The following is a 48,421-nucleotide window of genomic DNA, read 5'->3' as shown; positions in this document are numbered from 1 at the left end:
TGCTCATGACAACTCCTCATCGCCTCATTATGAGGCACGTGGGTGTCTAGAGGTTCCGGGGCGATTCAGTCCCCGTGTTGCTCTGGCACAAAAGCACGCAAACAGAATCAAGCTCCAACGAAACATCTCGAACAGGCCCAGCCTCCATGCCGGAGATACCTGCCGCTACGGCAACGATACCCCTTCCATAGGCGGCATGCATGAACAGACAGCTTCTCTCCGATGCAGAACAGGCATTATTCAGCAGCTTACGCGAACTGCAGGATCATGCAGCCGCCGTCTGGCAGGATCGAGAAAAGGAAGGTCTCATTGCGCTCGTGAGGTCTCTGGACTCTCTTACCACGGCATCCTACTGGGGCCAGTATTCTTTAAGCGATGGTGCTACTTCTCAACGAAGGTTGAATCACGCCATGCTGTGCATGGGTGCCCCTTACGCTCTCCGACCCTTGCTCGCCGCAGTCAGGGATCAAGGCGACGGAGTTCCTTTCGCACCCAATCACCAGAAGGTGGCCAAGTTCTCTTATGCCTACCTGATGTCTTGCGGACAGTTGGCGTTCCTGTGCCGACTTGCCATGCTCGAACGCTACGGACTCGCACATACAAAGCGCCTCGGCCCTGATCATATCCGAATCGAGACGGAAGGTAGCGCCCCAGAGCAGGCCCTTTTGTCTTCCCTAGACAGGACAAACAAAAGTCCCGTTGTTTCTCCACAGTTCTCATCGGAGCAATGGAAGCATATCCATGCGAGGATGAGCAGGTACGTCGACGTACATAACGACTGGTTCATCCGGTACGAGAACGACTGGGAGATCGTAATGGCCTATCGAGAGAAGGCCAAATCACTGGGGCAAAATTTTCTTGAAGCCGAGGCACTTCCAGATGACACAAGGATCGGCGACCGCAGTTTCGGCGATTGGAAGACTGCCTGCGAGCAGGCATTAGGAAGAGTCCTTGCTCACATGGATTTTGCGGTCTTGCTCAAAATAAAGAGGCCATCCATCGCTTTGCATGACGTTCTCACAATCTTTGCACGCAGAGAAGACGTGGAAGCAGTATGGGAAGAAGCTGGGCTTGCAAAGGGTCGTATCCTGCCAACGATGCAGGCGTTGACGCTCGCAATCGACGGTTTAGATGACTGGGAACGCGCCTACGAAATGCCGGCATCGTTCTATATCGATTTCGGAAAGAACTTCGTCTTGCTGCCCTGCTTTGGTGCATTAGCTAACCCATACTTTGCGCTCTTTCGGCACCTCCGGAGCACCTACAGAAGAGATTGGGATAGTGGCGTCGATCGTCGGGAGGCCATCTTCCGCGCAGATCTGGCCAGAGCGTTTCCTGCGCCTCGATTCATGGTCCCATTGCGCGGCCAGCGGTTATATCGACCAGACGGTTCCATATTGACTGACATAGACGCAGTCATCATTGACATGGAGACCGGTTCGGTCGTGCTGACACAGCTAAAATGGCACGATGTTTTCGGATTTTCATTGGCGGAGCGGGATAGTCGAAGGCGAAATATCGGCAAGGCTAACGAATGGGTCGAACGGATCTGGTCCTGGGTTGATGGGCGATCCTCTGCAGAGATACTGCGTGAACTACGAATCAATGCCCCGGGGTCTGCTCGTCCCCCTTTTCTATATGTGATCGCTAGGTACGCAGCTCGATTCGCTGGCGACCATGATCAGGATCGGCGCGCGTCTTGGCTTAGTTGGCAGGAGATCCTGCATGCTGTGGACAGCGACACCATGGACGTCGATCCGCTTGCACAGATACCGGAGGCAATTCATAGCCGCCAAACGCGATTTGAATCACCTGCAACAACTGAAATGAATTTCCAATTCCGCAGCTTGCGGGTCACACTACAGATCAAAGTATCGTCGGATCAGTGCTAAAGGTAATCCCCCCATTTTTAGCGATTGCCAGAAGTAGGAAGGCTGCGCGGCCATGGCCAACCACTGTTTTGGGGTGATGCCGCCCAAGGCCATATTCGGGTGTCCGTAATTATAGGACCACATCCATTCTGTCGCGGCGCGCTGGACTTGGTCCAGATCCTCCCAGTTGTATTGGGATAGCCACTCGTAGCGCACAGTTCGATTGAACCGCTCAACGTAGGCGTTCTGTTGCGGCTTGCTTGGCTGGATGTATTCCAGTTTGATGCACCAGCGACGCGCCCATTCCGTGATCGCTGAGCTTAGGTACTCTGGACCATTATCGCACCGAATCGCCAAGGGCTTGCCACACTAGGCAATGATCTGTTTTAACGCTCGGATGACTCGCTCCGAGGGCAAGGAGAAGTCGATCTCGATGCCCAGTGCATCTCGGTTGAAATCATCGATCACATTGAACAACTGGATGCTACGGCCATCGGTCAACTGGTCATGCATGAAGTCTCGACCAGACATGATTCGTGGCAGTGGGCACCGTCAGCGGCTCAGGCGCTTGGCACACCAGGCGTTTGCGCGGCTTGATTCGCAGGTTTAACGCCAACTCCCGATAGATGCGGTAAATCCTTTTATGGTTCCAACCGAAATCTTCACGTTGCGCAGATACAGGTAGCACAGCCCAAGTCCCCAGTTCCGGTGGTTGTCCGTCAGGCGCAGTAGTTAGTCGGCGATCTCGTCATTCTCGGCCTTGTGCTTGCCCTCATAGCGGTAACATGTCTGGCTGATGCCAAACGTCTCGCAGGCCAGCCGGATCGATATTCCGTGCTCCTGTACTGCGTGGTGAAGCCATCTCGCGACGGCGAGATGGCTTCACCACTTTTTTTTCGAGGGCCTCCGCGCGCAGTTCCACCTTGAGCTTCTCCTCGACGTACATCTTGCGTAATCGGGCGCTCTCCGCCTCCAACTCCTTCATCCGCGACATCATCGGCACGTCCATGCCGCCGCACTTGGCACGCCACTTGTCGAACGTCGCGGAGCTGATGCCCAGTTCACGGTACATCTCAGGCACCGTGACGCCGGCCTCCACCCGTTTGATCGCAACCATGATCTGGCTGTCTATGAATCGTGACTTCTTCATGCTGTAAAACTCCTCAATGAGAAAATTCTACTTCTGACCACACCGCTTTAATGGGAGGATTACCATACCACCGACGCCATAGCGGCCAAAGGTGATGGTCTTCTGCCATCCGTTGATTGAGTAGTTATAACGGCACGAGATGGAGCCGGCTGGAGTCATGGCCACATAGAGACCTTCCCGGTCATTCAGCTTGTAGGGCTTGTCCCTGGGCTTGAGATTGCGCAGCTTGGCATCCGCTTACATCATGGCACCGAGCCGATAGTACCAGCCTTAGTGCCATGCTCAAACGGTGCTTGACGCTTCTTCCTATTGCCAGGCCATGCCAGACACAAATACAAAAAAGCCCGCAATTACGCGGACTTAGCGGCTTTTCATGCCATCAAGTGCCTGGCCATGCCAGACGCGGGATCACTCCCACTCGATCGTCGCCGGCGGCTTGCTCGACACGTCGTACGTGACCCGATTGATCCCGCGGACTTCGTTGATGATCCGCGACGACACCTTCTTCAGCAGCGAATAAGGCAGTTCCGCCCAGTCCGCCGTCATGAAATCGGTGGTCTGCACGGCGCGCAGGGCCACGACGTAGTCGTAGGTACGGCCGTCGCCCATCACGCCCACGGATTTCACCGGCAGGAACACGGTGAAGGCCTGGGACGTCAGTTCATACCAGGACTTGCCGGTTTCCGGATCGATGGTGTTGCGCAGTTCGGTGATGAAAATGTCGTCGGCGCGGCGCAGCAGGTCGGCGTATTCGCGCTTGACCTCGCCCAGGATGCGCACCCCCAGGCCGGGGCCGGGGAACGGGTGGCGGAACACCATTTCGGGCGGCAGGCCCAGGGCCAGGCCCAGGTGGCGGACTTCGTCCTTGAACAGGTCGCGCAGGGGTTCCAGCAGCTTCAGGTTCAGGGTCTCGGGCAGGCCGCCGACGTTGTGGTGCGATTTGATGGCGACGGCCTTGCCGGTCTTGGACGCGGCCGACTCGATCACATCGGGGTAGATGGTGCCCTGGGCCAGCCAGCGGGCGGATTTCAGCTTGCCGGCTTCGACCTGGAAGACCTCGACGAATTCCCGGCCGATGATCTTGCGCTTGGCCTCGGGGTCTGCGACGCCGGCCAGTTTGCCCAGGAACTGCTCGCCGGCGTCGATGTGGATGACGCGAACGCCCAGATTGCGGGACATGACGTCCATGACCTGCCGGGCTTCGTTCAGGCGCAGCAGGCCGTGGTCGACGAAGACGCAGGTCAGCTGATCGCCGATGGCCTTGTGGATCAAGGCGGCGGCGACAGAGGAATCCACGCCGCCGGACAGGCCCAGGATGACTTCGTCGGAACCGACCTGCTCGCGGATGCGGGCGACGGCCTCGGCCACGTAGTCGGGCATGTTCCAGTCGCGCTCGCAGCCGCAGATCTCGGTGACGAAGCGCGCCAGCATGGCCTGCCCCTGGAGGGTATGGGTGACTTCGGGATGGAACTGGACGGCGTAGAAACCGCGTTCCTCGTCGGCCATGCCGGCGATCTCGCACGACGGCGTGGAGGCCATGCGCTTGAAGCCCGGCGGCAGCGCCGTGACGCGATCGCCATGGCTCATCCAGACCTTGAGCATGCCGTGGCCTTCGGGGGTCTCGAAATCCTGCAGGCCGGTCAGCAGGCGGGTATGGCCGTGGGCGCGGACTTCGGCGTAGCCGAATTCGCGATGGTCGGAGAATTCGACCTGGCCGCCCAGTTGCACGGCCATGGACTGCATGCCGTAGCAGATACCCAGCACCGGCACACCGGCCTGGAAGACCGCAACGGGGACTTTCAGGGACTCATCGGCATACGCCGAGGCATGGCTGCCTGACAAGATGATGCCCTTCAGGCCCTGCCCTTGCTGTTCGCGGATGAAGTCGTCGCTGACATCGCCCGGGTGAATTTCGCAATACACGCCGGTGTCGCGGACGCGGCGGGCGATAAGCTGGGTAACCTGTGAACCGTAGTCCAGGATAAGGATGCGCTGGTGGTGCATGATGGGCGATTCGAGAGGGCTGTTCAAGGCGTTACTGTAACCCAGGGACGCCCCGGATGTCGCGGCGCAACGGGCCATCGATGAGATTAAAGTAGAGGGCTCAAGGAGATCACCGCCCATGGCATCCCACGCTTCCCGCATTCCCCTCCCCCTGGCCGGATTGCTGGCTCTGGCCGTCGCCATGGGCATCGGCCGTTTCGCCTTTACGCCCGTGCTGCCGATGATGCAGGCCGATCTGGGGCTGAGCCTGTCCCAGGGCAGTTGGCTGGCCAGCGCCAACTATCTGGGTTATCTGCTGGGCGCGCTGCTGGTCACGCACCTGCCCTGGCCGCCCGCAACGCTGCTGCGGCTCGGTCTGTGGACGGTGATGCTGACAACGGCGGCGATGGGGCTGGACAGCCACTGGCTGGGCTGGATGTCGTGGCGACTGCTGGCCGGAATGGCCAGCGCCTGGGTGCTGATCGGCACCTCCGCGCTCTGCATCGCACGCCTGAACGCCACCGGGCAGACGGAACGCAGCGGCGTGGTGTTCGGGGGCGTGGGCTGCGGCATTGCCTTTGCCGGGCTGGCCTGCATGGGCCTCACGCTCGCAGGGACGACGGCTTCGCACGCCTGGCTCTGGCTGGCCGCCGCGGCCCTGGGCGGGCTGCTGGGCGCGTCGATGCTGTGGCGGACGGCGGACGTTGCCGCGCCTGCCGCAACGCCCGCGCCTGCCGCATCAACCACGCCGCCGCTGAAAGCGGCCGCCGCATCCGGATCAAGCCACGCCGCAGTCCGCACGGCCCCTCCCCTGCACTGGGGCCTGATCCTCTGCTACGGGGTCTACGGTTTTGGCTACATCCTGCCGGCCACCTTCCTGCCGGCCCAAGCGCGGCTGCTGGTGCCGGACCCCTGGCTGTTCAGCCTGGCCTGGCCGGTCTTCGGCCTGGCGGCTGCGGTCTCCACGGTGATTTCCAGCCGCCTGTCGCGCCGCTATACCCGGCCGCAGATCTGGGCCGGCGCCCAGGTGGTGATGGCGGTGGGCGTGCTGGCGCCCGTCTTGTGGCATGCCCTGCCGGCGATCCTGCTGGCCGCTTGCTGCGTGGGCAGCACCTTCATGGTGATCACCATGGTCGGCCTGCAAGAGGCCCAGGCCGTCGTCGGCCAGGCCGGCGCCAAGCGCCAGATGGCGGCGATGACGGCCTCATTCGCCCTGGGGCAATTGATCGGCCCGATCTTCTTCAGCCTGACGCACGCCTGGTTTGGCGCGTCGCTGGAATTCGCCCTGGTGCTGGGCACGCTGGGCCTGCTGGCGGGCGTGCTCCCGATCCTGCGGCTGGGGCGGCCGGCCGCTGCTGTCCAGCCCGGAGGGCGGCAATAAGCCCCCTCTTCGCCTTCAGCCCGCCAGCCGCTGATACACCAGGGTGGCGAAGATCGCTGCGCCCTGCGGCAGCAGCGCGTCGTCGAAGTCGAATTCGGGGTGATGGCAGGTCAGGCCGTCGTGGCCCAGGAAAAAATAGGCGCCCGGGCAATGATCCAGCAGATAGGCGAAGTCCTCGGACGCCATGAGCGGCGTGACGGGGTCCACGATCCGATCCGCGCCCAGCACGGCCGCCGCCGCGCGCTTGACGTGCTCGACCGGCCCGGCCTGATTGAGGGTGGGCGGCGAACTGAGCAGATGGCGGAACTCGAAGGCGCAGCCGTAGCCGCTGGCCATGCCATCGCACAGCGCGCGCAAGCGTTCCAGCACCCGGGCCTGCGCCTCGCGCGACAGGGTGCGCACGGTGCCGCGCAATACGGCGTGGTCGGCGATGACGTTGATGGCGCTGCCGGCCTGGAACTGGCAGACGCTGAGCACGGCCGTATCAAAAGGGCTGACATTGCGGCTGACGACGGACTGCAGGGACTGTACCAGCGCCGCGCCGGCGACGATGGGGTCGTTGGCCTGATGCGGCATGGCGGCGTGGCCGCCGACCCCGCGGATGTGGATCTCGAACAGATCGCAGGCCGACAGGATGGCGCCGGTGCGCACGCCGACCTGCCCCGGGCCGATGCAGTTGTTGTTGTGCAGTCCGTAGACTTCGTCGCAGGGAAAATCGCGGAACAGGCCCGCATCCACCAGGGCCTGGGCGCCCGTCAGGGGTTCCTCGGCCGGCTGGAAGATCAAGACGACGCGGCCGGCAAAATCGGGATGCTCCGCCAGATGGCGGGCGGCGCCCAACAGAATGGCGGTATGACCGTCGTGACCGCAGGCATGCGCCACGCCGTCGTGGATGGACCGGTGATCGTGCGCGCCCGTGTCCGGCATGGGCAGCGCGTCCATGTCGGCGCGCAGCCCCAGGGTCGGCCCCGCGCCCAGGCGGCCGTCCAGCACGCCGATGACGCCGGTGGTGCCGCCGTAGCCTTCGTGCACGACGATGCCCCAGGACCGCAGCAGTTCGGCGACGCGCGCCGCCGTGCGGTGTTCCTGGTGGCCCAGTTCGGGATGGCGGTGAAAGTCCCGGCGCCAGGCCTGCATGGCCCGGGCCAGTTCTTCACTGATGCGCGCACCCGCCGAAACAGCGGATGCAGCCAGGCCTTCAGCGGCCGGATCTCGAGCCGCCACCGGATCAGTCCGCCCGGTAGTTGGGGGCTTCTTTGGTGATCTGCACGTCGTGGACGTGCGATTCACGCACCCCGGCAGCGGTGATCTCGACGAACTCGGACTGGGCATGCAGGTCCGCGATCGTGGCGCAGCCGCAATAGCCCATGGAGGCCCGGATGCCGCCCACCAACTGGTAGATGATGGCGATGACGCTGCCCTTGTAGGGGACGCGCGCCTCGATGCCCTCGGGCACCAGTTTGTCGACGTTGTTGTTGGGGTCCTGGAAGTAGCGGTCGGCGGAGCCGTCCGCCATGGCGCCCAGGCTGCCCATGCCGCGATAGGACTTGTACGAACGCCCCTGGAACAGCACGACTTCGCCCGGGGCTTCTTCGGTGCCCGCGAACATGCCGCCCATCATGCAGGTGGACGCGCCTGCGGCCAGGGCCTTGGAGACGTCGCCGGAATAGCGGATGCCGCCGTCGGCGATCAGGGGCACGCCGGTGCCCTCCAGGGCCTGGGCCACGTCGGCAATCGCGGTGATCTGCGGCACGCCCACGCCGGCCACGATGCGGGTGGTGCAGATGGAGCCCGGGCCGATGCCGACCTTGACCGCGTCGGCGCCGGCTTCGACCAGCGCGCGCGCGGCCGCCGCGGTGGCGATGTTGCCGCCGATGACCTGGATGTTGGGATAGTGCTTTTTCACCCAACGCACGCGTTCGATCACGCCGGCCGAGTGGCCGTGGGCGGTGTCGACCACGATCACGTCCACGCCGGCCGCGGCGAGTTTTTCGACGCGCTCGTCCGTGCCCTCGCCCACGCCGACGGCGGCGCCGACGCGCAACTGGCCTTGGCTGTCCTTGCTGGCCAGGGGATGCTCGGTGTTCTTGACGATGTCCTTGACCGTGGCCAGGCCGCGCAACTGGAACTTGTCATTGACGATCAGCACGCGCTCCAGGCGGTGGCGATGCATCAGGGCCTGCGCCTCTTCCAGGGTGGCGCCCTCGGTCAGGGTGACCAGACGTTCCTGCGGCGTCATGATTTCGCGCAGGGACACGTCCAGGCGGTCTTCGAAACGCAGGTCGCGGTTGGTGACGATCCCCACCAGCTTGCCGCCCTCGACCACCGGCAGGCCGGAAAAGCCGTGCTGGCGCTGCAGTTCGATGGCATCGCGCACCTTCATCGTGGGGGTCACGGTGACCGGATCAATGACGATGCCGAATTCGTGGCGCTTGACGCGCGAGACTTCGCGGGCCTGCTCGTCGGCGCTGAGATTCTTATGGATGATCCCGATGCCGCCTTCCTGGGCCATGGCAATGGCCAGACGCGCTTCGGTTACGGTGTCCATGGCGGCGGACACGAGGGGGATATTGAGCTGAATGCCCCGGGTCAACTGCGTAGTCAGGCGCGTATCGCGCGGCAGAACCTGGGAATAGGCCGGGACCAGAAGGACATCGTCAAAGGTCAGGGCTTTCTTGATCAGACGCATGGATGAACTCCGCACAAAGATCGATTGTACCGTTTTAACAAAGGGTTTTCCCGCGCCTGCCGGATGCGACGACGCGGACGCGGTCCGATGGACACCGCGCCCGCGCCTGAAAAGCCGTCCAGCAGGCCGTCAGCCCAGATAAGTCCGCGCGTTACGGAACATGCGCATCCACGGCGTGTAGCCGCCGTGCGCCGCATCATCCCCGCCCTGGTCGGCCGCGCCCCAGCGTTCGGGACGCCAGGACATCATGACGTTGCGCGTGACGCGTTCCGGGTGCGGCATCATGACGGTGTAGCGGCCGTCGGCCGTGGTCACCGCCGTCAAACCGGCCGGGCTGCCGTTGGGGTTGGCCGGATAGGATTCCGTGCGCGCGCCCCGGTGGTCGACGAAGGCCATGGCTTCGGCCACCCGGGCGGCGTCGCCCTGGCGGCTGAAATCCGCGAAACCTTCGCCGTGCGCCACGGCGATGGGCGCGCGCGCGCCGGCCATGCCGGCAAAGAAGAGGGACGGTGAATCCAGGACCTCGACCAGCGACAGGCGCGCCTCGTACTTTTCAGACACGTTGCGCGTGAAACGCGGCCAGGCGTCCGCGCCCGGGATGAAGTCGGCCAGCGCCGCCATCATCTGGCAGCCGTTGCACACCCCCAGCGCAAAGCTGTCCGGACGGGCAAAGAAAGCGCCGAACTGATCGGCCAGCGCCGCGTTGAAGCGGATGGTGCGCGCCCAGCCCTCGCCCGCGCCCAGCACGTCGCCGTAGCTGAAGCCGCCCACGGCCACCAGGCCGCTCATGCCGTCCAGGCGGATGCGGCCGGACAGCAGATCGGTCATGTGCACGTCCACGGCCTCGAAGCCGGCAGTGTCGAAGGCCCAGGCCATCTCGACCTGGCTGTTGCAGCCCTGCTCGCGCAGAATGGCCATGCGGGGACGCGCGCCGGTCGCGATGAAGGGCGCCGCCACGTCGGCCTGGGGATCGAAGTCCACGCGCGCCGACAGGCCCGGGTCTTCCGTGTCCAGCCAGGTGTCGTATTCGGCCTGGGCGCAGTCGGGATGGTCGCGGCGCGCCATGATGCGCCGCGTGGTTTCGCTCCAGGCCCGGCCCAGTTCGGCCAGGGGACGCTGGTAGATGACGGACCCGTCGCGGAAGACCTGCAGTTCCCGGCGCGTATTGGGCATGCCCACCACGTGGGTGCAGTTCGACAGACCCGCCTGGCGCAAGTGGCGCAGCACGTCGTCGCGATGCGCGCGCGGCACCTGCAGCAGCCAGCCGGCCTCTTCATTGAACAAGGCCGCCAGATTGCGCTCGTGGTGCTGGACGGACACCTGATCGGCGCGGATCTTGTAGTCGCCCGCGTCGGCCGTGTGCGGGTCGATGGTCAGCATGTCCAGGTTCAGGGACACGCCCAGACGCCCGGCGAAGGCCATTTCGGCCGCCGCCGCCAGCAGGCCGCCGTCAGAGCGGTCATGGCACGCCAGGACCCAGCCCTGGGCCGCCAGTTCGCGCAACGCCAGAAAGGCCGTCCGCAACAGGGCTGCGTCGTGCATGTCCGGTGTTTCCGCGCCGATGGTGCCGTAGGCGTGGGCCAGCACCGAGCCGCCCAGGCGCTGGCGGCCTTCGCCCAGATCGATCAGCAGCAGCACCGAGCCGTCGGCCTCGTCGCGCAGTTGCGGCGTCAGGGTGGCGCGCACGTCGGCCACCGGCGCAAAGGCCGTGACCACCAGCGACACCGGCGATACGACCTGGTGGGCGCCCGCATCATCCTGCCAGGCGGTCCGCATGGACAGGGAGTCCTTGCCCACCGGAATCGACAGGCCCAGGCTCTGGCACCAGTCGCTGACGGCGGACACCGTGTCGTACAGGGCGGCGTCCTGGCCGGGCGCGCCGCAAGCGGCCATCCAGTTGGCGGACAGCTTGACGTCTTCCAGACGGGCGACACCGGCCGCGGCCAGGTTCGTCAGGGCCTCGGCCACGGCCATGCGGCCCGAAGCCGCCGGGTTCAGGACCGCGATCGGGCTGCGTTCGCCCAATGCCATGGCCTCGCCCGCCACGCCTTCGTAGTCGCGCAGGGTGACGGCGCAGTCGGCCACCGGCACCTGCCAGGGGCCGACCATCTGGTCGCGGGCCGTGAGACCGCCCACGGTCCGGTCGCCGATGGTGATCAAAAAGGATTTGCTCGCCACGGTGGGATGGCGCAGGACGCGCTCGATCGCATCGGGCAGTTCGATGTCGCCCAGGCCCAGGGCCTCGCCCGCCACGGCCAGACGATCCGCGCTGCGCTGCATGCGCGGCGGCTTGCCCAGGATGACGTCCACCGGCACGTCCACGGGCCGCAGCCCGGTCGGATCCACCTCGCCCGCCGGACGGTCCAGGCCGGGCAGGCCTTCGTCCAGGGTGACGCGCAGGCGGCGTTCCTCGGTGGCGATACCGACCACCGCGTAGGGACAGCGTTCACGATCGGCGATGCGCGCGAAACGGTCCAGGTCGTCGGGCCGGATGGCCAGGACGTAGCGTTCCTGGGATTCGTTGCTCCAGATTTCGGCGGGCGACAGGCCGGATTCCTCCAGCGGCACGCGGCGCAATTCGAATTCCGCGCCGCGCCCGGCGTCGTTGACCAGTTCAGGGAAAGCATTGGACAGACCGCCCGCGCCGACGTCATGGATCGCCAGGACGGGATTGGATTCGCCCTGCTGCCAGCAGCGGTCGATGACCTCCTGGGCGCGACGCTGCATTTCAGGATTGCCGCGCTGCACCGAGTCAAAGTCGAGTTCGGCCTGGTTGGTGCCCGCCCCCATGCTGGAGGCCGCACCGCCGCCCATGCCGATGCGCATGCCCGGTCCGCCCAACTGCACCAGCAGCGCACCCGGGGGCAGCGGATCCTTGTGCGTCAGGCGTGCGTCGATCAGGCCCAGGCCGCCGGCCAGCATGATGGGCTTGTGATAGCCCCAGCGCGTGCCGCCGGCCTCTTGTTCAAAGCTGCGGAAATAGCCCAACAGATTCGGCCGGCCGAATTCGTTGTTGAAAGCAGCCCCGCCGATGGGGCCTTCGATCATGATGTCCAGCGGCGTGGCGATCCGGTCGGGCGCGCCGCCCGCGTCTTCCCAGGGCTCGACGGCGTCGTCCACGCGCAAGTTCGAGACGGTGAAGCCGGTCAGGCCCGCCTTGGGCTTGGAGCCGCGACCGGTCGCGCCCTCGTCGCGGATCTCGCCGCCCGCGCCGGTCGCCGCGCCCGGAAAGGGAGCGATGGCCGTGGGGTGGTTGTGGGTCTCGACCTTCATCAGCGTGTGGGCCACGACGTCGTGACGCCGGTAAACCGTGTCGCCGGCGCCGCCCGCATGGAAGATCCGCGCCGGGCCGCCGGCCATGACGGCGGCGTTGTCCGAATAGGCCACGATGGTGCCTTCGGGCTGGGCGGCATGGGTGGCGCGGATCATGTCGAACAGGGTCTGCGCCTGGGGCTGGCCGTCCACCGTCCAGTGGGCGTTGAAGATCTTGTGGCGGCAGTGTTCGCTATTGGCCTGGGCGAACATCATCAGCTCGACGTCGCTGGGGTCGCGCCCCAGGTCGCGGTAGGCGCGCAGCAGGTAGTCGATCTCGTCATCCGACAGCGCCAGGCCCAGGCGCGCATTGCAGGCTTCCAGGGCGGCGCGGCCTTCGGCCAGCACCGGCACGGCCTGGACGGGCTGCCCGTCCAGCGAGGCAAACAGCGCCTGACCGTCGAAATCGTCGGCCGCCACGGTTTCGGTCATGCGGTCGTGCACGCAGTCGGCCACGGCGGCCAGTTGGTCCGCGTCCAGCGCGCGCGTGCCCAGCAGGCGGCGTTCCGGCACGATGGTGTAACGCACCCCGCGCTCGATGCGGCGCACCTGCGGCAGGCCGCAATGGCGGGCGATGTCGGTCGCCTTGCTGGCCCAGGGGGAAATCGTCCCCAGGCGCGGAATCACCAGGAAGCGCGCCGCGTGCCGATCGGCGGACGAAGATTCGACCTTGCGGCCGTCATCCAGCAGCGCCTGCAAACGCGCCTGATCTGATTCGCCCAGCGTGCCGTCGATGCCGACGAAGTGGCAGGCTTGCGCGTAGACATCGGCCACCGGCAGGTTCCGGGCGGCCAGGGCGCGCAACAGGCGCTCCCGGCGAAAGTCGGACAGAGCGGATGAACCGGGGATGATCAGTACGGTAGTCACGGCGGGACGGCTCGAGGACATGGAAAACCGTCTATTTTAGCCGTCTTCCACCGTTCAGGGGTCCGGGTAGACCACGTCCAGAATGTCCAGCTCTTCAATCCCCGAAGGCGTGCGCAAGGTCACGGTGTCGCCCTCGTGCGCCTTGATCAGGGCGCGGGCCACGGGCGACACCCAACTGATCTTGCCGGCCAGGGGTTCGGCCTCGTCCACGCCGACGATGGTAACGGTGAATTCCTCGCCCCGGCTGTCGCAATAATGCACGGTTGCGCCGAAGAACACCTGGTCGCGGCTGGGCTGCTGGGCCGGATCGACGACCTCGGCCGATTCCAGTCGGCGCGTCAGGTAGCGGATGCGGCGGTCGATCTCCCGCAGCCGCTTCTTGCCATACAGATAATCGCCGTTTTCCGAACGGTCGCCGTTGGACGCCGCCCAGGACACGACGGACACGACCTCGGGCCGTTCCACATTCATCAGACGCATCAGTTCGTCGTTCAGCGCCCGATAACCGGTCACCGTCATGTAGTTCTTGGTCCCGGCGGGCAAGGCCTGGGATTCGGGCAGGTCGTCGTCCTCGTCGTTGTCCGACTCTTTGACGAAAGCCTTGTTCATGCAGTACTCCTCGGATCCGACTCAGATCCAATCTTGCCAGACCGGCGTCAAACCGTCCGGCAACGGCGGCACCCGGCCCAATTCTGTATGGGGGATGCCCGGCGCATGGAAATCCGAACCGCGCGAAGCCTGGAAGCCGCAGGCCTGCGCGACACGGGCGTAATGGCGGCACTGGGCGGGCGTATGGCCGCTGGAGACAACCTCCAGGCCGACGCCGCCCTGCGCCTTGAAGGCGTCAAACAGCGCATCGAACTGCTGCGGCGTGTAGCGGTAGCGCCCGGGATGGGCGATCACCGCCTTGCCGCCGGCTGCGCGTATCCACGGCACGACCGATTCCAGCTTGGGCCAGCGCATCGGCACGAAGGCCCGCTTGCCCTCGCCCAGATAGCGGTCGAAGGCCTGCTGCAGGGATTTGCAATGGCCTTGTTCCAGCAGATGGCGGGCGAAATGCACGCGGCCGATCAATTCGGGGTTGTCCACGTGCCGCAAGGCGCCTTCGTAGGCATCGGCGATGCCGCACTCGCGCAGCCGCTCGGCGATGATCCCGGCGCGCTCGAAGCGGCTGCGGCGGATGCCGGCCAGGCCCGCCCGCAGATCGGGCTGATCCGGGTCGATGTTCAAACCCAGCACGTGGATCGTGCGTTCGCAGAAGGTCACGGAAACCTCGACCCCGGGAATGAAGCCCAGGCCCAATTCGCGCGCCGCCGCAGCCGCCTCGGCCAGGCCGGAGGTCTCGTCGTGATCGCTCAGCGCCCACCAGTCCACCCCCTGCGCGCGGGCGCGGGCAGCCACCTGCGCGGGCGGCAAGACCCCGTCAGAGTGAAATGAATGGCTGTGCAGGTCAACGTTCAAAGGCATGGACTCCGGTACGCGGACAACGCACCGGCGGGCAGCCCGCCGGGTTCGTACGGATTCAACCGTTCAACAATCAGGGCGCCAGCAGGAAATCACGCACCGCCGCGATCTGCGCCTCATCCCGCAAGGTCGGCGCATGCCCCACTCCGTCGAACTCGACCAGACGGGTGCGCGTATGACATGCCAGCATCCGCTGTGCGGTGGCCGGCGTCAATAGATCGGACTGCGCGCCGCGCAGGATCAGGGAGGGCACGGGCAAATGGCTCCAGGCCTGCCACAGCAGGGCCTCGGCGGCAGCCGTGGCTTCGGGCGTCTGCAGGGCGAAAGGCTGGGCCAGGCGCAGGTCGTAATGCTTGACCCACTGGCCGTCCTGCTCGTGGAACACGTGCTCGGTCAGCGCATCCCAGCCGGCCGCGTCGTGCGGCCCGAAGCCGGCGGACACGGTCCGCACATAATCCACCGCCTGTTCGTAGCGGTCGAAGCGCAAGTCCTGGCCGACGTATTCGCCGATCCGCGCCAGGCCGTCCATATTCAGCGCGGGGCCGATGTCGTTGAACACCATGCGGCCCAGCGGCAGATCGGGCGCGGCGCCCAGCCCCCACGCCCCCCTGGGAGGACGCAGGGCGGGCGACACCGCCGCCATGCCTGCCAACCCCAAGCCGATCAGCCCGCCCATGGACGTGCCGACCCAGTCCAGCCGTGCCGGCCGCAGCCGGGCGACCAGGGTCGCCAGATCAGCCACGTATTGGGGAATCACGTAGCCCAGCGGATCGATCAGCCAGTCCGAGCGCCCGCGCCCGACGACGTCGGGGCAGACCACGCGGTATTCCTGGCTGAGCGCGCGCGCCAGCGGATCGAAATCCCGCCCGGTACGCGTCAGCCCATGCACGCAGACCAGCACCCGGTCGTTATCCGGATCGCCCCATTCCCAGTACGCCATGCGATGCAGGCCCGACGGGCTGGCGCACGCGACGAAATCCAGGCGAGGCTCGTCGGCCGGGCCGGATTGAGCGGCGGGGGAAGCGGAAGACATGGGAGAACCTCGAGTCGGACAGACCCCTGTATTTAAACATGACGAGGCGCGGCGCGGCCCTCCAGGACCTCGCCGCGCCCGATGGAGCCTCCGGATCAGACGTGCAGCGCCTGCCCGAGCGCCCGCAAGGCGGCTTCCTGGATCGCCTCGCCCTGGGTCGGGTGGGCGTGGATCGTGTGGCCGACATCCTCCAGCCGCGCGCCCATCTCGATGGACTGGCCGAAGGCAGCGGCGAATTCCGACACGCCCCGCCCCACGGCCTGCCAGCCCAGGATCAGGTGATTGTCACGACGCGCCACCACGCGCACGAAGCCATCGGTCGACTCCAGCGTCATCGCCCGGCCGTTGGCCGCCAGCGGAAAGGACGCGTCGATCGCGTCGATGCCCGCCTGGGCCGCCTGCTGCGGCGACAGGCCCGCCGTGACGACTTCCGGGTCGGTGAAGCACACCGCCGGGATCGCCGCCGGCACGAAGCGCCGCGTGTGGCCGGCGATCTGCTCGGCCACGCACTCGCCCTGCGCCATGGCGCGGTGCGCCAGCATGGGCTCGCCCGTCAGGTCGCCGATGGCCCAGACCCCGTTCATCGAGGTGCGGCAGCGGTCGTCCACACGCACCGCCAGGCCGTCCATGTCGAGCATCAGGGAACTGAGTCCGAAACCCCGGCTGCGGGGCTTGCGGCCGACGGCCACCAGCACCTGCTGCGCAGGCAGGACGTCCTCGGTCTTGCCCGACTGGACCCGCAAGCCCTTGCCGTCCTCGCTCAGGCCCAGCACCTGGGTCTGCAAATGCAGACCTATGCCCAGGGACTTCAGCGCGGCGTGCACCGGCTTGACCAGGTCGGCATCGTAGACGGGCAGGATGCGGTCCTGGGCCTCGATCACATCGACCTTCACGCCCAGCTTGCGGTAGACGATGCCCAGTTCCAGGCCGATATAGCCCGCGCCGACGATGGCCAGGGATTTCGGCAGTTTCCTGGGCGACAGCGCCTCGGTCGAGGAAATCACCGGACCGCCGAAAGGCATGAAGGGCAGCGCGACGGGCTCCGACCCCGTGGCGAGCAGCAAGTGTTCGCAGCGAATGCGCTGAGGCGCGCCGGCCTTGCCTTTGGCGACAGGATCAACGTCCACGGTCTTGCCGTCGACGATGCGCGCCCAGCCCTGGACGACCGTCACCTTGTGCTTTTTCAGCAGCGCGCCCACGCCCGTGGTCAGCTTCTTGACGATGCCGTCCTTCCAGGCGACGCTGCGCGCCAGGTCGAGTTCAGGCGACTGGGCGCGGATGCCCAGCGGCGAATCGCCGGCATAGCCTTGCAGCGCGTGAAACTGCTCGGCCACGTGGATCAGCGCCTTGGACGGGATGCAGCCGATGTTCAGGCAGGTGCCGCCCAGGGCGTCGCCTTCGACCAGCACGGTGGGGATGCCCAACTGGCCGGCGCGGATGGCGGCCACGTAGCCGCCGGGGCCGCCGCCAATGATGAGCAAAGTCGTATTGATGGGATTGGACATGCTGCTTACTCCACGAACAAGAGCGCCGGGCACTCCAGATAACGCCGGATGCACTGGATGAACTCGGCGGCATGCATGCCGTCGACCACGCGGTGATCGAAAGACGAAGACAGGTTCATGAGCTTGCGCGCCACGACCCGGCTTTCCTGGAACACGGGGCGTTCGACCACGCGGTTGACGCCGACGATGGCGACTTCCGGATGGTTGATGACGGGCGTGGACACGATGCCGCCCAAGGGTCCCAGGCTGGTCAGCGTGATGGTCGAGCCGGTCAGTTCGTCGCGCGCCGCCTTGCCCTGGCGGGCCGCCTCGGCCAGGCGTGCGACTTCTGCCGCGCAGGACCAGAGGTCCAGGGTTTCGGCATGGTGCAGCACCGGCACCATCAGGCCCGACGGCGTCTGCGCCGCCACGCCCAGGTGCACGGCCCCGTACTGAGTCACCACCCCCGCGTCATCGTCGTAGCGGGCGTTGATCTGCGGGAATTCGCGCAGGGCCAGCACCATGGCGCGCGCCAGGAACGGCAGCATCGTCAGCTTGCCGCGCTGGGCGCTGTGCAAGGCATTCAACCGCGCGCGCAGCGATTCCAGTTCCGTCACGTCGATTTCCTCGACGTAGGTGAAGTGCGGAATGCGGCGCTTGGATTCCTGCATCTTCTGGGCGATCTTGCGCCGCAGGCCGATGACGGGGATCTCGGTTTCCTCATCGTGGGATGCGTACAGCGTCCCGGTGGTGCGGTTCGAGGTCGCGTTGCGGTCGCGCGCCAGCCAGGCGTCCAGATCGCCGTGCGTGATCCGGCCGGCGGGGCCGGTGCCCGGCACGTATTGCAGGGTGATGCCCAGGTCCCAGGCGCGGCGGCGCACGGCCGGCGAAGCCAGCGGACGCTGCCCTTCCGGGCGGGACGGCGCATGCGAAGCCGCGTGCGCCGCCTGAGCGCCACGCGCCACCGACGCCGGATCGGGCGCTGCGTGTTCGGGCGCTGTCGCGCGGCCTGCGGGGCGGGACTCGTCGAGTTCAGGTTCAGGTTGGGGCTCGGGCCGCGCCTGCGGCTGCGGCGCGGCGGGCGCCGATGCGGTCGCAGCCGCAGGCGCCGAGGCCGCCCGGGACGTCGCCCCGACGGTGCTTTCGTTGCCCTCGCCTTCGACTTCCAGGCGGATGAGTTCCGAACCCACCGCCATGACGTCACCGACCTTGCCGCCCAGCGACACGACACGCCCATGCACCGGGGACGGCACCTGGACGGTGGCCTTGTCGGTCATGACGTCGGCCAGGATCTGGTCCTCGACCACGGCATCGCCCGCCTGGACGTGCCATTCGACCAATTCGACTTCTGCGATGCCTTCGCCGATGTCCGGCATCTTGATGATGTGGATACCCATTATGCCTCCCGGAACACGCGCTTGAACGCCTCCGCGACCCGCTTGGGGCCGGGGAAATAAGCCCATTCGTGCGAATGGGGATAGGGCGTGTCCCACCCCGTGATGCGTTCCACCGGGGCCTCCAGATGATAGAAACAATGCTCCTGGACCAGCGAGCACAGTTCAGCGCCGAAGCCGCTGGTACGGGTGGCCTCGTGCAGCACCACGCAGCGGCCGGTCTTGCGCACCGAATTCAGGATCGCGTCCATGTCCAGCGGCCAGAGGCTGCGCAGGTCGAGGATGTCGGCCTCGATACCGGCCTCGCGGGCGGCGACCTCGGCCACGTACACCATGGTGCCGTAGGTCAGCACGGTCAGTTCCCGGCCTTCGCGGTACAGCGAGGCCGAGTCCAGCGGCACGGTGTAGTAGCCCTCGGGGACATTGCCCAGCGGGTGCTTGGACCAGGGCACGACGGGCTGGTCGTGATGGCCGTCGAAGGGACCGTTGTACAGGCGCTTGGGCTCCAGGAAGATGACCGGATCATCATTTTCGATGGAGCTGATCAGCAGGCCCTTGGCGTCGTAGGGGTTGGACGGCATCACCGTGCGCAGACCGGCGACGTGCGTGAACAGGGCCTCCGGGCTCTGGCTGTGGGTCTGGCCGCCGAAGATCCCGCCGCCGCAGGGCATGCGGATCGTCAGCGGCGCGGTATAGCCGCCCGCCGAGCGGTAGCGCAGACGCGCGGCCTCGGAGAAAATCTGGTCGGCCGCCGGGTAGAAATAGTCGGCGAACTGGATCTCGACCACCGGCCGCAGGCCGTAGGCCCCCATGCCGATCGCCGCCGCCACGATGCCGCTTTCCGAAATGGGCGCATCGAACACGCGCGACTGGCCGTATTTGGCCTGCAGGCCCTCCGTGCAGCGGAACACGCCGCCAAAATAACCCACGTCCTCGCCGAAGACGACGACATTGTCATCCCGTTCCAGCATCACGTCCATGGCCGATCGCAGGGCCTGGATCATCGTCATGGGACGGGTCTTGCCTTTGTCCTGTGCCATGCTCATACCCCCAGCTCCTGGCGCTGCCGGCGCAAATGTTCCGGCATGTCTTTGTAAATGTCCTCGAACATGGTCGCCACGCTGCTGGTGCGTCCCGTGGCCATCGTGCCATGGGCCTCGGCCTTTTTCTGGGCCGCCACGACCTCGGCCTCGCAGGCCTTTTGCAGTTCCTGGTGCTCTTGTTCGGACCAGATGCCGCGCTTGATCATGTGTTCTTTCAGCCGCGAGATCGGATCTCCCAGGGGGAAGCGCGACCAGTCATCGGCCGGCCGGTATTTGGACGGATCATCGGAGGTGGAGTGCGGCCCGGCCCGGTAGCTGACCCATTCGATCAGCGTGGCGCCGTGATTGTTGCGCGCCCGTTCGGCGGCCCAACGCGACACGGCGTAGACGGCCAGGAAGTCGTTGCCGTCCACCCGCAGCGAGGCCACGTTCGAACCGATGCCGCGCGCCGCCAGCGTGATGCCCTCCCCGCCCGCCACGGACTGGAAGGTCGAGATCGCCCACTGATTGTTGATCACGTTGAGGATCACCGGCGCCCGGTACACGTGCGCGAACAGCAGGGCCGCCTGATAGTCGGATTCGGCCGTGGCGCCGTCGCCGATCCAGCCGCAGGCGATGCGGGTATCGCCCTTGATCGCCGAGGCCATGGCCCAGCCCACCGCCTGGGGCATCTGCGTCCCCAGGTTGCCCGACAAGGTGAAGAAGCCTTTTTCCGGCACGGAATACAGCACCGGCAACTGGCGGCCTTTCAGCGGATCCTTGTCGTTGGAAAAGATCTGGCACAGCATGTCGAACAGGGGGTAGTCCTGCGCAATGAGCAGGCCCTGCTGGCGGTAGGACGGGAAATGCATGTCGCCGTCGCGCAGCGCCAGCGACTGGCCGATGGCGATGGCCTCCTCGCCCAGGCACTGCATGTAGAACGAGGTCTTCTTCTGGCGCTGAGCGATGACCATGCGGGCATCGAAGATGCGCGTCTTGACCATGGCGCGCAAGCCGCGGCGCAGCAATTCGTCGTCGGGCGGGTCTTCGGCCCAAGGTCCCTGGGCTTCGCCCTGGTCGTCGAGCACGCGGATCAGACCCATGGCCAGGTCGCGGGTGTCGTAGGGGGTGATGTCGATGGGAGGCTTGCGCGCCGCACCGGCGGGCTGCAGGCGCAGATAGGCAAAGTCGGTCGCCTGGCCGGGACGCCCCGAGGGCTCGGGCACGTAGAACTTCAGAGGTGTCTGTGTCATAGGTCGCAAAAATCTTTTGGATTTTTCACAAGCCCGCAAGAGAAGTCCCGAATCCGGGGCATTCTCGAAAGGACCACAGTCGTCTTTTGGACGGCTGCCGGATCATCGCCGATCCCGCGCGCTCGCGCAAGACCGCGAAAACCATTAGAGATCGTGCTGTGGATCCCTACGGGCGCCGTCCGTGCCAACCACATCTGGACGACTCCAGAACACTGTACCTCTTCAAGCCGGTCCTGCGCGACCGGGCATTTACCCCGTCTTGCAGATCCGCGCGCCAGCGGGTCGGATCGAATCGAATCGGCAGGCGGATTCTCCCGCCCCCGTCAAGGCGGCATCGGACGCCGCCCATGCCAATACCGCCTGGACGACTCCAGCACACTGGATAGCGACAATCCAGCCCCGCGCGACCGGGCACTGATCCCGCCTTGCTGATCCGTGCGCCAGAGGATCGCACCGGCCTGACGCCAGCGGTCCAGCACGGCGGCGTCCGGGTGGCCATGGCGGTTCCAGGCGCCCGCCTGGAAGATCACGTGACGGGCGGCGACGGTATCGACAAAGGCTGCCGACGAGGACGTGCGCGAACCGTGATGCGCGGCCACGACGATGTCCACTGGGGTCAGTCCACGTTCGACCAGGGCCGATTCGGTGCGAAATTCGATGTCGCCCGTCAAGAGCGCACTGTGGTGCGCGCCGCGGATGCGCAGCACACAACTACCGGCGTTGGCTTCGGCACCCTTGCGGCGTGCGCGCACGTCCAGCGGCCAGAGGAATTCGAACTCGACGCCATCCATGCGCCAGCGGTCGCCGAAGCGGCATGGGACCGCCGCCAAGGGTAGCGGTGTGTCCTGGGCGCCCAGCTTGCGGGTTTCGGCACGCAACCAGGATCCCAGATCGAAGGAGCTGAAGGCCTGCGCCACCGGCACCGCTGTCAGCACGCTGCGCGCGCCGCCGGCGTGATCCAGGTCGGCATGAGAAATGACCAGGACATCCAGGCGGCCTGCGCCCAGGGCCTTCAAGGCCGGGATGAGGGTGCGGGCGCCCTCGTCGGCGTCCCGCGCATGGCGAGCGCCCGCATCGAACAACAAGGTGTGGCGCGCCGTACGGACTAGCAGCGCGCTGCCCTGCCCGACATCCAACGCATGCAGATCCCATTCGCCTTCGCCGGGGCGGTCCGGCGGCCACAGCAACATCGGCGCCAAGGCCAGCCAGGCCCAGGCGCGATGGCGACGGACCGTATCGGCCCACCCCCTCGCCACGCCATGCCCGCTCCGCGCCGGGTCGACGGGCTCCGAGGCCCTGGCCCCGCCTCCCGGCCGCAGCGCCACCGCCGCCCCGGCCATGGCCAGCAGATACACCCACGCCGGCCCGACGGGCACCGGCCAGGCCGGCAAGGCCGCCAGCCATGCGGTCGGCCGCATCATCAAGGCCAGCGCCCCATGCGCCAGCCAGGCCAGGCCGGCGGCGACGGACTCCAGACCCGGCACCAACGCCACGGCCGCCAACAGCAGCGACAGGGGCGTGACCAACAGTTCGATGACCGGAATGGCGTAAGCATTGGCCAGCGGGGACACCAGCGAGACTTCGTGAAAGCTCCAGGCCAGCGGCGGCGCCAGCGCCCAGGTCACGGCCCACTGCAGGCGCGCGGCGAGCCTCAGGCCGCGCAGCCAACGGTCGCGACGCCGCTCGGGCCGGGACGCCTCCTCCACCCGCGCACCAACCGCCAGCAACACGGCCACCGCCAGAAACGACAACCAGAACCCGCTTGCCAGCACCGCCCAGGGATCGGTCACGACCACAGCCACAGCCGCCAAGGCCAGCACCCGCGAACCGCTGATGCGCAATTGCAGCGCCTGGGCGCCCGCCACCACGGCCAGCATCATGAAGGTGCGCCGCGCAGGCACGCCCCACCCCGCCAGCAGGCAATAGAGCCAGGCGACCAGCAGCGCCGCGACGGCGCCCGCCCGACGGGCCGGCCAACGTTCCGCCAGGCAACGGCCGCGCCAGCGCAGGCGGCGCCACAGGGCCGATACCGCCAGCCCCCCCACCCCGGCCAGCATGGTGATGTGCGAACCGCTGATGGACACCAGATGCGTGATCCCGGTGCGGTTGAAGACCGTCCAGTCGGCGGCGTCCACCCCATCCTGGTCCCCGATGGCCAGGGCCCGCAGCACCGGTCCATAGCGCAGGTCCTGCAGATAAGGGGCCATGGCCTCGCGCACTACGTGACGTGCGCGTCCGGCAATCACCGACAGCCCGGCCCAGTCCTCATCCCGCAGCCATTCCGGCGTGCCGCGCACCGTGCCTTGCGCACGAATCCCGGCGGCGAAAGCATGGGCTTCGTAATCAAACGCGTGCAGATTTTGCGCCGCGCGCACCGGCCGCAGCACCAGGGCCATGCGCCAGATCTGCCCCGGACGCACTTCGGGAAACGGCGGATCGGGCGGCTGAGCAGGCGCATAGGGACCGCGCCAGCCGCCGGCCGGCCAGCGCACCCGGATGCGCTCCGGCACGCCGCCGGGATGCGCATCCAGCACCACGGCGTCGAAAGCCAGCAGGTCCGGCTGCAATTTGGGCAGGCTGTCGACGCGCAGCGTGACGCGCGACACACGGTCCACATTGCCGTCGGCCAGCGTCTGGTCCAGGCGCGCCTGGGCGCACAGCACGGTGAACGTGAAGCCGGCCCAGGCGCCCAACAGGCAGAGCATCGCGCCGCGCAACAGGGCAGCGGCACGCGTCCGACCCGCCCCCGCCAACACATCGCGATGCCCGGCCTCACCGGGCCGTTCCGACCCGCGCGCGCTCGCACGCCATATTCCCCACCCCGCCAGCCCCAGCACGCCGGATGCCAGCGCCAGCGCACCGCTTCCCGGCAGATCGACCAGACCATGGGCACCGAGCACGCCGCCCAGTCCCGCCGCCGTCATCGCGCGCCCGAGCATGCCTTCCCCCGAAAACGAATCCTCTTTCAGCTTAGGGGATGAACGGGCCGCCGGAACGCCTCACGCGCATCCCGGTCCATGGGGGAAACCACGCAGTGCCTGGCAAGACCCGCTTGCGGAAAAACGTCCGGCTTCAATAAGCTGTGGGGTTGGCAACCCGCACATCCGGAGGTCCCATGAAGGTCAAACGAATCGTCGCCAACATCCCGACACCCGAACCCGCCGCGGTGGATGCGTTCTACCGGGATATTCTGGGTCTCGAACTCGCCATGGACCACGGCTGGCTTCGCACGTACACCAGCCCCGACAAAATGACGGTCCAGGTCAGCTTCGCAAGCCAGGGCGGTTCCGACACGCCCGTACCTGACCTGTCCATCGAGGTGGATGACCTCGATGAAGCCTTGCAACGCGTGCGGAAAAGCGGGATTCCCGTGGAGTACGGCCCCGCCAACGAGCCGTGGGGCGTCCGCCGGTTCTACATCAGGGACCCGCTCGGCACGCTCGTCAACATTCTTCAGCACGAATAGCTACGCGCCATCCGCTTCGCCCAGGACGCGCGCCAGCCGGGGCAGCACCCGGCGAGCATTGGCGGCGCACCGCGCGGTCAGCGCCGCGGTATCGAGGCCACGCAATCCGGCCAGGATGCGGGCGATGCCGGCCGTTTCCGCCGGTTCGTTGCGCACGGGCCGTGGCCGACCGTCCGGGCCGCGCCCCAACCAGGCAGGCGGGATGTCGGGCGCGTCGGTTTCCAGCACCAGGGCCTCGACGGGCAATTCGGCCGCCAGGCGGCGGATCTGCAGGGCGCGCTCGAAGGTCATGGCCCCACCCATGCCCAGCGCGAAGCCCTGCGCGATGAACTGTTCCGCCTGCTGGAAGCTGCCGTTGAAGGCATGGGCGATGCCGCCGATGGGCGGGCGGCGGCGCAGGTGCTTGAGCAGCGTGTCCTGGGACCGGCGCACGTGCAGCAGCACCGGCAGGCGGTGGCGCTGCGCCAAGTCCAACTGGCGCGCGTAGAACTGTTCCTGGCGCGCGCGCAGTTCGGGGGTATTCACCCCAGGTACAAAAAAATCCAGGCCGATCTCGCCGATCGCCACCAGCTTGGGATCATCCCGTGCCGCCGCCAATGCTGCGTCCAGCGCATCCAGGTCGTCGTCACCGGCCCGATCGACGTACAGCGGATGGATGCCCAAGGCATAGCAGACCCCCGGCGTGGCATGCGCCAGATCGCGCACGACCTCGAAGTTGGCGCGCATGACCGCCGGGACCACGATGCCCCGGACGCCCGCCTGCCGCGCCCGCTCGATCACGGCCGGCCGGTCCGCATCGAATTCAGGAGCGTCCAGGTGGCAGTGAGTGTCGATCAGCATGGGAACTCCGTTTGAACGGTCCGCGCCCTACCCGGCCGTTTCCGTGTGCTCGGCAAGCACCCCCGCCTCCATGTAGAAGCGCCGGTGCGCCAGGGCCGCCAGCGCCGGATCGTGCGTAACGATGACAAAGGCCGTGCCCAGATCCTGGTTGATGCGGGCCAGCAGATCGAACATGGCGGCCGCCGTATGGCGATCCAGATTGCCGGTCGGCTCGTCGGCCAACACGCAGGCCGGCTGGGTCACCAGCGCCCGCGCCAGGGCCACGCGCTGGCGCTCGCCGCCCGACAACTGCCCCGGGAAATGCGCCGCCCGGGCGGACAGGCCGACTTGATCGAGCATCGCGGCCGCCTGCTCCCGGGCCTCCGGGCGCGGGCAGCGGCGCACGATCAGGGGCATGGCCACATTATCCAGCGCGGTGAATTCCGGCAGCAGGTGGTGAAACTGGTAGACGAAGCCCAGCGCCCGGTTGCGCAAGCGGCTGCGGCTGCGTTCGTCCAGCCCCGTGGCGGCCTGGCCGGCAATCCACAACTGTCCTGCGTCCGCTTCGTCCAGCAGGCCCAGCACGTGCAGCAGCGTGCTCTTGCCCGACCCCGAGGCCCCGACGACGGCGACCATTTCATGGGCATGGACGGCCAGGCTGACGTCCCGCAGGACCTCGACCCGGCCGGCGCCCTCGTCATACGTTTTGACCAGGCGCTCGGCGCGCAGCACGGCGTCGGTGACGATGGAATCAGTCATGGCGCAGCACTCGGGCAGGTTGCAGACGGGAGGCCCGCCAGCTGGGATACAGCGTGGCCAGCAGGGACAGGACCAGGGACGTGCCGCCGATCACGACAATGTCGCTCAACTGCGGATTGGACGGCAGTTCGCTGATGAAATAGATCTGCTGCGGCAGGAACTGGATGCCCAGCAGGCGCTCGATCCAGGGCACGATCACGTCCACGTTGTAGGCAATCAGCGTGCCCAGCGCGACGCCGGCCAGCGTGCCCACCACGCCGATCAGGGCCCCCTGGATCAGGAAGATGCGCGCGATCTCGGCCGGCGTGGCTCCCAGAGTACGCAGGATGGCGATGTCCGAACGCTTGTCCTTGACCGCCATCACCAGCGAGGACAGCAGATTGAAGGCCGCCACCGCCACGATCAGCGTCAGGATCAGGAACATCATGCGCTTCTCGGTCTGCACGGCGGCAAACCAGGTGCGGTTGTTCTGGGTCCAGTCCATGGCCCGCACGCCTGCCGGCATCCGCTCCAGCAGCGAATGGGCCACCTGGGGCGCACGCTGCATGTCGGCGATGCGCAGGCGCACGCCGCTCACGCCGCTGTCGCGGAACACCTTGGCGGCATCCTGCACGTTGATGAACACCAGCGAGGCGTCGTATTCGTAATAGCCCGAGGAAAAGATCCCCGATACGGTGAACTGGCGCATGCGCGGCGAGAAACCCGCCGGCGAGATCGAGCCTTGGGGAGCCAGCAGCAAAGCCGTGTCGCCGACCTTCAGTCCCAAGGACCCGGCGATCTGGCTGCCCACCACCATGCTGAAAGACCCCGGGGTCAGGCTCTTGAGCGTGCCCGTGCTCATCTGGCCGGCCAGATCGGAGACCTCGGGCTCGATGGCCGGATCGATGCCGCGCACCTGGACGCCGCTCAGCCCCTGCCCGCGCGCCAGCATGCCCTGGGCCGCAACGAACGGCGCCGCCCCCCGGACCGCCGGATCCTGACGGGCGATGCCGGCCAGATCGCGCCAACGCGCCAGCACCTGCTCGTGGTCGGTGCCCGGCACATACAGTTCAATGTGCGGCAGCACCGACAGCATGCGGTCGCGCACCTGGGTCTGGAAACCGTTCATCACCGACAGGACGATGATCAGGGCCGCCACCCCCAGGCCGATGCCCGCCATGGAGCTGGCCGCCACGAAGGACACGAAGCGGTCGCCCCGGCGTCCGCCCCGCCCTGCGCGGGCCAGGCCCGCGTAGCGCACCCCTATCCACCATTCATACGCCATGCGTATCGTCATCCTTGTCCGATTGATCCTACAATTCTGCCATGCACATCGTGATACCCGGGGCTCTGCCCGAACCCGAGGTGGCCGCCGAGCTGGCGCCTCATCTGGCGCAACGCGCCCCCACCCTGGCCCGCTGGCTGGGCCTCGGCACGCCCCGATCGACGGCCTGTCCGGCTGCGGACACGTGGTGCACGCCGCTGGAACACTGGCTGCTCCAGGCGCGCGGATTCGCGCCGGCACAAGAGGAGCATATTAGCGCAGGTCTGGGGCCGCTGCGCCTGCCCGGCGCCGACGACGAGCCGGTCTGGCTGGCGGAATTGATCCATATGGCGCCCTCGCGCGACGGCGCGGCCCTGCTGCCGGCCGACACGCTGACGATCACGGCCGAACAGTCCGCCGCCCTGCTGGAATCGGCCCGTGAACTGATCGAGGACAGCGGCATCACCCTGACGCCGGACACTCCCGAGACCTGGCGGGTGCATTGGCCCGAACCCATCCGCCTGGCCTGCGCCAGCCCGGCGCTGGTCGCCGTCAGCGCCGTCAACGACTGGTGGCCGCAGGACGCGGCGGCGCGCCCCTGGCGACGTCTGGTCAACGGCCTGCAGATGGCCTGGTACGAGCATCCCGTCAACCAGCAGCGACTACAGGACGGCCTGGCCCCGATCAACAGCCTGTGGCTGTACGGCGGGGCACGGCGCAGCCAGTTGAGCCGCCCATTGCCGGACGATCTGAGGATCGAAACCGCGCTGCAAGCGCACGCCGCGGCCCAGGACTGGGGCGGCTGGATCGAGGCGCTGGCGGGCCTGGAGCAACACAGCTTCGCGCCCCTGGCCGACGCCACGCCCACAGTGGTATTGACGGGACGCGAACAGACCGTAGCACTGGACACGCGCGCAGGCTGGCTGCGGCGCCTGCGTCCGCTCGATTGGAGGCGCTGGTGGTGCAACCGCTGATTCTCGCGCGCGCCGCCGATGCGGCCCGGACCCGGGCCCTGACGCAGGCCGGCGCCCATCCCCTGCTGGCCCGCCTGTGGGCCGCCCGCGGGCTGGATCAGGTCGGTCCGACCGAATGGGCCGCGCTGATCCCCCCGAGCAGACTCAGCCACGTCGCCCAGGCCGGCGAACTGCTGGCCGACGCCATCCAGGCCGGACGGCGCTTGCTGATCGTGGCCGACTACGACTGCGACGGCGCCACGGCCTGCGCCGTGGCCGTGCGCGCCCTGCGCGACATGGGCGCGCGGGTCGATTTCCTGGTCCCCAACCGCTTCGAGACCGGCTACGGCCTGTCCCCAGCCGTGGTCGAACTGGCCTGCCGCCATCCGGCCGGCAAGCCCGACCTGCTGGTGACGGTGGACAACGGCATCGCCAGCCTGGAAGGCGTTGCGGCGGCACGCGCCGCCGGGATCGAGGTCATCGTCACCGACCACCACCTCCCCGGCCCCGCACTGCCCGACGCCCTGGCCATCGTCAACCCCAACCAGGCGGGCTGCGGCTTCCCCTCCAAGCACCTGGCCGGCGTGGGCGTGATCTTCTACGTCATGCTGGCCCTGCGCGCCGCGCTGCGGGCGCGCGGCGCGCTGCCGCCCAAAGGCGGACCCAAGCTCGAAGCCTACGCCGACCTGGTGGCCCTGGGCACGGTGGCCGACGTGGTCCGCCTGGACGCCAACAACCGGCTGCTGGTCGGCCAGGGGCTGCGGCGCATCCGCCAAGGCTGGATGCAGGCCGGGCTGGCCGCGCTGTTCGAGGTCGCCGGCCGCGATCCGTCACGGGCCGGCACGGATGACCTGGGCTTTGCCCTGGGGCCGCGCATCAACGCCGCCGGCCGCATGGCCGACATGAGCCTGGGCATCCACTGCCTGCTGGAGGACGACCCCGGGCGCGCCCTGGAACTGGCCCGAGCGCTGGATGAAATCAACCGTGAACGCCGCGTCCGGGAAACCGTCATGCGCGACGAGGCCCTGGCGCACCTGGACACGCACGCCCAGGAGACCCGCGCCGCCAGCGTCTGCGTCTGGCAACCCGGCTGGCACCCGGGCGTGATCGGCCTGGTGGCCTCGCGCCTGAAGGAAACCTACTGGCGCCCCGCCCTGGCCTTCGCGCCGGACGACGGCGACACCCTGCGCGGCTCGGGCCGCTCGATTCCCGAAATCCACCTGCGCGACGCGCTGGACCTGGTCAGCAAACGCCTGCCCGGCGCCATCCTGCAATTCGGCGGCCACGCCATGGCGGCCGGCCTGACCCTGAAGACCGCCGCCTTCGACGATTTTTCGCAGCAGTTCGACGAAGCCGTGCGCACCCTGGGCGGACGCGAATCCTTCGAGCCGCGCCTGGACACCGACGGCTCGCTGGAGCCGGACTACCTGACCGTGGAAACCGCCGGGCTGCTGGCCGACCAGATCTGGGGCGCCGGATTCCCGCCGCCGCTGTTCCAGGACCGTTTCCACGTCCTGCATCAGCGCCTGCTGAAGGACAAGCACCTGAAGCTGTTCCTGGAGCGCGACGGCCTGCGCCTCGACGCCATCTGGTTCAATCACGCGGAACCCCTGCCGGACACCATCGAAGCCGTCTATCGGCTGGACTGCAATACCTGGGGGGGACGCAGCAGCGTACAACTCTTGATCGAGGACGCCCGGAACACGGCTTGAGCACCGGGGCGCAAGGGGATCGCATGAGACTGGATTATTTTCTGCCATCCCCCTGGGCGCAAGCCGCCCTGACCATGCATGCCGTGGTCGAGGGCATCGCCGAGCCCCGGACCGAGATCCTGCCCGCCATGCTGCCCAATCTCTTTGTGCGGCTGGACGGTCACAGCCGGGTGGCGCTGGACGGCGGCCCATTCATCGACGCGCCGCCCGTGACGCTCCTGGGTCCCACCTGCGGCGCCTACCGCCTGATGCTGAGCGCCGGCTGCCGACTGCTCACGATCGGCCTGCTGCCCGGCGGATGGGCCCGCTGCCTGCCCATGCCCGCCCATGAATGCGTCGACACGCTGGTGGACGGCGCGGCGCTCTGGGGTGAAACGGCGACGGCCGAAATCATCGAACGCCTGCAAGCCGCCCCGCTGAACGGCGCGCATGTCGGTCTGATCGAACGTTTCCTGATGCACGGTCCGCGCCGCGCGTCCCATCCGGGGATGTTGCGGCTCGCGGGGATCGACGCCTGGCTCGAACGCTCACCCGCTCTGAGCCTGGACACGCTCTGCACGCAACTCGACGTGAGCGCCCGGCAATTGCGACGCATCACGCTGGAAGGCTATGGCATGTCGCCCAAGACCCTGGCCATGAAATACCGCGCCCTGCGGCTGGCCTCGTCCTTGAGCCTGGCCCGCGAACTGCCGCCGACGAACCCATGGCAGGCGGAGTACGCCGACCAATCCCACATGATCCGCGATTTCCGGCGCTTCATCGGCTGGACGCCGCAGGCGTTCCGACTGGAACAACGCAACGTCGCCGCCGCCACGCTGATCGGACGGCACCAGGCAGGCGCGATCCGTCCGCTGGCCCTGCTGAGCTGACACACGCTCGCATCACCCAAGATCACCCCATGTCCGTTTTATCCAATACGGCAGGCAGCCGCCCGGCTACGATCGTCCGACGTAATCCCGGGGTCACCCCAGGGCCGATCCTCTCCGGAGCCTTCCATGCCGAACTTCCGCCTGTTCACGTGCTGCCTGGCCCTGTGGTCGGCCGCCCTCGTTTCCGGCCCCTGCCAGGCCGATGCCGTGATCCCCACTGCCGACATCCCGAATGCGGCCGACAGCCCCTTGCTCAAGCGCTATGAAGGCGCCTTCATCGTCTCCTACACCCGCCACGACTACGCCGAACTGGACATCCCCCTCTCGCCGCTCAAGCCCAGCGCCACGGCGGACGAACGCGACGGACGCAATAATCGCGTCTACCGTCCCGAACAGGCCGAGACCGCCGCGGGCACCCTGACACGCCTAGCCTATGTGCTGCCGGCGAACCGCTCGCCCCTCGAAGTGCTGCGCAACTACCAGGACGAAGTCACGGCAGCGGGCGGCAGCGTGGCCTTTGAATGCAAGCTCGACGCGTGCGGCGGCGATCCGCATCGCGCCTCTGAAGGCGGAGGCGGCAAGATGAGCCTGACGCAGCACTTCTTCTACGACAGCGACCTCAAGGACAAGGCGTTCTCGAACGGCGCCTGCGCGCTGACTTCGCGCATCAACGATCAACGTTTCTTTGCGGCGCGCATCCCGCGCGGCGACGCCACCGCCTGGCTGGCCGTGCAGACCTATCAGCTCAACGGCAACACGTACTGCAAGGCGCTCAATGGCCGGACCATCGCCATCGTCCATGCCCTGGAACCCAAGGCTCGCGACCGGAAGATGGTCGCCGTGCAGGCGGACGACATGCGCAAGGCCATCGATCAGGACGGCAGCATCTCGCTCTACGGCATTTATTTCGACACGGCCGCAGCGACCCTCAAGCCCGAATCCGCCCCGACGCTGAAAGAAATCGCCGCGCTGCTGAGCGCCCAGCCCGATCTCGCCCTGCTGGTCGTCGGCCACACCGACAGCCAGGGCCAGTACGACTACAACGTGCGCTTGTCGGAACGGCGCGCCCAGGCGGTCAAAACCGCCCTGGTGTCCCAATACGGCATCGCGGCCGGCCGTCTGACGCCAGCGGGCGCCGGCATGATGGCCCCCGTGGCGACGAACACGACCGAAGAAGGCCGCGCCAAGAACCGGCGCGTCGCGCTGGTGCGAGCGCATTGAATACAGGCATCTCGAGACACCGACCCAAGGGAGGCACCATGTTCAAGCGACGCTCTCGCAACCCTCTCCCGTCCGCCCTGGCCCTGGCGGGCGGCATGCTGTGCTGCGCCCCGGCCCTCGCCGCGCCCGCAGCAGGTGACCCCGAACAGCAGGCGTTCCCGGCGCCGCCGGCCATCGCGGCCAAGGCGCAGGGCCTGATCGGCGTCTCGTGCACGAACATCAATTATCTGAATGCGCTGCGGCCCGACGCCGTCCCCAAGACCCTGGCGGGTTTTGCCGCTGCGCCCAAATCGGGCTTCGTCCTGCTCGAGCAGGGTACGGTCTTCGTCCTGCAACAGGATGGCGCGCGCTTTGCCTTTCTGTTCTCCGCGCCGGAGCCCGGCGGCGCACCCTGCACCATCACCGACGCGGTGTCCCTGCCGCCCAAGGGCGCGCTCCTGGCCTGCAGTATCGATGCGGATACGGGCGTCCGCCCGCAATCCAGCGGCATCGGCGTGGAAGGCGACCGGAGCCACAAGACGCAGGCCTATTGGGATGCGGACCCGGACAGCGGCCATTTCAGCCTGCCGCCGCTCCGGGCCCTGGGTTGGGCTTCGAAACTGCACTGCACGCCCGCCGAAGGCGGCGAATAGCGCTAGCGCCGGCCTCGGGCCCCCGCGCGCCCCGGCCGCGCAGGCCAGGCGGCCAGCAGCAGGCCCGCCAGGGCCAGGCCGAAAGCCAGGGCCTGCGGGCCGCCGAAAGGCTCGTCCAGCATCCAGACGCCGACGCAGGCCGAGCCGACCGGCAGCATCACGGTGAACACCCCGGCGCGCGAAGCCTGCACCCGGCGCAGGCCCGTCATCCACAGCCAGACGGTCCAGCTCGACGCCAGCCCGTAGAACAGCAGCAGCCCCCATACCGTCCAGGACACCGCGCCGAAATCGAAGGTCCAGGCGGCCCAGGCCCCTGCCGGCAGCATCAGCGCGAACCCCCACAGATTCATCAGGGCGCTGATGCGGCGTGACGACAGCACGGCCGTCAGACGCTTGCCGATCACGGCGTAGCAGGCTTCGCACAGAACGGCGCCGAACAGCAGCGCATAGCCCAGCCAGCGTTCGCCCTCGCCCCCCTGCGCCGGACCGCCCCCGGAGTCGGGCCGGCGCAGGGCCAGCAAGGCGATGCCGGACACCGCGCAGGCGATGGCCGCCAACACCCGGGGGCGGATCGCCTCGCGCAGCAGCAGCCGGCTGAGCACCGCGATCGCGGCCGGGATGGCCGACATCACGACCCCGGCGGCCACGGCCCCGCTATAGCTGACGCCCAGCACCATGAAGACCGTGAACAGAAAGCTGCCGATGAAGGCTTCGAGAAACACCAGCAGGCGCACACGCGGCGTGGGTGCAGGTTCGGCGGCCGGCCGGCGCAGCCAGTGCAGCATGCTGACGCCGCCGATGCCGAAACGCAGCCAGCCCAGCAGGAACACGGGGAACACGGCCGCCAAGGGTTTGCTCAGGGCTACGCAGGCGCCCACCACGAACATGCTGGCCGCCAGGCTGCCGTAGGACAGCAGCGGCGTCCCTTCGCCCTCCTGCGTGCCCACGCTCACAATGCTCATGCCTTCGGCTGCCGCGACGACAAGACAATGCCGCCGATGATCAGCGCAAAGGCCAGCACATGGAACAGCCGGGGCGTTTCGCCCAGCAGGCTCAGCGACAATACGGCCGCGATCAGCGGCGTCAGGTTGTTGAAGAAGCCCGCCAGGGTCGGACCGACGCGCTGCACTCCGGCGCCCCAGCAACGGAAAGCGATGATCGCCGGGCCGATGGCGACGAACGCCACGGTCAGCACCAGAGGCCAGCCCCAGTCGACCCGCCAGTCCGTCAGACCCCACTCCAATGCAGCAAACAGGCCCGACCAGGCCGCGCCGTAGAGCACCTGTCCCAGCAGAAAGCCGGCCCAATGCGCCCGCACCGGCGCATCCGCCGGGACCCGGGTCAATTGCCAGCTATAGAAGGCCCAGATGATCGTGGCCAGCACCATCAGCAGATCCCCGGCCACGAAGCGCAGCGCCAGCAACTGATCCCAATCGCCCTGGGACAGCACCACGGCCACCCCCACCAGGGACAGCGCCGAGCCCGCCACCTGGGCCGGCCGGATCGCCACGCCGTGAAACACCCGCCCCACGATCAGCATCCAGACGGGCATGCTGGCCGCCACCAGCGTCACGTTCACCGGCGTCGAAGTATGCAAGGCCAGATATTGCAGGGAGTTGTAGAGCCCCACCCCCAGCAGGCCCAGCACGGCGTAGCGCCGCCATTCCCGCCAGATGGCGCTGCCGGCGCGCAACACCCCATAGCCCAGGGGCAGGAGCAGCAGCAGGGCCACCGCCCAGCGCAGGAAGTTCAGGGTCAGCGGCGGCACCATCCCGGCCACCGCCCGGCCGACGACGGCGTTGCCCGCCCACAACAGGGGCGGGACCAGCAGCAGGGCCACCGTGCCGGGGCTCAATCGTTCGTTCATGCGGGCTCGAAAAACAAAGGGTCAGCGGGAATTCTAACCGCACCGGCTCCGCACGCTGCTGCGCAGAACCTGAGTCCACGCCGCCCCCAACGCCCCGCAGCGCAGGATCAAACCTGGACCGGGTCCCGAATCAGCCCTGATTCAGTCCTGTTTCCTTGACATCAAGATGCTTCAAGCCTTATCATTAAGTGCTTGATAATCAGCGGTTTTCAATACTGGCTGTTTTTTGCGCCAGTCTACGCGGGATTCGTCCCGCCGTCCCCTCGGGGGGTTTCTCCCCTGCCCGGATTTGCTCGTCTTCAAGACCCCACCCGCATGCCGCGCCCGGCCACCGGCGCAGCGCATGCCCGCTGATCTTTTGTCCCTCTCACCGGAGCACACACAATGGCCAAAGAAGAACTGCTCGAAATGCACGGATCCGTGACGGAAGTCCTGCCGGATTCCCGTTTCCGCGTGACTCTGGACAATGGGCATCCCGTCATCGCCTACACCGGCGGCAAGATGCGCAAACACCACATCCGCATCCTGGCGGGCGACCAGGTCACCCTGGAAATGTCGCCCTACGACCTGACCAAGGGCCGCATCACCTTCCGTCACCTGAACCGCGGCCCCGGCACCGGCAGCGCGCCGCCCCCCCGCCGTCGCAACTGATCGCTCGCCGGTCCCGATCCGGCGACACACGGCGCGGCCGATCCGGGCCCGCGCCCTGCACATCCGGCGGTACGTCAGTACCCGCCCGCTTTCCCGAAAAATCTCAGTGGCAGTCCGGCACCGTCTGGTCCAGGTAGACCTCGAAGGCGATGTCCCGGGCCTGCTGGCGCGCCAGTTCACGCAGGCGCTCGGCCGAGGTGGCCTGGCGCACGGCCGTTTTGCGCGGGGTCGCCAGGTCGTCGCGCACCAGCCGCGTCAGCGCCTGCGCCCGATACGGCGCCAGTTGCGCGGAAAATTTCCGCCACTCCGGGTACGTCAGCAACTGCTTTAAAAAGTCTTCGTCCTGCACCGCCGCGTCGCACTGGCCGACCCGCAGGGCCAGCAAGGCATCCGCCGCCGAGGCATAGATCTGCTCGATCGCGCCGAAACGCGCCGACAGTTCGCCGGACACACGGCCATCTGCGCTCAGGCACACGGTCCGCCCGCCCAGGTCGGACCAGGCATGGATATCCGTATCGGTCCGCATGATCGCCATGGGAGCCGCCGACCAGCTCAGCCGCGTGGCACGCAGCCCCTCGGGCAGCGCGCGCCCATCAGTCCACGCGCCCACCCAGGCATCCAGCGCGCCATCCGTGAGCTGCTGCGCGGCCTGTCCGACCGCCACCGCCTGCAGAGGCGCGCCGCCCTCCCCCAGTTGACCCGCCAACACCTCGATGCGGGCCGTGGTGCGGACCTTGGCGCCCGGCGCATGGGGCGCCGGCACCTCGGCCACACCCAGGCGCCAGCCATCGCCCGCAGCGGGCAGCGGCGCGGCATCCGCGGCGGCGGCAACGCCGGAAACCGCCAGCGCAGCGGCGACCAGTCCGGCCGACAGGCCGGACCGCAGCGATGAATAATGCGAAACGTCCTTCATGAACTTGCACGCCCCGGCGGATCGCCGGACCTCATACGTATTGGTAACGCAGCACCTTGCGCTTGATGTTTTCCAGGAAGACCTGGTCGATCAGCGTGGCCAGGATGGCGATGGTCAGGATATTGGCCATCACGCCCACCATGTCCGCAGTCTCGCCCGCATAGGCCAGCGAACGCCCCAGCCCCTGGCCGAAGCCGATCAGCATTTCGGCCGAGATCAGCGCCCGCCAGGCGTTGCCAAAAGCCAGTTGAGCACCGGTGATGAGTTCCGGCATGACGGCGGGCAGATAGACACGCCGCACCATGTCCCAGGGATTGGCCCCCATGACGCGCGCAGCCGATACATGAGTCTGCAGCACGCTCTCGGTCGCATTCATGACCGACAGGGCCGCCGGAAAGAACGCGGCCAGCGCAATCACGACGATGATGGGTACATTGCCAAACCCCATCAAGATCAGGAACAGCGGCACCCAGGCGATCGACGGTATCGACTGCAGGATGATGATGACGGACTTCAGGACCTCGCGGAAGAACAGCAGCAGCCCCCCGGCCAGGCCGAAGCCGATGCCGAACAACAGCGCAAAGCCGTAGCCGACGCCCAGCCGCCCCATACTGCCGGCCAGAATGGCGCGGAACTCGGCGGTCTGGATGTCGTGCCACACGCGCTCCAGCACCTTGGGCACGCCCGGCATCAGAAAGTCCGGCAAGGTCCAGGCGGCCATCTGCCAGAACAGCAGAATGGCAGCAATGGCGATCAGCATGGCCAGCTTGCGTGCGGCGGGGGAAAGACGTCGTTTTTTACTCATGGATTCCAGGCATGGCATGGCCGGGTATCAGGGAAACCCTGACCCGGCCATCGGGATATATCACCAGGTCCGCTCACGCGCCGAAGTGAATCACGGCGCGCGCACAGGTCCCTGGTCGCGGGGGTGCCATTATCGCACCCGGGCACCCATGCATTACAGCTTGCGGGCTTGCTGCCAGTCCAGGTCGACGATGGACTTCACTTCGTAGGGCTTGCCGTCCTGGGTCTTCAACGCGCCCTGGGCCTGCATGATGTCGGCCACTTCCTGCATGCGCGACAGGTCTTCCGGCGTCAGCGCGGCGCTGAAGGTCTGGGTCTGAATCGCCTTGCTGATGATCTGCTCGCGCGGCACGTCACCGTTCTTCAAGGTCGCCAGCGTCGGCTCGGCGATGAAGTAGCCGGCGATCAGCTTGGCGGCCTCATCGGGCTTGTGCTGCAGCAGGTCGATGGCCTCGCGCTGGGCGTCCAGCGACTTCCAGACCAGATCCTTCTTGTTCTTCAGGGTTTCGCCCGAGGTGATCGTCACCATGCAGGGGAAAGGCCAGACCTCGCCGATCTCGTAAATCTGTTTCACTGGCGCGATCAGTTGGGCGATGCTGGCCTGGGGCTCGAACAGGAAGGCCGCATCCACGCGCTTGCCGACCAGGGATTGCACGGCCACCTGCGGGCTCACGCCCATGACCGTCACGTCTTCAGGCGCCAGGCCCGCGTTCTTCAGCACCACGCCGCGCAGCACCGTATCGGCCGTGCTGCCCTCTTTCTGCGAGGCCAGGGTGTGACCCTTCAGGCCGGCCACGTCATGGATGCCGGTGTCCTCACGCACCACCAGCGCGTGGAAGCCGCGCTGCGCGCCGCCCACGACCTTCAGGTCCGCGCCGCGCGAGGACCAGGAAGCCGCGTTGGTGAAACCCAGCACGCCGGTGTCGAGCTGCCCGCCGACGATGGCCTTGATCAGGTCGGTGCCCGACTTGAACTCGACCAGTTGCACGTCCAGCCCCTGCTTTTCATAGAACTTGCCCTCGTAGGCGGCGATGGCCTGGGCGTCGTCCATGACGCGGATGTAGCCGACCTTGAAGGGTTCGGCGGCCTGCACCTGGGACGCCAGCGTCAGTGCGGCGAGTACAGGAATCAAAAAACGGCTGGCTTTCATGCTGCAAGTTCCTCGGGGATGGATGGGGTGTGTTCGGTGTCGTCGACGATGCCCAGCAGGCCCAGGATTTCCCGGCGCATGGCGGAAAAATTCGACAGATCGTGGGTCTTTTCGGTATCCGACAGATGGAATTCTTTCAGTACGCGCGACGGCCGGGCGCTGAAGACCAGGATGCGGTCGGCCAGGAACAGCGCCTCGTCCACGTCGTGGGTCACCAGCAGCACCGTGGGCCGGGTTTCGCGGATCAGGGTGCGCAGGGCGTCCTGCAGCGTCATGCGGGTCAAGGCGTCCAGCGCGCCAAAGGGTTCGTCCAGCAGCAGCACCTCGGGGTGCGTGATGAAGGCGCGCGCCAGGGCGCAGCGCTGGCGCATGCCGCCCGAGACCTGGTGCGGGAAATAATCCTCGAAGCCTTTGAGCTGCACCTTGTCGAGCCACAGCCGCGCCTGGCGCTGGGCCTCGGCCCGGCCGACCTTTTGCAGTTCCAGGGCCATGGCCACGTTCTGGACCAGGGTGAGCCAGGGATACAGGGCGTTTTCCTGGAACATCAGCATGCGGCTGGGATCGGGCTTGCGCACCGGCTGCCCGTCGACCAGCACCTGGCCGGCCGAAGCCTTTTCCAGACCCGCCGCCATGTGCAACAGGGTGGACTTGCCACAGCCCGACGGCCCGACCAGCGCCACCAGTTCACCCGGGGCGATGTCACGCTCGAAGTGTTCGACCACCCGCAGGTCGCCGAAATGCTTTTCAACCTGTTTGAAGGAAAGGTTCATACGGAAAATCGCCTGAAAGGCCCAAACTCATTGATGGTCGATACTTTAACGATCGACCTTAATGAGCAACAACGATTTGTTCACGATTTCTTTATTTCTTATGGAAATATAAAACTCACTGCAGGATGGAAGGGCGGCCAAGCCGGGGACCACGCCCGAAACCGGAAGGGATCGCGGTCGCGCCGGAACGCGGCGGGAGCGCTACGATAAAGAGGCACCCAAACTCGGAACCCAGACTCCGGAGGCCCCCCATGTCCAGCCCGTCCACCCCGGACCCGATCGCCCGGCTGCTGGCCGTCCACGCCGAGACGCGCGCGCGTCTCCAGACGTACACCGACGGCCGCGCACCCGCTGCGGCCGACTTCACCGCCCTCGCGGCCTGGATCGACGGTCCGGCGCGCATCGCCCACGACATCCTGGAACGGCGCCTGTTTCCCGCCCTGATCGAATCCATGGCGGGATCGGACGCCGTCTGCCTGAAGGGCATGACCGGCGGCCTGGCCCAGAGCCGCGCCGACCTGGACCGCCGCTGGCGCCAGGCGACTCGTCTGCGGGACGACGCCGCCCAAAGCGAAACAGCCTCGCACAGCCCCGCCGATCCGGCCATCCGGGATGCGCTTGCCGCCTGGGCCGAGGACACCCTGGCCTGGCTGAAACGCGCCGACGAGGAACTGCTGCCCATGGCAGACCGCTTGCTGGACGGCGCCGCCATGGCCGAACTGGCCGCTGATTGCGCCCGCCTCGACAACTAAGCCAAACCCCTGCATCCACGGCCTTGTCCCGGTACAAAACAAGGTTATTTCTAATGGTTTGTCCGTGTCGACGGGGGGATCGGTTTTTGCCTATACTCCGCTCGTTCAACTGCCATTCAGTCAGTAGACTGTCAGCCGGACGTCATGATTTTTCCCTCATGGCGCGCCTCAACCCCGGAGACCTCCTCAATGAAATTTGCGACCACCCACATCGCCGCCGCTATCGGCTTGTCCCTGACCATGGGACTGGCTGCCGCCACCGCTCACGCCGCCCCCATCATCGTCAAATTCAGCCACGTCGTCGCTGAAAACACCCCAAAGGGCCAGGGCGCGCTCAAATTCAAGGAACTGGCGGAGGCCGCCCTGCCGGGCAAGGTCGAGGTGCAGGTGTTCTCCAATTCGCAGCTCTTCGGCGACGGCAAGGAAATGGAAGCCCTGCTGCTGGGCGACGTGCAGATCATTGCTCCCTCGCTGGCAAAATTCGACCGCTACACCAAGAAAATCCAGATCTTCGATCTGCCCTTCATGTTCGATGACATGGACGCCCTGGACCGCTTCCAGAGCGGCCCCAAGGGCCAGGAGCTGCTGGATTCCATGAAGTCCAAGGGCATCAAGGGCCTGGGCTACTGGCACAACGGCCTGAAGCAATTGTCCACCAACAAGGACAAGCTCACCCGCCCCGAAGACGTCAAAGGCCTGAAATTCCGCATCCAGTCCTCCGACGTGCTCGAAGCCCAATTCCGCCAACTGGGCGCCAACCCCCAGAAGCTGGCCTTCTCCGAGGTCTACCAGGCCCTGCAGACCGGCGTGGTCGACGGCGCCGAAAACCCCTGGTCCAACATCTACTCGCAAAAGATGCACGAAGTCCAGAAGACCATCGCGGTCACCAACCACGGTGCGCTGGACTATATGGTCATCACCAATTCCGGCTGGTGGGACGGCCTGCCCGAAGACGTGCGCGCCGGCCTGCAAAAGGCCATGGCGGGCGCCACCGAGCACGCCAACAAACTGGCGGCCGAGATCAACGACCGCGACCGCCAGCGCATCGCCGACGCCGGCAAGGCGAAAATCCAGGAACTGTCCAAGGAAGACGTCGCCGCCTGGCGCGCCACCATGCGCCCGGTCTGGGACAAATTCCAGGATCAGATCGGCAAGGACATCATCGACGCCGCCATCGCTTCGAACCAGCAATAAGGTTCGGCCTCGCCTTGTCCATCACGGCCGCTCCCCAGCGGCCGTTTCACATCCTAAAAGGGGATCCTTCCATGCTGAAAAAATGGCTGGAACACATCGAGGAAGGCCTGATCGCCTTTCTCCTGGCCGCCATGACCGTGGTGACCTTCGCCCAGGTCGTGGCCCGCTACGTCTTCAACTACAGCTTCGTCTGGGCGCTGGAACTGACCATGTTCTGCTTCGGCGCCCTGATCTTCCTGGGCATTTCCTACGGTGTGCGTGTGGGCGCGCACATCGGCGTGGACGCCCTGGTACGCGCCCTGCCTGCCCGTATCGCGCACAAGCTGGCCATCGTCAGCACCCTGCTGTGCATCGTGTATGCGGCCATCGTCGTCTACGGCGCCTGGATCTACGTCGACAAGATGTACACCATCGGCATCATGGCCCAGGATCTGCCGATTCCCCAATGGGTGCCGCGCGTCGTGCTGCCGCTGGGCTACGCCCTGCTGATCTGGCGCCTGGGCGAGGTGCTGTGGAATCTGTTGCGCGGAGGCGATGCCTCCCTGCTGGGCGACGAGGTCGCCGATGCCATGAAACTCCTCGACGAGAACGACTCCAAGGGAGACGCCGCATGACCACGCTTGCTCTGTTCATCCTGCTGTTCGTCTTCATGTTCATCGGCATGCCGGTGGCCGTGGCCTTGGGCCTGTCGTCCCTGCTGACCATCATGGCCTTCGGCCACGATTCGCTGGCCTCGCTGTCGCTCAAGCTCTACGAGACCTCCGAGCACTTCACCTTGATGGCCATTCCCTTCTTCATCCTGGCCGGCGCCTTCATGACCACCGGGGGTGTGGCCCGTCGCATGATCCGCTTCGCCATCGCCACGGTCGGCCACCTGCACGGCGGCCTGGCGATCGCCTCGGTGATGGCCTGCGTGCTGTTCGCCGCGGTCTCGGGCTCCTCGCCTGCCACCGTGGTGGCCGTGGGCTCGATCGTGATCGCCGGCATGGTGCGCGCCGGCTACTCGCAGTCCTTTGCGGCGGGCGTGATCTGCAATGCCGGCACCCTGGGCATCCTGATCCCGCCGTCCATCGTCATGGTGGTCTACGGCGCGGTCACGGAAACCTCGGTGGGCGCGCTGTTCATGGCCGGCGTGGTCCCCGGGCTGCTGCTGGGCCTGGTGCTGATGGTGGCGATCTACATCGTCGCGCGCGTGCGCAACATGCCGCGCCAGCCGCGCGCCAGCCTGGGCGAGGTCCTGACCGCCGGACGCGATTCGATCTGGGGCCTGCTGCTGATCGTCATCATCCTGGGGGGCATTTACGGCGGGGTCTTCACCCCGACCGAAGCCGCTGCCGTGGCCGCCGTCTACGCCTTCGCCATCGCGGTGTTCGTCTACCGCGACATCGGCATGAAACAGGTGCCCGAAGTCCTGATCGAGGCGGCCAAGGTGACCATCATGCTGATGTTCATCATTGCCAACGCCCTGCTGTTCGCCCACGTGCTGACCACCGAACGCATCCCGCAGGCGATCGCCGAGCAGATCATCGCCTGGAACATGAGCGACTGGCAGTTCCTGATCGTGGTCAACATCCTGCTGCTGGTGGCCGGCGCCTTCATGGAACCGACCGGCATCATCCTGATCCTGGCGCCGATCCTGTTCCCCATCGCCATGCAGATGGGCATCGATCCGGTGCACCTGGGCATCATCATGGTGGTCAACCTGGAGATCGGCATGGTGACCCCGCCCGTGGGCCTGAACCTGTTCGTCACGGCGGGCATCACCCAGATGAGCATCGGCCAGGTCATCCGCGCCGCCCTGCCCTGGCTGATGATCCTGCTGGTCTACCTGGTCTTCATCACCTACGTGCCGATCGTCAGCCTCTGGCTGCCCAATCTGCTCGGTTGACGAGCCGCCGGCCGCTCCGGCGGCCGACACACGGCTGTCACATGCGACCGCCATAATCCCTGCGCAAGCCCGGGCCGCCAGGCCCGGGCGCTTCACTCAAAGGGATTGTCCGCATGCGGCTCGCGTTCACACTCAAGACCCGTTTCATCCTGTTCATGACTGTGCTGACGCTGTGCGTCGGCCTGGTCATGGGCGCCGTCACCCACCTGCAACGCACGACCGACACCTTGCGCAACGCGGAGACCGCACGCTACCAGACCAGCCAGCTGGCCGGCTGGTACCAGACGCAAGCCACGGCCCTGTCCCGGGACGCCGCCGCCTTCGTCGCCAGCGAACAGCCGGAATTCGAACAGCGCTACCTGGACCACCTGGCCGTCCTGGAGGGCCGCATCCCCGACGCCCGAGGCGTCCAGGCCGACGCCCGCGACCGTTTCCGGCAGGCCGGTCTCGACGAGGCCGAGCTGGCGCTGTTCGAGGACGCCCATGCGCGGCTGCTGGCCCTGGCCGCCACCCAGCGCGAAGCCATCGGCACCGCCAAAGGCGAACTGGACGACGGCCAGGGCGGCATCCGCATCGCCCTGCCCAACGCCCTGCTCGCCAAGGCGCTGATCTTCAGCCAGCAATACACCCAGGCGGAAGCGGACATCACGGCCCTGATCAATGCCTTCGACACCCGTCAGGCGCTGCGCATGGAACAACAGGTCGCCCGGGCCACGGCTGACGGCGGCACAGCCGGACGCATCGCCGTCGGCGCCGTGCTGGCGCTGCTGCTGTGCGGCATGCTGGCGCTGCGCGGTCTGTACCGCTCGGTCAAACGTCCCCTGGACCGGAGCGTGGCGCTGGCCGGTCACCTGGCGGCCGGCGACCTGTCCATCCCCATCGAAGGCGCAGGCCGCGACGAAATGGGACACCTGATGCACGCGCTGGAAGGCATCCGCCAGGGCCTGAACCGCACCCTCTGCCGGGTGGCGGACCACTTCGCGCACGTCAATGCCGGCGTGGACGCCCTGTCCTGCGGCCAGGAAGCGGCCCTCGGCGACAGCCACGACCAATGCGCCATGGCCGGGCAGATGTCCTCGGCCATGGACAGCCTGAACCACACCGTCCGCCTCAATCACGACCGGGCCATCGAGGCCCGGCGCCTGAGCGAGCAAGGCGACCGCGAGGCCCGGACGGGCGCCGCGACCGTCGCACGGCTGGCACAGGCCATGGACGGCATCGCGCAAGACGGGCTGCGTGTCGAGGAGGCCGCGCGCCAGATCGGCGAGATCGCGTTCCAGACCAACATCCTCGCCCTGAACGCCGCCGTCGAGGCCGCTCACGCAGGGTCCCAGGGGCGCGGCTTTGCCATCGTCGCCGCCGAGGTCCGCTCGCTCGCCCAGCGCTGCGACCAGGCCGCCGGACTGATCCAGTCCACGATCGAAGAAGCCATCCGCGACAGCCGCCGGGGCGCCGAACTGGCCGTCGAAGCCCGTGCAGCCATGGATCGTGCCGTCAAAGCCACCGGCCGCAGTTGCCAGATCATGGACGAGGTGGCCGCCGCCACCGAATCCCAGGCGGAATCCATCCACGAAACGGCGCAAGCGGCGCGCCGCCTGGAAGCCATCGGCGCGCGCGGCGCGCGGCAGGCCCAGGCCGCATCGCAAGTGGTGGCCGAACAGCGATCCCGCGTCACGGACCTGCGCCGGACGCTGACGCAATTCAGGCTGGAGGCAGCCGAAGCCCCCGTCAGGCTGGCGGCCTGATCCAGGCCGGCGCCCCGGGGGGCTTCAGGCGAAAGCCGCCCGTCCGCGCACCAGGCGCCACAGGCGGCGGACCATCGCGGTGAAGGTCAACAGCCAGCCCAGCCAGGCGGCATACAAAAAGACGGGCGGCAGGAAATCCAGGAAATCGAAGCCCATCGCATGATTCATCTGCCAGGTGCAGGCCGCGTACATGCCCAGCGGGAAGATCGCGCCCCAGTACAGCGGATCGTAGCGGAACGGAAAACGCTGGAACCCATAGCGCCAGACGCCCAGCAGCAGCAACATCGGAATCCACCAGGTCCCGGTGGCCCAATAGAACACGGTGAAGCCCTTCAGAAAAGGCAGCAGCGACACCAGATACGGCGCCTGGGGCGCATTCAGGATCAGCAGCGAGCCGGCCAGGGTGGAAATCGCCATGGCGCCCATGTTGATCCAGTACGGCGGTGACAAATCATCCGGTGAAAAAGGAAAGAAACTGTAGCGGTAGAAGATCAGCGACATCATCCAGATGTACAGCATCCCGCCCCACAGCCACATCGACAGGGCCACCAGATTCAGCTCCAGGCGGTAGGGCTGTCCGCTGTGCGCCGCCAACAACGCGCTGGACACCGCCAGCGCCTGGGTCGCCACCACCGCCAGCAGCCAGGCGCCGCTGATGCTGCGATCCAGCGGCGGTTTTTCTTTTTTGACCGTAAAGGCGGTGAAGATCGTATAGGTCAGCCCCACCCACAGCACCACGGCCAGGACCCAGAGGGCAAAACCCACGGTCAGGTCGCCACGCAGCAGGATGAACTGGCCGGCCAGGATGCCGGTGGCCGCCACCAGCGTGAAATAGCCCGGCCCCCGGGCATGATCGATCATGTCGCCGAAAAAGCGCCGGGGAAACCGCGCCGCGCGCAGCAGATAGACCAGCCACAAGACGAAGTACTGGGCCGCGTTCAAGGCGAACAGGACCCGCGCCAGCAGCGGATGCCCCATCATGTCCGACGCCAGCGAGACGATGCCGGTCGCCATCACCAGGCCGAAATACGCCGGCGACAGCTCGCGCAGAGGCCCCTGCCACCACGGAGGCACGACGGCCGCAGGACTCAGGTCCAGGGGGGCGGCGGGCGCGGGCACGCGGCGGTCCGGTTCCGATGCTGGCATGGCGGGGGCTCCTTTTGGGCGATGCGCCGCCCTCCGGCGTCTCTGTCCCGAGCGCGCTAAAATGGCGGATTGACCCGCATTTTAATGCGTGCGCCCGTGACAGGATTCGCGGCGCGCCCGATACACACAGGACACCGCCATGGAAGCCGAACGCCAGAACCAGATCATTGCCCGCATCGACGACTACGCCGAGCGCCAGGGTCTGCTCCGGAGGTATCTTTGACTACGATGCCAAGTCCGAACGCCTGATCGTCGTCAACGCCGAACTGGAAAGCCCGGACGTCTGGAACGATCCGACGCATGCCCAGGAACTGGGCCGCGAAAAGAAATCACTGGAAAACGTCGTCGGCACCCTGTCCGATCTGGAACAAGGCCTGAACGACGCCCGCGACCTGTTCGAACTGGCCAGCGCCGATGACGACGACGCCACCCTGCTCGCCATCGAACAGGACTGCGCCGCCCTGGGCGAACGCCTGGAGGCGCTTGAATTCCGCCGCATGTTCAACAACCCGGCCGACCCCCTGAACTGCTTCGTCGACATCCAGGCCGGCGCCGGCGGCACCGAAGCCCAGGACTGGGCCTCCATGCTGCTGCGCCAGTACCTGCATTACGGGGAACGCAAGGACTTCAAGGCCGAGGTCCTGGAAGAATCCGAAGGTGAAGTCGCCGGTCTCAAGTCGGCCACCATCAAATTCGAGGGCGAATACGCCTACGGCCTGCTGCGCACCGAAACCGGCGTGCACCGCCTGGTGCGCAAAAGCCCCTTCGATTCATCCAACGGCCGGCACACGTCCTTTGCCAGCGTCTTCGTCTACCCGGAAATCGATGACTCCTTCGAGGTCGAGGTCAACCCGGCGGATCTGCGCATCGATACCTACCGCGCCAGCGGCGCCGGCGGCCAGCACATCAACAAGACCGACTCGGCCGTGCGCATCACCCACCAGCCCACCGGCATCGTCGTGCAGTGCCAGAACGACCGTTCCCAGCACCGCAACCGCGCCGAAGCCATGCAGATGCTGAAATCACGCCTGTACGAGCTGGAAATGCGCCAACGCATGGCCGAACAGCAGAAACTGGAAGACGCCAAGAGCGACGTGGGCTGGGGTCACCAGATCCGCTCCTACGTCCTGGACCAGAGCCGCATCAAGGACTTGCGCACCGGCGTGGAAATCTCCAACACCCAGAAGGTCCTGGACGGCGACCTGGACCCCTTCATCACGGCCAGCCTGAAACAAGGCGTCTAAGCCCCGCGCCGGGGCGCGCCCCTCACGGACGCGGCCCCGGCCTTCCCCGACGCCCTCGCCTCTTTTTCCCCGACAGCACGACATGACCTCGCAGACCGACATCCAAGCCCCCGACGAGAACCGCCTGATCGCCGAGCGCCGCGCCAAGCTGGACGCGCTGCGCCAGGCCGGCCCCGCCTACCCCAACGACTTCCGCCCCGACACCCACGCCGCCGACCTGCACCGCGACTGCGGCGAACTGGACGAGGATGCGCTGCTGGCCCTGGGCCGGCAGGCCCGCGTCGCCGGGCGCATGATGCTCAAGCGCATCATGGGCAAGGCCAGCTTCGCCACGCTGCAGGACAGCAGCGGCCGGCTGCAGTTGTACCTGGACCGGGGCGTGCTGGGCGACGAGGCCTATACCGCCTTCAAGTCCTGGGACATCGGCGACATCGTCGCCGCCGAGGGCGAGGTCTTCAAGACGCGCAAGGGCGAACTGTCGCTGCGCGTGCAGTCTCTGCGCCTGTTGTCGAAATCCCTGCGCCCCCTGCCCGACAAGTTCCACGGCGTGGCCGACCAGGAACTGCGCTATCGCCAGCGCTACGTCGACCTGATCATGACCGAAGGCACGCGTGAAACCTTCCTGGCGCGCAGCCGCATCGTCACCGCGATCCGCCAGATCATGTCCGAGGCCGACTTCCTGGAAGTCGAAACCCCGATGCTGCACCCCATCCCCGGCGGCGCGGCGGCCAAGCCCTTCATCACCCACCACAATGCGCTGGACATGGACATGTACCTGCGCATCGCGCCGGAACTGTATCTGAAGCGCCTGATCGTGGGCGGCTTCGAGCGTGTCTTCGAAATCAACCGCAATTTCCGCAACGAGGGCGTCAGCCCGCGCCACAACCCTGAATTCACGATGATGGAATTCTATGCGGCGTACACGGACTATCGCTGGCTGATGGACTACACCGAATCCCTGATCCGCGAAACCGCGCGGCGCGTGTGCGGCACCGCCAGCCTGAACTACCAGGGCCAGCCGCTGGATCTGGAACTCGCCTTCGACCGCCTGACCATCGTCGAGGCCATCCTCAAGCACGCCCCCGGCTACGCGCCCGCCCAACTGCAGGATGAGACGTACTTGCGCGGCGAACTGCGCCGCCTGGGCGCGGACGTGGACGGCCCGGTCCTGGCCCACGCCGGTCTGGGCGCGCTGCAACTGGCGCTGTTCGAGGAAACCGCCGAAGCCAAGCTCTGGCACCCGACCTTCATCATCGACTATCCGGTCGAAGTCTCGCCGCTGGCGCGCGCCTCCGACAGCCAGGCCGGCATCACGGAACGCTTCGAACTGTTCGCCTGCGGGCGCGAAATCGCCAACGGTTTTTCCGAGCTGAACGATCCGGAAGACCAGGCCGCGCGCTTCCAGGCCCAGGTCGCCGCCAAGGACGCCGGCGACGAAGAAGCCATGTACTACGACGCGGACTACGTGCGCGCCCTGGAATACGGCATGCCTCCCACGGGCGGCTGCGGCATCGGCATCGACCGCCTGGTCATGATGCTGACCGACAGCCCCAATATCCGCGACGTGATCCTGTTCCCGCACCTGCGCCGGGAAGACTGAGCGGGACCGCACATGAAAAAAGGCCCCCACGCTACGCCCTCCGGGCTCGCTGCCCCCCAATGAACTGCCCCCCAAAAGTTGGACACCGATCCAACCTTTGGGGTGTTTTTCATGTCGAAG

39 protein-coding genes and 1 pseudogene are annotated in these 48,421 nt (G+C 66.8%); 16 read left to right on the top strand and 24 right to left on the bottom strand.

Annotated features, from left to right (window positions below; genetic code table 11):
* Positions 1 to 200 precede the first annotated feature (200 nt).
* The gene (locus tag ACFO0J_RS13345) at positions 201 to 1,892 is read left to right on the top strand and encodes a hypothetical protein (RefSeq protein ID WP_376813585.1); all 1,692 of its coding nucleotides are present in this window, start codon (positions 201 to 203) and stop codon (positions 1,890 to 1,892) included.
* 45 nt (positions 1,893 to 1,937) lie between these two features.
* Here ACFO0J_RS13345 and ACFO0J_RS13340 read toward each other — a convergent pair.
* The 3 genes and pseudogenes from ACFO0J_RS13340 to guaA form a co-directional block, all read right to left on the bottom strand.
* Positions 1,938 to 3,021 (bottom strand): annotated as a pseudogene (locus ACFO0J_RS13340) (IS3 family transposase); the annotation flags it as partial.
* Positions 3,022 to 3,048: 27 nt separating this feature from the next.
* Positions 3,049 to 3,246, bottom strand: a complete 198-nt coding sequence (locus tag ACFO0J_RS13335) for an Arm DNA-binding domain-containing protein (RefSeq protein ID WP_465251287.1) — start codon at positions 3,244 to 3,246, stop codon at positions 3,049 to 3,051.
* A gap of 183 nt (positions 3,247 to 3,429) precedes the next feature.
* Complete coding sequence (gene guaA, locus ACFO0J_RS13330; protein ID WP_376813588.1) at positions 3,430 to 5,025, bottom strand: glutamine-hydrolyzing GMP synthase; 1,596 nt, start codon at positions 5,023 to 5,025, stop codon at positions 3,430 to 3,432.
* A 118-nt stretch (positions 5,026 to 5,143) separates the two neighbouring features.
* Between guaA and ACFO0J_RS13325 the strand changes: the two genes are divergently transcribed.
* A complete protein-coding gene (locus tag ACFO0J_RS13325) occupies positions 5,144 to 6,385 on the top strand; it encodes a YbfB/YjiJ family MFS transporter (protein ID WP_376813584.1) in 1,242 nt (413 codons plus the stop codon).
* 15 nt (positions 6,386 to 6,400) lie between these two features.
* On the opposite strand, the gene ACFO0J_RS13320 is transcribed toward ACFO0J_RS13325, so the two are convergent.
* From ACFO0J_RS13320 to ACFO0J_RS13270, 11 genes are all read right to left on the bottom strand, one after another.
* Complete coding sequence (locus ACFO0J_RS13320; protein WP_376813583.1) at positions 6,401 to 7,609, bottom strand: M20 aminoacylase family protein; 1,209 nt, start codon at positions 7,607 to 7,609, stop codon at positions 6,401 to 6,403.
* Between the two features lie 4 nt (positions 7,610 to 7,613).
* Positions 7,614 to 9,074: an IMP dehydrogenase gene (gene guaB / locus ACFO0J_RS13315; protein ID WP_376813582.1), complete on the bottom strand. Its 1,461-nt coding sequence runs from the start codon at positions 9,072 to 9,074 to the stop codon at positions 7,614 to 7,616.
* A gap of 129 nt (positions 9,075 to 9,203) precedes the next feature.
* The gene (gene purL / locus ACFO0J_RS13310; RefSeq protein ID WP_376813581.1) at positions 9,204 to 13,253 is read right to left on the bottom strand and encodes a phosphoribosylformylglycinamidine synthase; all 4,050 of its coding nucleotides are present in this window, start codon (positions 13,251 to 13,253) and stop codon (positions 9,204 to 9,206) included.
* Positions 13,254 to 13,307: 54 nt separating this feature from the next.
* A complete protein-coding gene (gene greB, locus ACFO0J_RS13305) occupies positions 13,308 to 13,862 on the bottom strand; it encodes a transcription elongation factor GreB (protein WP_376813580.1) in 555 nt (184 codons plus the stop codon).
* Between the two features lie 21 nt (positions 13,863 to 13,883).
* On the bottom strand, positions 13,884 to 14,720 hold the full coding sequence (locus ACFO0J_RS13300) for a PHP domain-containing protein (RefSeq protein WP_376813579.1): 837 nt from the start codon (positions 14,718 to 14,720) through the stop codon (positions 13,884 to 13,886).
* A 70-nt stretch (positions 14,721 to 14,790) separates the two neighbouring features.
* Positions 14,791 to 15,750: an alpha/beta fold hydrolase gene (locus ACFO0J_RS13295; RefSeq protein WP_376813578.1), complete on the bottom strand. Its 960-nt coding sequence runs from the start codon at positions 15,748 to 15,750 to the stop codon at positions 14,791 to 14,793.
* A 95-nt stretch (positions 15,751 to 15,845) separates the two neighbouring features.
* Positions 15,846 to 17,255, bottom strand: a complete 1,410-nt coding sequence (lpdA, locus tag ACFO0J_RS13290) for a dihydrolipoyl dehydrogenase (RefSeq protein WP_376813577.1) — start codon at positions 17,253 to 17,255, stop codon at positions 15,846 to 15,848.
* Positions 17,256 to 17,260: 5 nt separating this feature from the next.
* Positions 17,261 to 18,631, bottom strand: a complete 1,371-nt coding sequence (locus ACFO0J_RS13285) for a dihydrolipoamide acetyltransferase family protein (RefSeq protein WP_376813576.1) — start codon at positions 18,629 to 18,631, stop codon at positions 17,261 to 17,263.
* Positions 18,631 to 19,674 carry an alpha-ketoacid dehydrogenase subunit beta gene (locus ACFO0J_RS13280; protein WP_376813575.1) on the bottom strand — a complete coding sequence of 348 codons (1,044 nt, stop codon included), beginning with the start codon at positions 19,672 to 19,674 and terminating at the stop codon, positions 18,631 to 18,633. Before ACFO0J_RS13280 ends, ACFO0J_RS13285 begins: the two co-directional genes overlap by 1 nt.
* A complete protein-coding gene (locus tag ACFO0J_RS13275; RefSeq protein ID WP_376813574.1) occupies positions 19,671 to 20,903 on the bottom strand; it encodes a 3-methyl-2-oxobutanoate dehydrogenase (2-methylpropanoyl-transferring) subunit alpha in 1,233 nt (410 codons plus the stop codon). The genes ACFO0J_RS13280 and ACFO0J_RS13275 overlap by 4 nt, the downstream gene beginning before the upstream one ends.
* Before the next feature lie 323 nt (positions 20,904 to 21,226).
* The gene (locus ACFO0J_RS13270) at positions 21,227 to 23,842 is read right to left on the bottom strand and encodes a ComEC/Rec2 family competence protein (RefSeq protein WP_376813573.1); all 2,616 of its coding nucleotides are present in this window, start codon (positions 23,840 to 23,842) and stop codon (positions 21,227 to 21,229) included.
* A 176-nt stretch (positions 23,843 to 24,018) separates the two neighbouring features.
* On the opposite strand from ACFO0J_RS13270, the gene ACFO0J_RS13265 reads away from it, so the two are divergent.
* Positions 24,019 to 24,369, top strand: coding sequence for a VOC family protein (locus ACFO0J_RS13265; protein WP_376813572.1), 351 nt, complete (start codon positions 24,019 to 24,021; stop codon positions 24,367 to 24,369).
* Here the strand turns inward: ACFO0J_RS13265 and ACFO0J_RS13260 are convergent, their stop codons facing one another.
* From ACFO0J_RS13260 to ACFO0J_RS13250, 3 genes are read right to left on the bottom strand one after another with little or no spacing between them, the layout of a single operon-like run.
* Positions 24,370 to 25,209 (bottom strand): TatD family hydrolase, encoded by an 840-nt coding sequence (locus tag ACFO0J_RS13260; protein WP_376813571.1) that lies wholly within the window; start codon positions 25,207 to 25,209, stop codon positions 24,370 to 24,372.
* A gap of 27 nt (positions 25,210 to 25,236) precedes the next feature.
* Positions 25,237 to 25,947 carry an ABC transporter ATP-binding protein gene (locus tag ACFO0J_RS13255; RefSeq protein WP_376813570.1) on the bottom strand — a complete coding sequence of 237 codons (711 nt, stop codon included), beginning with the start codon at positions 25,945 to 25,947 and terminating at the stop codon, positions 25,237 to 25,239.
* On the bottom strand, positions 25,940 to 27,211 hold the full coding sequence (locus tag ACFO0J_RS13250) for a lipoprotein-releasing ABC transporter permease subunit (protein ID WP_376813569.1): 1,272 nt from the start codon (positions 27,209 to 27,211) through the stop codon (positions 25,940 to 25,942). The genes ACFO0J_RS13255 and ACFO0J_RS13250 overlap by 8 nt, the downstream gene beginning before the upstream one ends.
* A 41-nt stretch (positions 27,212 to 27,252) precedes the next feature.
* Here ACFO0J_RS13250 and ACFO0J_RS13245 point away from each other — a divergent pair, with 41 nt between their 5' ends.
* The 5 genes from ACFO0J_RS13245 (at position 27,253) to ACFO0J_RS13225 (ending at position 32,577) form a co-directional block, all read left to right on the top strand.
* Positions 27,253 to 28,164 (top strand): hypothetical protein, encoded by a 912-nt coding sequence (locus ACFO0J_RS13245; RefSeq protein ID WP_376813568.1) that lies wholly within the window; start codon positions 27,253 to 27,255, stop codon positions 28,162 to 28,164.
* Complete coding sequence (gene recJ / locus ACFO0J_RS13240; protein WP_376813567.1) at positions 28,149 to 29,855, top strand: single-stranded-DNA-specific exonuclease RecJ; 1,707 nt, start codon at positions 28,149 to 28,151, stop codon at positions 29,853 to 29,855. The genes ACFO0J_RS13245 and recJ overlap by 16 nt, the downstream gene beginning before the upstream one ends.
* A gap of 23 nt (positions 29,856 to 29,878) precedes the next feature.
* Positions 29,879 to 30,724, top strand: coding sequence for a helix-turn-helix transcriptional regulator (locus tag ACFO0J_RS13235; RefSeq protein WP_376813566.1), 846 nt, complete (start codon positions 29,879 to 29,881; stop codon positions 30,722 to 30,724).
* 126 nt (positions 30,725 to 30,850) lie between these two features.
* Entirely contained in the window at positions 30,851 to 31,945 is a 1,095-nt protein-coding gene (locus ACFO0J_RS13230) for an OmpA family protein (protein ID WP_376813565.1), read from the top strand.
* Positions 31,946 to 31,983: 38 nt separating this feature from the next.
* Complete coding sequence (locus tag ACFO0J_RS13225; protein ID WP_376813564.1) at positions 31,984 to 32,577, top strand: hypothetical protein; 594 nt, start codon at positions 31,984 to 31,986, stop codon at positions 32,575 to 32,577.
* 2 nt (positions 32,578 to 32,579) lie between these two features.
* Here the strand turns inward: ACFO0J_RS13225 and ACFO0J_RS13220 are convergent, their stop codons facing one another.
* Together ACFO0J_RS13220 and ACFO0J_RS13215 are read right to left on the bottom strand one after the other, a co-directional pair.
* A complete protein-coding gene (locus ACFO0J_RS13220; RefSeq protein ID WP_465251286.1) occupies positions 32,580 to 33,539 on the bottom strand; it encodes a DMT family transporter in 960 nt (319 codons plus the stop codon).
* Positions 33,536 to 34,444 (bottom strand): DMT family transporter, encoded by a 909-nt coding sequence (locus ACFO0J_RS13215; RefSeq protein WP_376813563.1) that lies wholly within the window; start codon positions 34,442 to 34,444, stop codon positions 33,536 to 33,538. The genes ACFO0J_RS13220 and ACFO0J_RS13215 overlap by 4 nt, the downstream gene beginning before the upstream one ends.
* A gap of 384 nt (positions 34,445 to 34,828) precedes the next feature.
* On the opposite strand from ACFO0J_RS13215, the gene infA reads away from it, so the two are divergent.
* Entirely contained in the window at positions 34,829 to 35,095 is a 267-nt protein-coding gene (gene infA / locus ACFO0J_RS13210; RefSeq protein WP_376813562.1) for a translation initiation factor IF-1, read from the top strand.
* A gap of 103 nt (positions 35,096 to 35,198) precedes the next feature.
* Here infA and ACFO0J_RS13205 read toward each other — a convergent pair whose 3' ends face one another.
* The 4 genes from ACFO0J_RS13205 to ACFO0J_RS13190 all read right to left on the bottom strand — a co-directional run bounded on the left by ACFO0J_RS13205 (position 35,199) and on the right by ACFO0J_RS13190 (position 38,732).
* A complete protein-coding gene (locus ACFO0J_RS13205; protein WP_376813561.1) occupies positions 35,199 to 36,008 on the bottom strand; it encodes a type 2 periplasmic-binding domain-containing protein in 810 nt (269 codons plus the stop codon).
* Between the two features lie 31 nt (positions 36,009 to 36,039).
* On the bottom strand, positions 36,040 to 36,768 hold the full coding sequence (locus tag ACFO0J_RS13200) for an ABC transporter permease (RefSeq protein ID WP_376813586.1): 729 nt from the start codon (positions 36,766 to 36,768) through the stop codon (positions 36,040 to 36,042).
* Positions 36,769 to 36,966: 198 nt separating this feature from the next.
* On the bottom strand, positions 36,967 to 37,962 hold the full coding sequence (locus ACFO0J_RS13195) for an ABC transporter substrate-binding protein (protein WP_376813560.1): 996 nt from the start codon (positions 37,960 to 37,962) through the stop codon (positions 36,967 to 36,969).
* Complete coding sequence (locus tag ACFO0J_RS13190) at positions 37,959 to 38,732, bottom strand: ABC transporter ATP-binding protein (RefSeq protein WP_376813559.1); 774 nt, start codon at positions 38,730 to 38,732, stop codon at positions 37,959 to 37,961. The genes ACFO0J_RS13195 and ACFO0J_RS13190 overlap by 4 nt, the downstream gene beginning before the upstream one ends.
* Before the next feature lie 251 nt (positions 38,733 to 38,983).
* On the opposite strand from ACFO0J_RS13190, the gene ACFO0J_RS13185 reads away from it, so the two are divergent.
* The 5 genes from ACFO0J_RS13185 (at position 38,984) to ACFO0J_RS13165 (ending at position 44,311) form a co-directional block, all read left to right on the top strand.
* Positions 38,984 to 39,484, top strand: coding sequence for a hypothetical protein (locus ACFO0J_RS13185; RefSeq protein WP_376813558.1), 501 nt, complete (start codon positions 38,984 to 38,986; stop codon positions 39,482 to 39,484).
* 189 nt (positions 39,485 to 39,673) lie between these two features.
* Complete coding sequence (locus ACFO0J_RS13180; protein WP_376813557.1) at positions 39,674 to 40,678, top strand: TRAP transporter substrate-binding protein; 1,005 nt, start codon at positions 39,674 to 39,676, stop codon at positions 40,676 to 40,678.
* Positions 40,679 to 40,749: 71 nt separating this feature from the next.
* A complete protein-coding gene (locus ACFO0J_RS13175; protein WP_376813556.1) occupies positions 40,750 to 41,292 on the top strand; it encodes a TRAP transporter small permease in 543 nt (180 codons plus the stop codon).
* The gene (locus ACFO0J_RS13170; RefSeq protein WP_376813555.1) at positions 41,289 to 42,566 is read left to right on the top strand and encodes a TRAP transporter large permease; all 1,278 of its coding nucleotides are present in this window, start codon (positions 41,289 to 41,291) and stop codon (positions 42,564 to 42,566) included. The genes ACFO0J_RS13175 and ACFO0J_RS13170 overlap by 4 nt, the downstream gene beginning before the upstream one ends.
* Positions 42,567 to 42,679: 113 nt before the next feature.
* Positions 42,680 to 44,311 carry a methyl-accepting chemotaxis protein gene (locus ACFO0J_RS13165; RefSeq protein WP_376813554.1) on the top strand — a complete coding sequence of 544 codons (1,632 nt, stop codon included), beginning with the start codon at positions 42,680 to 42,682 and terminating at the stop codon, positions 44,309 to 44,311.
* A 24-nt stretch (positions 44,312 to 44,335) separates the two neighbouring features.
* Here the strand turns inward: ACFO0J_RS13165 and ACFO0J_RS13160 are convergent, their stop codons facing one another.
* On the bottom strand, positions 44,336 to 45,457 hold the full coding sequence (locus ACFO0J_RS13160) for a tellurite resistance/C4-dicarboxylate transporter family protein (protein ID WP_376813553.1): 1,122 nt from the start codon (positions 45,455 to 45,457) through the stop codon (positions 44,336 to 44,338).
* Between the two features lie 139 nt (positions 45,458 to 45,596).
* Between ACFO0J_RS13160 and prfB the strand changes: the two genes are divergently transcribed.
* Positions 45,597 to 46,701 (top strand): peptide chain release factor 2 gene (prfB, locus tag ACFO0J_RS13155; RefSeq protein ID WP_376813552.1). Its coding sequence is split into 2 segments (ribosomal slippage): positions 45,597 to 45,677 and positions 45,679 to 46,701, totalling 1,104 coding nucleotides; the frame shifts between segments, so codons are not numbered across the junction.
* A gap of 82 nt (positions 46,702 to 46,783) precedes the next feature.
* Entirely contained in the window at positions 46,784 to 48,301 is a 1,518-nt protein-coding gene (gene lysS, locus ACFO0J_RS13150; RefSeq protein WP_376813551.1) for a lysine--tRNA ligase, read from the top strand.
* Positions 48,302 to 48,421 lie beyond the last annotated feature (120 nt).

Origin of the sequence: Castellaniella hirudinis (genome assembly GCF_042651965.1) — a bacterium.
Classification (GTDB): domain Bacteria; phylum Pseudomonadota; class Gammaproteobacteria; order Burkholderiales; family Burkholderiaceae_B; genus Castellaniella; species Castellaniella hirudinis.
This window is presented reverse-complemented; position numbering and strand designations above follow the sequence as displayed.

Coding starts and splice junctions, on each gene's coding strand:
- ACFO0J_RS13265 (WP_376813572.1), top strand. CDS start 24,019: ATGAAGGTCAAACGAATCGTCGCCAACATCCCGACACCCGAACCCGCC.
- ACFO0J_RS13270 (WP_376813573.1), bottom strand. CDS start 23,842: ATGCTCGGGCGCGCGATGACGGCGGCGGGACTGGGCGGCGTGCTCGGT.
- guaB (WP_376813582.1), bottom strand. CDS start 9,074: ATGCGTCTGATCAAGAAAGCCCTGACCTTTGACGATGTCCTTCTGGTC.
- ACFO0J_RS13190 (WP_376813559.1), bottom strand. CDS start 38,732: ATGAACCTTTCCTTCAAACAGGTTGAAAAGCATTTCGGCGACCTGCGG.
- lpdA (WP_376813577.1), bottom strand. CDS start 17,255: ATGTCCAATCCCATCAATACGACTTTGCTCATCATTGGCGGCGGCCCC.
- ACFO0J_RS13220 (WP_465251286.1), bottom strand. CDS start 33,539: ATGAGCATTGTGAGCGTGGGCACGCAGGAGGGCGAAGGGACGCCGCTG.
- ACFO0J_RS13250 (WP_376813569.1), bottom strand. CDS start 27,211: ATGGCGTATGAATGGTGGATAGGGGTGCGCTACGCGGGCCTGGCCCGC.
- ACFO0J_RS13345 (WP_376813585.1), top strand. CDS start 201: ATGAACAGACAGCTTCTCTCCGATGCAGAACAGGCATTATTCAGCAGC.
- ACFO0J_RS13235 (WP_376813566.1), top strand. CDS start 29,879: ATGAGACTGGATTATTTTCTGCCATCCCCCTGGGCGCAAGCCGCCCTG.
- ACFO0J_RS13185 (WP_376813558.1), top strand. CDS start 38,984: ATGTCCAGCCCGTCCACCCCGGACCCGATCGCCCGGCTGCTGGCCGTC.
- ACFO0J_RS13325 (WP_376813584.1), top strand. CDS start 5,144: ATGGCATCCCACGCTTCCCGCATTCCCCTCCCCCTGGCCGGATTGCTG.
- ACFO0J_RS13255 (WP_376813570.1), bottom strand. CDS start 25,947: ATGACTGATTCCATCGTCACCGACGCCGTGCTGCGCGCCGAGCGCCTG.
- ACFO0J_RS13280 (WP_376813575.1), bottom strand. CDS start 19,674: ATGAGCATGGCACAGGACAAAGGCAAGACCCGTCCCATGACGATGATC.
- greB (WP_376813580.1), bottom strand. CDS start 13,862: ATGAACAAGGCTTTCGTCAAAGAGTCGGACAACGACGAGGACGACGAC.
- ACFO0J_RS13205 (WP_376813561.1), bottom strand. CDS start 36,008: ATGAAGGACGTTTCGCATTATTCATCGCTGCGGTCCGGCCTGTCGGCC.
- ACFO0J_RS13285 (WP_376813576.1), bottom strand. CDS start 18,631: ATGGGTATCCACATCATCAAGATGCCGGACATCGGCGAAGGCATCGCA.
- ACFO0J_RS13295 (WP_376813578.1), bottom strand. CDS start 15,750: ATGTCTTCCGCTTCCCCCGCCGCTCAATCCGGCCCGGCCGACGAGCCT.
- ACFO0J_RS13275 (WP_376813574.1), bottom strand. CDS start 20,903: ATGACACAGACACCTCTGAAGTTCTACGTGCCCGAGCCCTCGGGGCGT.
- ACFO0J_RS13165 (WP_376813554.1), top strand. CDS start 42,680: ATGCGGCTCGCGTTCACACTCAAGACCCGTTTCATCCTGTTCATGACT.
- ACFO0J_RS13175 (WP_376813556.1), top strand. CDS start 40,750: ATGCTGAAAAAATGGCTGGAACACATCGAGGAAGGCCTGATCGCCTTT.
- ACFO0J_RS13230 (WP_376813565.1), top strand. CDS start 30,851: ATGCCGAACTTCCGCCTGTTCACGTGCTGCCTGGCCCTGTGGTCGGCC.
- ACFO0J_RS13170 (WP_376813555.1), top strand. CDS start 41,289: ATGACCACGCTTGCTCTGTTCATCCTGCTGTTCGTCTTCATGTTCATC.
- ACFO0J_RS13180 (WP_376813557.1), top strand. CDS start 39,674: ATGAAATTTGCGACCACCCACATCGCCGCCGCTATCGGCTTGTCCCTG.
- ACFO0J_RS13300 (WP_376813579.1), bottom strand. CDS start 14,720: ATGCCTTTGAACGTTGACCTGCACAGCCATTCATTTCACTCTGACGGG.
- guaA (WP_376813588.1), bottom strand. CDS start 5,025: ATGCACCACCAGCGCATCCTTATCCTGGACTACGGTTCACAGGTTACC.
- ACFO0J_RS13245 (WP_376813568.1), top strand. CDS start 27,253: ATGCACATCGTGATACCCGGGGCTCTGCCCGAACCCGAGGTGGCCGCC.
- ACFO0J_RS13200 (WP_376813586.1), bottom strand. CDS start 36,768: ATGCTGATCGCCATTGCTGCCATTCTGCTGTTCTGGCAGATGGCCGCC.
- ACFO0J_RS13225 (WP_376813564.1), top strand. CDS start 31,984: ATGTTCAAGCGACGCTCTCGCAACCCTCTCCCGTCCGCCCTGGCCCTG.
- ACFO0J_RS13195 (WP_376813560.1), bottom strand. CDS start 37,962: ATGAAAGCCAGCCGTTTTTTGATTCCTGTACTCGCCGCACTGACGCTG.
- ACFO0J_RS13215 (WP_376813563.1), bottom strand. CDS start 34,444: ATGAACGAACGATTGAGCCCCGGCACGGTGGCCCTGCTGCTGGTCCCG.
- ACFO0J_RS13260 (WP_376813571.1), bottom strand. CDS start 25,209: ATGCTGATCGACACTCACTGCCACCTGGACGCTCCTGAATTCGATGCG.
- infA (WP_376813562.1), top strand. CDS start 34,829: ATGGCCAAAGAAGAACTGCTCGAAATGCACGGATCCGTGACGGAAGTC.
- lysS (WP_376813551.1), top strand. CDS start 46,784: ATGACCTCGCAGACCGACATCCAAGCCCCCGACGAGAACCGCCTGATC.
- ACFO0J_RS13160 (WP_376813553.1), bottom strand. CDS start 45,457: ATGCCAGCATCGGAACCGGACCGCCGCGTGCCCGCGCCCGCCGCCCCC.